The organism is Petrimonas mucosa, assembly GCF_900095795.1.
Lineage (GTDB): Bacteria > Bacteroidota > Bacteroidia > Bacteroidales > Dysgonomonadaceae > Petrimonas > Petrimonas mucosa.
The window spans coordinates 3,327,082-3,384,752 of record NZ_LT608328.1 but is presented as its reverse complement, the minus strand read 5'-3'; the positions used below and the strand labels follow the sequence as shown (position 1 = coordinate 3,384,752).

The window sequence follows — 57,671 nt, the reverse complement described above, 5'->3', positions numbered from 1 at the left end:
GGGCTCCGTGGCCCATTACGACGGATACCGCACCTTTACCCCCTCGGGTCTGGTGTCGGATGAGAAGGAGGAGCTGCTGGCCGGCAGGGCAGAGGTTCCGGGCACCTTCCTGGTAGGCGACGAGTACCGGCATGTCTATACCGATATCAGCCATTCACAGCCGGTCACCCTGGGATTTTCGCTCAAGTATGGCCTCGGCGACCGCTGGAGTATCACGGGGGGAGTCAACTACACCATGCTCACCTCCAGGTTGAGCACTGGTAGCTATAGCCAGTACTACCGCAGCCGCCAGACGCTGCACTACCTCGGTCTCCCGGTAAGCCTCAACTACACCTTCTGGAGGGGCGACAAGCTCTCGGCCTATGTTTCAGGCGGAGGAGCCGTGGAGAAGAGCGTTTCGGGAAGCCTCACTACCGATTATATTGTGGATAATGTGGTGGAGGAGAGGATTGAAGAGCGGATGAGGGTTAAACCGCTGCAGTGGTCGGCCACCGCCGGCGCCGGTGTGGAGTACCGCTTCTGGAAAAGAATCGGTCTCTATGCCGAGCCGGGAATGAGTTACCACTTCAGCAATGGCAGCAGGGTGGAGACGATCTACCGGGAGAAGCCGCTCAACTTCAATATCCGTCTCGGATTACGTTTTACCCTCACCGATTGATATTAAATGAACCCAATTAAAAAGTCATCCCGAGTGATGGCTTTTTAATTTATTGTAATCTTTCATATTGGTAGATGAGTGAACTGCGTGGCTGCTCCAGTTTCAGTGTGAGTCCGTTCCGTAGCGCCTCACCCGTCAGGTAGAAAGAGTGGGCGCTATCGCGATCGGTTAACTTGTAGGTTGCCCCCGGCTGGAGAGCCGACAACCTCACCGTGATCTCGTCGCTGGTACACTCTTCCCGCCTGAATGCCACGATGATCCCCGTTTCATCGGACGGCCTGTGGAGCTGATAGACCATCCAGATATCATCGGCTGTCATATCCTCATAGGAGGTCAACGGATAGTATTCCCCGTAATAGTAGGGGCGTAGCTCCATGAACTCCTTGAAACAGCGCTGCATTTCGGTAAAGGAGGATGACTGGTCGGTGATCTTCCAGTTGAAGATTACCGAGGTGCCCAGGCTGGAGCGAAAAGTAAAGCGGTCACTCTTCTGGACGCCGGTCCCGGTCAACGGTAAAAAGAGACTGAGTCCATAGGTGTGTGTCTGGTATCCGACCGGCTCGCCGTAGGTGTAGTCGGTACGCCACATCGGAGCACTCCGCTTCATCGTCTCAAAGTCGAGGCGACGTCCTCCGCTGGCACAATTGTCAATTATCGCCTCCGGAAATCTCCGTAGCAGGTAGTCCCAGAAAGCGTAGAGACCCTCAATATGGCGTATCTCCCTGATACCCATCCTGCCAGGCGCATCATTCTCTCTCCAGAAGTTGTCGATTCTCATGTTGAAATCCTGGCGATAGTAGTCGATCCCGTTCGCCTCCATGAAGTCGCCGATATAGTTGCAAAGCCATTGGAGCGCCTCCCTGTTTCCCAAGTCAAACAAATAGTCGCCTGTTCCATCCGCTTGAAGCATCCACTCCTTCCTCTCCCTGCCCCATTTCGAATCCTTGACCACCCTCTCCGGTTCAAACCAGACCATGAACTTGGCGCCGGCCTTGTGTACCTCGTCAGATATCGGTTTTAGCCCCCCTGGAAAGCGATCCTGGTCCACCTCCCAGTTTCCGACCGTGTTGGCCCAGTTCTTCTCCTTCTCCACCTCATTGGCGTGAATATACCAGCCCGCATCGAGCCAGAACACCTCCGGAACCAGCTTGAACCGCTTATACCGGTTGATCATAGCAATGGCATAGTCGGTCGTCAGGCAGGTAGGTATCCAGCTCTTTCATCCCGGCCCGGAGGGAGAGACCGCTCGCTTTATTTTTCTCGAAACGGGCAAACCAGGTACCGGTCCATCCAACAGCCACCATGACTCCACTACCCGTTTCCGATTCGATGTTGAAGAAGGGGAAGGCGTGATCGGAGGAGCGTCCGTTCCGGGGATAGATCTCAAATGGCACACCCGCCTTCAGCACCTCTTTTTTAGGATTGAAATCGCTTCGGGAGGCAGAGCTTCCGTTGGCATAGTGCAACAACAGTTCGCTGCCGCCACCATAGCGCCAATCCACATCAATTACCGAAACCGCTGTTATCTGTGGCGAGTTCTCGTCCGAACTGTTGGTGAAATGGAGCACCCACTCCACAGCCTCGTGCGACGGATAGTACTTCAGGTGACAGGTCACGATCATTCCCGTTTCCCTCTCCTTCCAGCTGTATTGGTTCTCTACTGCACCCGCCGCATCGGGACTCCCCTTTTTCGCCGAGAATTGCCATTTTCTGATAAAGGTGGAGGAGTGGACGCCATTGTACCGGAACGAGAAGGGTGGGATAACCTCTTTTCTAAATTGTTGATCCACCCAGTCGGCCACCTTCACCTCCTTTTTCCCGAACCGGGAGAGGGACTGGCCAAAGGTTGGCGTGGCGAACCACACCAGGTTGAGAATTAGCCATGTTACTACATTTCGTTTCATACTCTTGACTTTTACAGCCCCTCTGCCCCTTTCATATCCTGTCTACCGCATTGTCTGGTTACAGGCTAAGGTTTGGATTGGAGCTATTCAGGGTTCTCCTGTTGTGTGTTGGTTAACATTAGTTTAATCGATTCAACTTCGAATTTCGTTAAAATTTATCGATATATGTGGCCTGGAAAGTGGCAAGATATTGTCATTTACGTTTTATTAACTAAAGGAGCGGCTCCAGCTTGCAGATATGAAGCGGCATGCCCCAAAAAAAACGGTCCCCTCCGACAGAGAGAACCGTTAATCCTATTTGATGATTAAAGATGTTGCTTATCCGAAATCGTCGAACATGATCATTTCGGGCGGTACGCCGAGGCTGTCGAGCATCTTTTGCACCGCAGCGGCCATCGGGCCGGGACCGCACATGTAGTACTCGATATCTTCGGGAGCGTCGTGATCCTTGAGGTAGGTATCGTAGATCACCTGATGTACGAACCCGGGGGTATACTTCACGCCGGCAGCATCTGCTTCCGGATCGGGACGGTCGAGTGCCAGGTGGAACGAGAAGTTGGGGAACTCGCGCTCCAGTTCGTAGAAGTCTTCGAGGTAGAATGCCTCCATCAATGCGCGTGCGCCGTAGAAGAATGACATCTTGCGGTCGGTTGTCTTCAGCGTCTTGGTCATATGCATGATCTGTGCACGCAGGGGAGCCATACCGGCACCACCACCCACCCAGAGCATTTCGCGCTTGCTGTTGACGATGGGGTGGAAATCGCCGTAGGGACCCGACATGATCACCTTGTCGCCCGGCTTCAGGTTGAAGATATAGGAGGAGACGATACCTGGACTTACATTCATCCAGGTGTTCCTGGCCCGGTCGAACGGCGGGGTTGCCACACGGACGTTCAGTTTGATGATATCCCCTTCGGCAGGGTAGTTGGCCATGGAGTAGGCGCGAATGGTCTCTTCCTCGTTCTTGACGGAGAGATCCCACATCTTGAACTTGTCCCACTCCGGTTTATACTGGTCGTCGATATCGAAATCGGTATACTTCAGTTCATACTTGGGAACCTTGATCTGGCTGTAAGAGCCCGGGATGAAGTCGAGATGCTCGCCATCGGGCAGTTTCACGATAAACTCCTTGATAAAGGTGGCTACGTTGTTGTTCGATACAACTTCGCACTCCCACTCCTTCACGCCGAATACCTCTTCCGGCACCATGATCTCCATATCCTCCTTCACCTTCACCTGGCAGCTGAGACGCCACTTGTCCATCTGCTCCTTGCGGCTGAAGTGGCCGGTTTCGGTGGGTAGTATCTCTCCACCACCTTCCAGTACCCGGCAGCGGCACTGTCCGCACGTTCCACCGCCGCCACAGGCGGACGAGAGGAAGATATTCTGTGATTGCAGCGTATTTAGCAGGGTTGACCCCATGGGAACCTCCAGATTTTTCTCGTTATTGACGGTAATCTTCACATTTCCGGACGGCATCAGCTTCGCCTTGGCCACCAGGATGACAATTACCAAGATCAGAATGATCAACAGGAAAACCACCACACTGGTCAAGATGGTTATTCCGCCTGAACTCATTAACAACACATTCATTGTATATTCCTGTTTTTATTAAATGGTAAACTCTGTTTATTTTTGATTGGCAATGAGTTCCGACTTAGATGTTGATCCCGGAGAAACTCATAAACCCGATGGCCATCAGGGCGGTGATGATAAATGTGATACCCAGCCCTTTCAACGGTTTGGGAACGTTGGAATACTCCAGTTTTTCCCGGATGGCCGCCATGCCCACGATAGCCAGCAACCATCCTATACCGGAACCGAATCCGTAGGCGGTAGCCATGCCCACATTGGCAAACTCGCGCTGCTGCATGAAGAGCGAACCGCCCAGGATGGCGCAGTTCACGGCAATCAGCGGCAGGAAGATACCCAACGATGCGTAAAGCGAGGGGCTGAACCTCTCCACGATCATTTCGACCAGCTGTACGAAAGATGCGATTACGGCGATAAAGATGAGCAGGCTGAAGACGCTCAGGTCGACTGTCGCAAACTGTGGACCCAGCCACGCCAGGGCACCAGCCTTCAGCACGTAGTTTTCGAGCATATAGTTGATGGGAAGGGTGAGCACCAGAACGAAGGTTACTGCAGTCCCCAGCCCAAGAGCGGTTTTTACGTTTTTCGACACAGCAAGATAGGAGCACATACCCAAGAAGTATGCGAATATCATGTTGTCTACAAATATCGATCGTACAATCAGACTAATAGCATCCATGTTTATTTCTTTCTTTTTTATTATTCGACACTAATCTTCCTAGTTGGTTTCTTCCTGCAACTCCCTGTTTCTTGAACGGTGTACCCAGATGATCACGGCAACGATGATCAGCGCCATGGGAGCCAGCATCATCAGGCCGTTGTTCTCATAACCGGCGTTGTAGAGGGCCTGCGGTATGACCTTATATCCAAGCAGGGTGCCCGAACCGAGCAGTTCGCGGAAGAAGCCTACCACTACCAGAATCCAGCCGTAGCCGAGTCCATTGCCGATACCGTCGAGGAATGATGGCCAAGGTCCGTTCCCCAAGGCAAATGCTTCGAGGCGCCCCATCAGGATACAGTTGGTAACAATCAGTCCCACGAAGACCGACAGCTGTTTGTTCACGTCGTAAGCAAATGCCTTGAGCACTTCGCTCACGATGGTAACCAGTGCTGCCACCACCACCAGTTGGACGATGATGCGGATGCGGTTGGGAATGGTCTTCCGCAACAACGAGATGATTACGTTGGCAAAGGCGGTAACGATGGTTACGGCGATGGCCATTACCAATGAGGGTTCCAGCTTTGAAGTCACAGCCAATGCCGAACAGATACCGAGTACCTGAACCAGGATCGGGTTGTTTTTATTGAGGGGCCCCAAAAGGGCCTGTTTTGCTTTTGCTGATAATGCCATATTCTTATCGTTTTATAGTGAATGCGGAACTACTGTCCGGCATTGTTGAGTTGCAGTAAAAAATTCTTGTATTGTCCCACGCTTTCGAGCAGCATTGCGTCGACCCCCTTGCTGGTGATGGTTCCGCCCGAGATGCCGTCGACATAATCCCTTTCGGAATTGCTCTGTCCCGGTTTCACCACGGCGATCGATTTGAACTCGCCGTTCTTGATCAGCTCCTTGCCGTTGAACTGGCCACGGAAGGCTGTATTGACAATCTCTGCACCCAATCCAGGGGTTTCGCCGGCATGACCAAACTCGGAACCGTAGACGGTGCTGCCGTTGCTCTCGATGGAGAGATATCCCCAGATGGGACCCCAAAGTCCGGTGCCTTGCATGGGGATAACGTACTTCTTGGAGCCTTCCACTTCGGCCTCGTAAACAGCCAGTCCCTCACCTTCGCCCGAGAAGGCGGGATCGGTGGGCTCGATGCCTTCGGTACCTTCAATCTTGTTCCCATCGGGAGAGATGAGGTAGGCCGATTTGATCAGGCTTCTGTAGATGCCATCAGCTTCGGTCGGTGAAGCGTCGACCCGCAGCGACCGGAGGATCTGCTGCATCTTGTCGATATTCACGTTTGCAGTCTGTTTTTCGCTCAGTACCTGGTGGGTAAAGGCCAGTCCAATGGCTACGATAATCACCATCACCGATGCGTAAACTATTGTATATGTGCTATTTTCTCTATTCATAGTTCAAATGTAGTCAGTAGTTATTCAAAAACGCAGATCCCTATTTTTTCAAGGCTGCCCGTTTCAGGCGGCGTTTGATATTGGCATCCACCACGTAGAAATCGATCAGCGGAGCAAACGCGTTCATAAACAGGATGGCGAGCATCATTCCTTCGGGATATCCGGGGTTGAAGGTGCGGATCAGGATCGCCACAACACCGATGAGAAAACCGTAGATCCATTTTCCTTTTTCCGTACGGGCCGAAGTTACCGGGTCGGTGGCCATGAATACGGCACCAAAGGCGAAACCACCAAGCAGGAAGTGATAGAGGGGTGGCATCTCCATGGCGGCATTCTGTGCTACCAGGTTGAGGAGGCCAACGGTAAACAGTCCGCCCAGGAAGACGGAGAGCATGGTTTTCCAGCTGCCCACACCGGTGATGATCAGCAGGATGGCGCCCAGCAGGATGGCGAGGGTGGATACTTCACCTACCGATCCGGGGATCAGACCCACGAACATGTCCCACATGGAGAGCGGGTTGCCGGTGGTGCTCATGAAGGTGAAATCACCGAAACGGGAGGCGTCTGTCACGGCAAGCTGTCCAAGCGGGGTGGCGCCTGAGAATCCGTCTACCACGTTGCCGGCACCCATTCCGAAGGTATCACCGGTGCGTACCCACACCTTGTCGCCCGACATCTTGGAGGGGTAGGCAAAGAAGAGGAATGCACGGGCAATCAATGCCACGTTGAAGATATTGTATCCGGTTCCACCGAAGACCTCCTTGGCAAAGATGACGGCGAAAGCGGTAGCCACGGCAATCATCCAGAGCGGGGTGTCGATCGGAAGGATCATCGGGATAAGCATCCCCGAAACGAGGAACCCTTCGGCCACCTCTTCCTTCTTCACCTGGGCCATGGCAAATTCGATGCCGAGACCCACCACGTAGGAGACAACGATCTGCGGCAGGATGGCCAGCAGTCCGTAGAGGAATGTTTCAATAAAGCTTGCCTGAACATTGACTGCCAGGTAGTGCTGATAACCCACGTTGTACATCCCCATCAGTAATGCCGGAATAAGTGCCAGTATCACGATAACCATCGTACGCTTCGAATCCCTGGCGTCGTGGATGTGAACTCCCGATCTCGACGTCTTGTTGGGAACGTAGAGGAATGTTTCGAAGGCGTCGAACGTAGAATTCAACCAGTGGAACTTACCTCCTTCTTCGAAATTGGGTTTTATCTTATCGAGAAAATTTCTTAACGACATGTAATGTATCTGTTTTAATTATTGTTATTCTTTGTTTGTTTGCGCAGGATCATGCCGGTTACTCCATCTCTTTTCTGAGCATGTCGAGCCCTGTGCGGACAATACGTTGCAGTTCCAGCTTGGAGGTGTCTACAAACTCGCAAAGCGCGAAATCTTCGGGTGCCACTTCGTAGATCCCCAGCTGTTCCATCTTGTCGATATTGAAAGCGAGGATCGCCTTGATCAGCTGTTCGGGGAAGATATCCAGGGGAAATACCTTGTCGTACTCGTTGGAGACGATGATGGCCCTGGGACCTCCCAGCAGGCGAGCGTCGAGGCGGTAGGCCTTTTTCAGTTTCAGGTAGGTAGGACCGGCACTGTAGCGGTTTGGCGAGAGGGATGCCCAGCCAAATGCTTCGTGTACGTCGTCGCCTTCCGGAATCACGGTCAGCTGCGAATGGGTGGCGCGTAACACACCGTTGGCCTCGATCCGGGTACCGGTGAGGACGTTGCCGCTGATATATCTCAGGTTGCCTTTCCCTTCGACGGTTTTGGCGAAGAGTTCTCCCAGCTGGGTGCCGATAACCATCTCGTAGTATCCGGTCTCTTTTACCTCCGATCCGGTAAGGGCAACGGCGCGGGTGAGGTCTACCACACCTTTGTTGAAGAGCCGTCCGATAAAGAGCAGATCGAGCGCGTTGAGTGTCCAGACCACTTCGCCCCGGTTGACGGGAGCCAGACGGTTGATCTGTGTTCCGACGTTGCCGGCGGGGTGGGGACCTTCAAACTCGGTCAGAACCACGTTTTCGGCTTTCCTCAACCCTTCGTTGCGGGTGTCGGGGCTGATGGAGAGGTAAACTTTCCCCGGGGTGAGTTTGGCTAATGCATTCAGCCCGGTCTGCAGGTCAGCCTCTTCTCCGTCGAGGATGAAGTCGTACGAAGGTGCCAGCGGTGCAGTGTCGAATCCGGTGACAAAGATGTCGCGCGGTTCTTTGCCAGGGTCTGCAACAACGTCGTAGGGACGCTGTTTGATTACAAACCAGATGCCTGCTTCGAGCAATCTTTTCCTGATCTCCTCGGCACTCATCGCGGCGACCTCCGCCTTGCCGTAGTCTACGTAACTGTTCTGCTTGTCGGCTTTGATGGTGATGTCCAGGATCCGCCTCTTCTCTCCACGGTTGATGGCAGTGACCGTTCCGCTGACGGGTGACGCGAACATCATGTCGGGGTGCATCTTGGAGTAGAATAACGGTTGTCCGGCATTCACGACATCGCCCACCTTAACTTTAAGTTTGGGCGTAATGCCCTGAAAATCCTCCGGGCACACCTGCACATATTCACTTGTTATTTTGCCACGAAAAGTCTCTTCGGGTTTTCCTAACAACGGAATCTGCAAGCCTTTCTTGATTTTTATTCGATTAGCCATATATGTAATTGATAAATAACTGTTGGGTTTTTTCCGGGATAAACAGCTGTCAATCAGAGTTTATTGTAATTTAGCTGTGAGGGAAGATAGCCATTTTCCGTTCAGGGTGCAAAGATAACTGTTTTATATTCAAAAAAGAAGAATGTGGAAAAAAATCTTTATTCAAGCTTCGCAAGCTTTAAAAGCCGATTCTTTTATCACAACTCTCGAATCCAGATGTTCCTGAAGCTGACCGGATCGCCGTGATCCTGCAACCGGATGGGGCCGTCGCCATGTACCTCTACCTCGGGAAGTCCGATATAGGGGGTGGTGCCGCGGATGATCGTATGGTTCTGGACCACGATGCCGTTATGCAGCACGGTGACAGTGGGAGGTGTGCGGTAGGTGCCGTCTTTCTTGAAGGTGGGCGCGGTATAGATGATATCGTAACTGTTCCACTCGCCCGGTTTCCGCATGGCGTTCACCAGGGGAGGTGTCTGCTTGTAGATGCTGGCCGCCTGTCCGTTCACATAGGTTTCGTTCTTGTAGCTGTCGAGGATCTGGATCTCGTAGATTCCCTGCAGGAAGAGTCCGCTGTTGCCGCGACCCTGGCTTTCGCCCTGGATCCCTTCCGGTATGCGCCACTCGATGTGCAGCTGGAAGTCGCCAAACTTCCGTTTCGTCTGGATATCGCCCGTTCCTCTCTTCACGGTGAAAACGCCGTTCTCTACCGTCCATTCTGCAGGGCCGCCTTTGACGCTCTCCCACTGCGAAAGGTCCTTGCCGTCGAAGAGGAGGATGGCATCCGACGGGACGGGGTCGGGGGTTACTACCTGTGGTTGCGGTTGCCAGTACTCGGTCATCGCCGGGGTCATGGGTGCCGGTTCTGGATACTTCTTTTCCTGTGCGTTTAGAGGGAGCAGGAAGATCAATCCTGCCACAATGATCAGCTCTTTCCGTTTCATACTCTTTTTACTTTATATTATGTAGAACTTTGATCAGATCGCTTCGGTCATTTCGACCGGGTATTCCAGTGTATCCCTCATCGGGATCAGTCCGAACGAGTATCCCTCTGCCAGTAGCCACTCGATTGACCTGGGAAGTGCCTCGCGGAGGTTCCTCTCTGCTTTCAGTGAATCGTGAAAGACAATGATCGAGCCGTTCCGGGTATAGTGTCTCACATTGCCCAGCACCTGTTGCGGGGTGAGGAACCGGCTGTAGTCGCGGGTAACAACGTCCCACATGACAACCCTGTAGCCGGCCTGTTGCAGCTCCCGGCACTGCTTTATCCGCATATGTCCGTGCGGGGGCCGGAAGAGCGGTGAGTTGATCAGCTCGCGTGCCAGGTCGGTGTTCTCGAGGAACTTTTTGGGGGTGTGTTTCCATCCCTGCAGATGGTTGAAGGTGTGGTTCCCCACATGATGTCCCTTTTCGATCACCTGCCGGAAGAGGTCGGGGTGCTTGCGCACGTTGTCGCCAACACAGAAGAAGGTGGCCTTGATGTCGTAGTGGTCCAACTGGTCGAGTACCCATGGGGTTACCTCGGGAATCGGTCCGTCGTCAAAAGTGAGGAAAACTCGTTTCCGTCCAGGCTCCCCGATTCGCCAGACCGCGCCGGGAAACAGCATCCTGTAAGCCTGGGGTGGTTGCTCTATTAACATAAAAGAGTGACTCTGTTTACGGCTGTTTGTTATACTGTTCCAGCAAGCGGGGGCTGTACTGTTGCATCATCTGCAATGCCTGCTGCATGGTTGCCTCTTCCGAAGAGCGCTGAACCGAGTCGTTGGCCGAACGGTAATAGCCGCGGACGGAGTTGTCGGTGACCTCTTTCAGGATCACGTCTCCCACATATCCCGCACCTGTCAGGTAGTAGGCTTGTGCACGCTCCAGCAGCTCGCTGGTGCAGGCCTTGTATTTTTCGTTGTCGAACTCGTGGTAGACCGAGGTCATCAGCAGTAACGAGTTGATGTTATAATAGATGTCGACCATCGTGTTGGCGACCTGCCGTGGCGACAACCGGTCGTACCAGTCGAGGTTGCCACGCAGCCGCTCTTCGATCTCGTTCATCAGCTGTTCGCCCTTTTCCTTTTCGCCCAGGCGGTAGTAGGCCCTGGCGAACATGATGCCGTCGTTGCCGTAGGCGACCGCTTTAGCGGGCATCACAGTCGTGATCTTGTCGAGCAGGGCCATCGCCTTGTCGTTCTTGCCCTCCTCAATCAGTGCCTCGATCACCTGGTTGGCGTAGAGCCTGAAGGTGGAGATCATCCGGCGACAGGTCTCGTCGAGATAGATATCGGGATTCTCTTCCAGTCCGCCCCATCGGAACTTGTTCATCAGGTTGTCGTATGCCTTTTCGGTGTTGACCCCTTCGCTGACGGGGATGCCGGGAACAATCCGGTAGGCGAGTCCCGTGAGGGAGAAGTTGCTCCCCTGCAGGTTCATGTAGAGGTTCCTGTCGACCGTGGTGGCGTAGTATATCGGCCGCTTCCAGTTGTCGTCGCTGATATTGGCGAGCAGCTCCATGATCATCATCTCCTGCCGGTAGACAGCCGATTTCTGACCCAGGTTGATATACATCCTCTCCGCGGGCTTTGAACCGAGTGAGGCCCAGTCGAGCGCTGCGGTGTCGATATCGATGTAGAGCCGGTTGGAGGGGATCACCTGCGTATCGCCCGTGTTGAACGGGTTGGCTGGCTTGTACTGCCCGGTACGCAGCTTCTCCATGGTCTCCCGGAGCGGAATGGTGTCGCGGTAAGCGTTGGCATCGTAATACTGTCCGTAGGAGATGGAGGGAATATTGTTCTGTTTCAGTACATTCAGGATCTCATTTTTCGTCACCACAAATGCAGCGCTTGCCGCATCGCCCCAATATTTCTCCCGTTCCCACCTGATGGGCAGCGGTGCCGATTCATATGCCTGGCGCAACATCTGGTCTACATACCACTCGGTCTGCAGGAAGCTCAGGTTGGTTACACGCACGTCGGTGCGGAACCCTTCGGTCTCCTGTACGTACCAGAGGGGGTAGGTGTCGTTATCGCCGTTGGTAAAGAGAATGGCATTCGGTTCCACGCTGCTGAGGTAGTTCATTCCGGTGTCGCGTGCCAGTGTCCGCCCGGAGCGGTCGTGGTCGTCCCAGTTCTCTCCCGCCATCTGGACCGGTACCAGCAGGCAGGCTGCAGTGACGAGCGATGCCGAGAGGGTGGTGTTCTTGACGTAGTTGCGCAGGTAGCGGCCGATACCGGCTACCCCGATGCCCACCCAGATGGCGTAGGCGTAGAACGAACCGGCATATGCGTAATCCCTTTCACGGGGCTCGTAGGGGGTCTGGTTGAGGTAGAGCACGATGGCCAACCCTGTCATGAAGAAGAGCAGGAAGACGATCGTGAAGCTCTCTTTTCCTCTCCGTTGCAGCCGTAGCTGGTAGATGATGCCGGCGACTCCCAGCAGGAAGGGGAGCAGGTAATATTTATTGTGTCCCTTGTTGTCGACAATCTCGGGAGCGATGTTATCCTGCGGACCCAGTCCCAGGATAGGCCCGTCGATAAACTTGATGCCGGTGATCCAGTTGCCCTTGGTGATCCCGCCGTCGCCCTGGATATCGTTCTGCCTTCCGGAGAAGTTCCACATGAAGTAGCGCCAGTACATGAAGTTGATCTGGTAGTTGAAGAGAAACTTCAGGTTGTCGAAGAGCGTCGGTTTCTTGGTCCGGTCGGTCACGCCGCCCCAGACCTCGTATCCCTGGATATGGTTGCTGTAGCCCGGCTCCGACGGATGCGTGTGCATACGCGGAAAGAGCATGGTGTTGCTGTATTTATAGGTGGGGATCGTGGATGCGACGTAGCGGTCCTTCTGGTTTTCGTCAGTTTTCAGGACGCGGCTATAGCTCTTTCTCTCCTTGCTCACCACGGCACGGCCCTGGTTGTCCCTGACAATCTGCGAAGCGTAGGTGGTTCCGTAGATGATGGGGGTCTGCCCGTACTGTTCACGGTTGAGATAGCTGCCGAGCGAGAAGATATCTTCGGGCGAGTTGAGGTCGAGCGGGGGATTGGTGGACGATCTGATCGGGATGATGGCGTAGGCCGAAAAGCCAATCAGGATCACCAGCAGGCTCGACATCGAGAGGTTGATGAACTTGAAGTTCATCCGGTTCCCGGTGAAGACGAGATAGATGGCTGTTCCGATCAGCAGGAGCCAGAGCCAGACGCTGTTGCCGATAAAGAGGATGCCGGCGAGACCGATGCTCAGCAGGAATGCGATCCGTGCCCTTTTCATGTCGCCCCTGTCGGAGAGGCTTTCTAGCAGCGCCCAGATGGTGCTGGCCACCAACAGGAGCAGATAGGCGATCACACCCGAATTGTATGACATGCCCAACGTGTTCACGAAGAAGAGCTCGAACCAGCCTCCCACCTTGGTGAATCCCGGAATGATGCCGTACATCAGTATCAGAATCAGGCCGAACGAGAGGAGTAGCGAGAGCAATCCCCCTTTCCTTGTGGGGTTGTTCGATTTCTTATAGTAGTAGACCATCACGATGGCGGGGATACACAACAGGTTGAGCAGGTGGACCCCGATGGAGAGCCCCATGATGTAGGCGATCAGTACGATCCACTTGTCGGAATCGGGCTTCTCCGCATTATCTTCCCATTTCAGGATCAGCCAGAATACAAGTGCGGTAAGCATGGAGGAGAAGGCATACACTTCGCCTTCAACGGCGGAGAACCAGAAGGTGTCGGAGAAGGTGTAGACCAGTGCGCCTACCAGCCCGCTGCCGATCACGATGATGGTTTGTCCCAGGTTGAAGTTGTCGCCCTCTTCAGCCATGACCAGCTTGCGGGTGAGGTGCGTGATGGTCCAGAAGAGGAAGAGGATGGTGAATGCGCTTAGCAGGGCCGACATGCTGTTGACCATTTTCGCCACCTCTCCCGGGTCGGAGGTCAGCTGGGTGAACAGGTTACCCACAAGCATGAAAAAAGGGGCACCGGGTGGGTGTCCGACTTCCAGTTTATACGCTGATGAGATGAATTCGCCGCAGTCCCAGAAGCTGGCTGTCGGTTCGATGGTCATTAGATAAACAATGGCGGCCACGACAAAGACGGCCCATCCTGAAATCGTATTGATAAGATTGAATTTCTTCATTATTTAGCGATAAAAACGATACTCTACACAAAATCTGGACAAAGGTAAGAAAAACAATCAGCTGATTGTGTTAAAAAGAATAAAAAGGGATGATTTGATCGGTTCTCTCTTTATGTTTAAATGAATGTTAATACATATATTTAAAAGTTAAACATACTCTTTTATGTTATAAAACATGTTATTCTATAAAATTCTAAGAATAAGTGAGATATATCCCTATTTTAGCAAAATTTAATTTTTATCGCCCTTTCTCTTTCGAAATTTATCAAAAGATAATTTGGTCAAAAAGAATGAATCTGTTTACTTTGAAGCGCATTAAGGAAAAATTTCGTTATTCAAAGGTCATTTTCTTTAATAATCTGTCGGATTTCATGGAGAAAACATTGGTAATTCTGAAGCCTTCCGCGATACAAAGAAGCCTTGTGGGTGAAGTTGTTTCGCGTTTTGAAAAGAAGGGGCTTCAAATTGTGGGAATGAAGATGGTTTCTCTCTCCGACGCGATTCTGGAAGAACATTATGCTCATCTGAAGGAAAAACCCTTTTTCAAACGCATCAAGGATTCAATGCAGGTCACTCCGGTAATCGTAATGGCGCTGGAGGGCCTGGAAGCGGTTGATGTGGTGAGGATGATGACTGGACCTACCAACGGAAGAAAAGCTCATCCAGGAACCATACGGGGGGATTTTAGCGTCAGTGTGCAGGAGAATATCGTTCATGCATCAGATAGTCCTGAGTCGGCAGCGGTGGAGTTGAAGCGTTTTTTTACGGAAGAGGAGATATTCAGTTATCCACGGCCGACTTTCGCCAATCTCTACGCTAATGATGAGCTTTGACTTTAATGAAATGTATAAATTGTAACTTAAGGCCATTCTAGCTACAGCTTATGATGGAAAAAAATATGAGTTTATCTAAGGGAATAGTGTTGTTTTCTGCATCCTTGATGTTTTTTGCGTCAAGTGCCTTTGCCCAGTTGAAAGAGGGATCTTCCGGTACCAGGGCAGAGGTCGATTACAAGCAACTGCACAGTACAAGTTTAAAGAGTCAGGAAGAGCTTTTCGCCGACGGTATAAAACTCAAGATGAACCTCTCCGTCCTCGACGAGGCTGAGGCAGCGCGTGAACTGGACATGGAGGGGATTCCGTGCGACGATATTTACGGTGGGGTCTGGGAGAATGCCCACGTGAATGTATACGGTTCGTTGAAAAATGCCCCCGACACCTTTATAGTGAATCTCTCCAATTTTACCATGCCCCACGAGGGGAGGATGACCTCTAACTTCGGCCGGCGGGGAAGTCGCCGTTACCACTACGGCATCGACTTGAAAGTGCAGGTGGGAGATACGATCTACGCCGCATTCGACGGTAAGGTACGTGTGCAGCAGTATGAACGGAGGGGATACGGATACTATACGGTGATCCGTCATGTGAACGGTCTGGAGACGGTTTACGGCCACCTCTCGAAATTCCTGGTGAACGAGAATGACTTCGTCCGTTCGGGACAACCCATCGCACTGGGTGGTAACACCGGCCGCTCCACCGGATCGCATCTTCACTTCGAGGTCCGTTTCCTGGGCAAGCCGATCAATCCGAACTTCCTGATCGATTTCGAGAACAAGGTTTGTCACCGCGACGAATATCTGGTAACTGAAACGAGTTACCGGAAAACATCGCAGAGCAGTCGCGTGCTGACCTATAACAGCAACTACAAGGAACCTACCACAACCAACAATAACAAGTATGTTTCGGGCGAAGTGAAATATCACCGGATAAAGAGCGGTGACACGCTTGGAGCGATTGCCCGAAGATATGGCGTATCCGTATCGAAGCTATGCAGTCTCAACAACATCACACCAAAGACTACGCTGCGGATAGGCAAATCGTTGAGGGTTTCGTGATGTGGATAACCCCATTAAATGAAGAAGGTACAGGCGGTTGAGCTTGTACCTTTTTCTTTTTTTATTTACCTTTGTCGTTTCGATAACGATTTAAACAGCGTTGTTCCTATGAGTGAGACAAACCGGCAGTTTGACGAGGTAATCGCCATCTGCAGAGAGATGTTCGAAAAGAAATCGAGCGATTACGGACCTACCTGGAGGATCTTGCGTCCCGAGTCGGTAACCGATCAGCTGCTGATCAAGGCCAACCGGATCCGGTCGCTGGAGATCAAGAAGGAGAGCAAGGTAGGCGAGGGGATTTTTCCAGAGTTTATCGGGATTGTCAATTACGGTATCATGGGATTGATACAGCTCGAACTCGGGTATGCCGACACTGTCGATATCTCTCGCGAGGAGGCATTGCAGCTTTTCGACAAGCATATTGCGGCGACCAAGGAGCTGATGTACGCCAAGAATCACGATTACGATGAGGCGTGGCGCAGCATGCGCGTCAGTTCCTATACCGACCTGATTCTGGCAAAACTGTTCCGGATCAAGGAGATGGAGAATAACGAGGGAAAAACCATCGCTTCGGAGGGGATTGACGCAAACTATATGGATATCATCAATTATGCCCTCTTCGGGCTGATCAAACTCCATTTCGGCGAGGAGTAGTCAACCCAAACGGTTAAACCTGCAATAGGGAATCGACGATGAACAAACCCGCAAGATCTCTGAAAATTGTGACTGAACTCTCCAGAATCATCCTGGGGGGCACTTTTGCCTTTTCGGGTTTTGTGAAGGCGGTGGATCCGCTCGGTTTCTCCTACAAGATACAGGATTACCTGGTCTCCTTGGGGATGACGGGACTCTTGTCGCTCGCGCTGCCGGCAGCCATTCTGCTGGTGGTTGCGGAGTTTCTGCTGGGGACCCTCCTCTTGATGGGGATTTACCGCAAAACGGTTGTCCGGTTCATTGCCCTTTTCATGGCATTCTTTCTGCCGCTTACACTCTGGATTGCTTTGAAGAACCCGGTGGAGGAGTGCGGCTGTTTTGGAGATGCGCTGGTGATCAGTAACTGGGCCACTTTTTACAAGAATATTCTCTTGGGCCTCTGTACCCTTGTCCTGCTGAACCGTCACCGGGAGATAACTCCGTTGTTTACCTCCGGTAGCGTCTGGAAGGCGGCCGGATACACGACCCTTTTTGCACTCACCTTCTCCATCTACAATGTGGTGAAGCTGCCGGTTTTCGATTTTCGGCCCTACCATATCGGGGCCAATATTCCGGAGGGGATCCATATCGATCCCGCAAAGGGTGATGTGGTGGAGAACCTTTTTATCTACAGCAAGGAGGGGGTGGAGCAGGAGTTTACCGAGGAGAACTATCCGTGGAGCGACTCCACCTGGACCTTCGTGGAGATGAAAACCCGGGTGATCCGGAAGGGCGAGAAGCCGAAGATATCCGATTTTCAGGTTTTTGAACTGGACTATGACAGCCTGGCACAAGATTTTGTTGCCGGAGAGGATATAACGGAGCAGCTCCTGTTGGATGGAGGATATCACTTTCTGATGGTATCCTATTCGCTGGAGGAGATGAACCGGAGGTATCTCGACAAGTTCATGCGGGCGGCCACCTATGCGGCGGAAAAGGGATATGGTTTTTACTGCCTCACCTCCTCCCCGGCAGAGGTGATCGGTGAGTGGAGTTCGGCCAACGGCATCAGCTTCCGGTTTGCACATGTGGACGAGAGGGTCCTCAAGACGATGATCCGGTCGAATCCCGGATTGATATTGCTCTCTGAGGGTACCGTCATCAACAAGTGGGACGACAGCGAGGTGCCCGATTTAACGCCGCAGCGGGGTGAGGAGCAGCTTGTTGCCAGGGGGCTCAAAGTGAACTTTTGGGGTAAACTGATGGTTATACTCCTGATATTTACTGTTCCGTTGGCGCTGATCGGGGCGGTACCTGCCCCGGGAAGGGCGAGAATGACCAGATAGGCATAGCATTAATTTTTATATAAAAAACAACAACAATTATGAGGAAAAAGATTGTAGCAGGGAACTGGAAAATGAACAAGAACCTGCAGGAAGGTCTGGCCCTGGCTCAGGAGCTGGATGCTGCCTTGAAAGGCAAGACGGTTAATTGCGACGTGGTTATCGGTACGCCGTTCATCCACCTGACCAGTGTGGTCAATGCAGTGGATACGACGAAGATCGGGGTGGCTGCCCAGAATTGTGCCGACAAGGCATCGGGAGCATATACCGGTGAGGTGTCGGCAGAGATGGTGGCCAGCACCGGTGCGAAATATGTGATTCTGGGACACAGCGAACGTAGGGCATACTATCACGAGACGGCAGAGATCCTGAAGGAGAAGGTGTTGCTTGCACTGAAGAACAACCTCACGCCCATTTTCTGCATCGGCGAGGTGCTGGAAGAGCGTGAAGCCGGTCGCCACTTCGAGGTGGTGAAGTCGCAGATCGAGGAGTCGCTGTTCGACCTTTCGGCAGAGGATTTTTCGAAGATCGTGCTGGCATACGAGCCGGTTTGGGCCATTGGAACCGGAAAGACGGCAACGGCAGAGCAGGCTCAGGAGATGCACGCATTTATCCGCAAGACCCTGGCCGGGAAGTATGGCGAAGAGGTGGCCGACAATACCTCCATCCTTTATGGAGGCAGCTGCAACGCATCGAACGCGAAAGAGCTGTTTGCCAATCCCGATGTCGACGGCGGTCTGATCGGAGGCGCATCGTTGGGAGTGGACAAGTTCATGCCCATTGTAGAGGCTTTCTGAGCCGTTAAGGATTTTTTACCACAGATTTGGATTCAGGTCTGTGGTAAATCTCTATCTTTGCAGAAATCTAACAGATGATGAAATTTCTTACCAAGATATTGTTTCTTCCGCTGCTGCTGTTGAGTCTAGGACTATCGGCCCAGACACAGAGGCAACAGAGAGGGATACTGGAGGAGCTGAAGGCGGTGAGACCCGGAGAAGGGAAGGTGATGGTTTTTGAGGACAAGGCGATCGCCGATGTACTCGGTCGCAGCATGGCTCCGCCAAGAACGGTATACACCTCCAGCGACGGTTCACTCCAGTTCGTGAAGATGCGGGGTTTCAAGATTCAGGCATTCTCGGGAAACGACCAGCGCTCTTCGAAAAATGAGGCTTACCACAAACAGGGATTGATAAACAACGCCTTTCCGGAGATGGAGACAGTTGTAACGTTCGATTCTCCTTTCTGGAGACTGCGCGTGGGAAATTTCAAGACGCGCGAAGAGGCTACCGCTGTGCTGGAGGAGATGCGTAGGGCTTTTCCCTCCTTTGGCAAGGAGATGTACATTGTCATAGACGAGGTGAAAATTCCCGTCAATCAACTTCAAGAATAATATACCGCATGTTGCCCGAACAATCAGAGGAGAGAAGATCCATCATAGCGGATCATATGAGAGAGGTGATCACCTTGCTGGGTGAGGATGTAGCCCGTGACGGGCTGGTCAAGACGCCCGACCGTGTAGCCAAGGCGATGCAGTACCTGACAAAGGGGTATCACCAGGATCCCGAGGAGATCTTGCGTTCTGCTCTGTTCCGCGAAAATTACCGCCAGATGGTGATCGTCAAGGATATCGACCTCTTCTCGATGTGTGAGCATCACCTGCTTCCCTTTTTCGGGAAGGCCCATGTGGCCTATATTCCCAACGGATATATCACCGGTTTGAGCAAGATTGCCCGGGTGGTGGATGTCTTTGCCCGTCGCCTGCAGGTGCAGGAGCGGTTGACCACCCAGATCAAGGAGTGTATTCAGAAGACACTCAACCCGATGGGGGTGATGGTGGTGATCGAGGCGCAACACATGTGTATGCAGATGCGTGGAGTTGAAAAGCAGAACTCCATTACCACCACTTCCGACTTTACTGGGGTCTTCCAGGTGCAGAAGACCCGCGAAGAGTTTATCTCCCTGATCAGGTGATTTTTTTCCTTATCCCTTTTTAGCCATTCTTTTCCGGTCGTTCTCGTCCAGAAGGATTTTGCGTATCCTGATCGCCTTGGGCGTCACTTCCACATACTCATCCTCCTTGATATACTCGAGCGCCTCCTCGAGGCTGAAGATTATCGGCGGAGCCAACTGTGCCTTGTCGTCCGATCCAGATGCCCGCACGTTGGTCAGCTTTTTCGATTTGGTGACATTCACCACCAGGTCGCCCTCCTTGCTGTGCTCGCCAACCACCTGTCCTTCGTAAACTTCGGTCTGCGGCTCGATAAAAAAGCGTCCCCGATCCTGCAGCTTGTCCAGGGCGTATGCAAAGGCGTTGCCCGACTCGCCGGCGATGATTGAACCGTTCTGCCGCTTCTCGATGTTCCCTTTCCAGGGTTGAAACTCAAGGAAGCGGTGAGCCATGATCGCCTCTCCGGCGGAGAGGGTGAGGACGAGGTTGTTCAGTCCGATGATGCCGCGGGAAGGGATGGTAAACTCGATGTGCATGCGGTCGTTCTTGCTCTCCATGCTGATCATCTCACCCTTGCGGCGGGAGATGATGTCGATGATCTTGCTTGCCGACTCTTCGGGGAGGTTTACGGTGAGCTGTTCCACCGGTTCATATTTCTCACCGGCGATCTCCTTGATGATCACCTGCGGTTGTCCCACCTGCAGCTCATATCCCTCGCGACGCATCGTTTCGATCAGTACCGACAGATGAAGGACTCCACGGCCGTAAACGATCCAAGAATCGGAACTGTCGGTCGTCTCCACGCGCAGCGCCAGGTTCTTGTCCAGTTCGCGCATCAATCTCTCGTAGATATGGCGTGAGGTGACATACTTGCCGTCCTGTCCGAAGAATGGGGAGTTGTTGATGGTAAAGAGCATCGACATGGTGGGCTCGTCTACCGCAATCGGGTCGAGCGGTTCCGGTTTCTCCAGGTCGGTGATGGTATCGCCGATATCAAACCCCTCGATGCCGATCAGTGCGCAGATATCGCCCGACGATGCCGTTTCGGCCTTGATCCTTCCCAGTCCCTCGAACAGGTTGACCTCCTTGATCCGGATCTTCCGGATGCTGCCGTCGCGCTTGCAGAGCGCATAATCCTTGTTGGGCTCGAGGCTTCCACGGTGTATGCGGCCTACGGCGATCCTCCCCACATAATTGGAGTAGTCGAGTGAGGTGATCAGCATTTGGGGTATCCCCTGGAGCGACTTGGGGGCGGGAATATATTCCAATATGGCGTCGAGCAGCGGGATGATGCTGTTGGAGGGTTGTTTCCAGTCGTCCGACATCCAGCCCTGCTTGGCAGATCCGTAGATGGTGGGAAAATTGAGCTGCTCTTCGGTCGCGTTGAGGTTGAACATCAGATCGAAAACGGCCTCCTGTACCTCTTCGGGGCGACAGTTGGGCTTGTCGATCTTGTTGATGACCAGGATCGGTTTCAGACCGATCTCCAGCGCTTTCTGCAGGACAAAACGGGTCTGCGGCATGGGGCCCTCGAAGGCGTCGACCACCAGCAGGCAGCCGTCGGCCATGTTCAGTACCCGTTCCACTTCACCGCCGAAATCGGCGTGTCCCGGGGTATCGATAATATTTATTTTTACTCCCTTGTACTGGATGGAGACATTCTTGGAGAGAATGGTGATGCCCCGCTCACGTTCGAGGTCGTTGTTGTCGAGGATCAGATCCTCGGTGAGCTGGTTTTGCCTGAACAGGTTTCCTGCAAGAAGCATCTTGTCTACCAGGGTGGTTTTGCCGTGATCAACGTGAGCGATGATGGCGATGTTGCGTATGTTTTGCATTAAACAATCTTTTTCTGGGGTGCAAAGGTACGCTTTTTCATTGAAAAATTCGTAAGTTATTGAGAAACTGTTTTAAATTTTTTGGTTGATCGGCAAAAGTTATGGATGCTCAGAAAAACAGTTCCGGTTATTGAGCATATTTAAGGGCGTAAATGGTATCTAATTTTTCTTTAATAGTTTACAACTATTAAAACAGTATATAAAACTGTTATATATAGTTATATTATTAATCTTTATAGTTGTTTTCTGGAAAGTATGTTTACATTTGCAGGAGAATCGTATAAAACAAAGCCTTATGATGAGATTAACCGAAAAAGAAGAAGAGGTGATGCAAATTTTATGGGATAAAGGACCTCTGTTTGTCCGCGAAATCCTTGAGGTTTATCCGGAACCTAAACCTCATTACAATACCGTTTCTACCGTTATCCGGGTGCTTGAAGAAAAGAATTTTGTAAGCCATAAAGCGTATGGAAATACGTATCAGTATTTTCCCGTTGTGTCGCAGGATGAGTATAAAGGCAGGGCACTGAAGAAAGTGATTTCCCAATACTTTGATGACTCTTATACCCATGTGGTCTCTACATTGATCGAAGAGGAGCGGTTGTCGATCAGTGAATTGAAAGACCTGATAAGGAAAATTGAAAGAGGTAAAAAATAATTCTTCCGAAGATGGAAAACCTTATGGTATACCTGGCCAAGGCAACCATTTGCCTGATTGCTTTCTCCGTATTCTTCCGGTTGTTGTTGATGAGAGAGACTTTCTTTCGTTTTTACGCGTTTCACGTTGATTTCAGGATGAATCGTCTGCACAATCTTACCTTTTGTAAAACTGAAACTGAGTCAGTCGCATGCTCTTCAGCAAACTGTTTTTCAGTTTGAAGAGTTGCTGTTACCGGAAAAACTTAAAGGCCCTGAGGCTCGATACGTATTGCCGGAAGATGAGTGGGTTGAGCGTGCCAACCCTGAAGCGGCTGTTTCGCAGCACACGACCGGTGTAAGCATTGGAAGGCCGGTCTCCCCGGTTACGGCATTGACTGTGATTTATTGGCTGGGTGTAGGAATAATGCTGTTGCGCTTGGGAGCCTCTTTTATCAGTTTGTATCGTCTGCTTGGAAAGAGCAGAAGGATCGAGAAAGAAGGCTATAAATTGATTGTCAGTTCCGGGAATGGTGATGCTGTTCGGAATCTCCTGTTTCAGTTGAAGGATTTTCTTGCGAATTTCTGGTGTCAGGCGTTCGGTGATGGCATCTGTAACTCTCTCTACCGTACCGTCATATCTTGATCCCTTTCGGATATGAATCATGTCAAATTTCCAGGTGTCCCGGTTGTTGTGTTCATATAAAATGTGCCATTCGATACATTCCTCTTCGGTGTCAATCAGGTTTTTATAATGAATTTCCTTGAAAGATAACCTTTCTGCCAATTCCTGGATAACGGAGAAACTTTCGGCTACACTGAGTTTGTCCGTGTAGATGTGCATATCAATATCCCTGTTTTTCATCAACAGGCCCGACTTGAGTGAGTCCACCAGGTTCACGGTCGCTCCTGCCTTTTCCCAGGTTTGAACAATCCCTGTCTCTTTCAGTATTTGCCAGGCCGTTTGTTGATTCTCTGCGGCAAGTGTAAGTATATCCATACAGTTGATTTTATCGGGACAAAGATACGCATATGCCTTTTGTCAACCGGGTTTGTTGAAAAAAAATTGGTCATTTGATTTTTTAAACTGAAAACGTATGATACCTTCCGAACTGCTCCATATCCGCCTTTACAACCAGTTGCTCGCTATGCATGCTCTGACGGAGCCCCGGGAGGTGGTAGCCTGGATGGGTGCGATTTGAAGGCTTTTCTTGAAACCGACAACGGTAAACAGGTCGGCAAGTTGCTCCTTGCAGCTGATATCAACTGTCAGGGGGAATAACTTCCCTATCGGTTTCGCTGTGGCTAACTCCTCTTTTTTGGTTTTCGAAATATCCAGTTCAGCAAAGGATTTGAGATGCTTTTCGGTGAAATAGAAACTCATCTTGAAGAATCCTTCCCAGATGGAAAGCCAGAGAATGGTTTTTTTCTTTTGTGTTATTTTTCCGAGCCATGCTTTCCCGTCGTTGTAATACCTCCACTCGATGTTCAGCCCATACTCCGGGCTTGTAATCCTTCCGAGGAACGATGCCAGGACGCTGTAGACTGAATTGCCCAATACGTCATTCAGTACCCTTTCTGTGGGAATTATTTCCGGGTCTCTCAGTTGCATTTTTGGTTCCATAGCCAAAGTCCATAAGCCGTTGCCGGTTAAAATTTGCTCTTAGATGAGTTGCATGAAAAAAGAGGGTAACCCTTGATAGGGTTTACCCTCCGTCAAATGATGTCAGATCTTCTTCCCGATATAGAAGACATATCCGTAGTACTCCTTGTATTTGTCATACAGCAATTTCTCGCGACGTTGCTCCCGGACGAGCATCTCGGCCGTGGGGTTGCCCGCATGCTGCTGCAGGAACATCTCCTGCACGGCAATCTGCGGAGCATAGAAATGGTCGGTCCAACAGTTTTCCGGCAGGATAAAGGTAGCTACGGGAACATAGCCTGCTTTCTCCATCTGTGCCACCTTGTGAGAGACGGTGTCGATCTCCGGATAGGCATCCATCCAGAAATCGTGGATCTTGGCAGGGCGTTCCACAGTGAACCAGGAGGCTTCCGATATGGCAATATATCCGCCTCTCTTCAGCAGTTTCCGCCATTCGTTCAATCCTTTTTCAAAACCGATGTTGTAAATCGACCCTTCCGACCAGATCAAATCGAGCTCCTCCTCCTTGAATGGAAGTGAAGCCATATCTCCAGTAATCCCTTTCACTCGCTCCTGCAGGTTGTGTTTGGTCGCGTTCCGGTTAAAGAGATCGATAAAGAGGGGGAAGAGGTCGATGCCGGTAATCTGCCCCGGGCAGTGTTGTGCCAGCGTCATGGTCTGTCCCCCGGTGCCGCAGCCGATGTCGGCGATGCAGGCAGTGTCGGTGAGGGGTTCGATGAAGCTGAATGCTTTCAGCGTTACTTCGGGACTTCCCGGTCCCTGTCGTTCAAGGTTGGTGAAATATTCACAGATCAGGTTGAAATCGAAGTCGTGTATGGAAATGTTTTCGTTGCTCATGATGTTTTTGAATAATATGGTGATATAACAAATACTACTCCGGCAGGAATCTGCCTGAGGAAAAACTGATGGATAACCTTTGGCTGCTTGCGCAAAGGTTATTTACTTCACCCGATCCGTACTGTTCTTAAACATCCAAACTTGTTAGCAGTGACAAAGATAACAGGTTTTTTATCGAAAATAATCAGGTGACTCGTTTTTTTGTGTAGGACGCAATACCTAAAATGCACGCTTGGTGTTCAGAAAATGGGAACAACTTCTGTTTTAAAGCCAGCACGGTAAGTTTTCCTTTTAACGATACTTGTTGTCTAAGATTCAGGGGTAATTATACTTGCGAAAGTTGAATACCTTGATTAATAGTAAATGTAACTTTTTGCATAGAAAATCGAGAAAAAGTCGATTAACTATGCAGATAATAGCTATATTTGCGAAGTAAAATATAATTACTCTATGAATTCGCTACTCGATTTTGGTATTATTCCGATAGATTACACCTCATTGCGAAGTATTTATCCTGCTCATAAATCATTAAACGATAAAATTTCCGATTTAGAAAAACAGGGTACTATTATTCGACTTAAGAGAGGAATGTATGTTGTTTCTCCTCAAGTTTCAAAAAAACACATATCTACAGAGTTGATTGCCAACCATCTCTATGGACCTTCGTACGTATCTATGGAAAGTGCGTTACGGTTTTATGGATTAATACCCGAAAGAGTATTTAATACGGTCTCAATGACCTTAAAGAGAAGTCGGAGTTTTAAGAACCAGTTCGGTCTGTTTAGTTACATATCATGTCCTGCGAATTATTACTCTATTGGAGTTTCGCCAGTCGTTCAAGAGGATTACGCTTTTCTGATTGCCACGCCCGAAAAGGCGTTATGCGACCAAATTGTTTATACCCCAAAACTGCAACTTCGTTCCATAAAATTGCTTCAAACTTATTTAGAAGAGGATATCCGGTTTGATATGGATGCATTTTTTAAAATGGACATATCTGTATTTGAAAAGTGTGCAAAAGTGAGCAAGAAAAAAACGGAGATTACTAATATCATAAAGTTATTGAGAAAATGAGTCTATTTGATCAAATGTTAGCACGTTATAGTGAAGAGGATGGAAATAAAAATGCAACCTATGAAGTGATGCAGGAAATTATTCTTGCAGGGCTTTATCGGGGTGGATTTTTCAATAAAGCAGCATTTTACGGTGGTACTTGTTTACGTATTTTTCACGGGATGAAACGTTTTTCGGAAGATATGGATTTTTCGCTTGTTGCTTCCGATGCTGATTTTCAGCTTGAGGAATATTTCCCATCAATAATCAATGAATTTAATGCCGTGGGAAAGGAGGTTGTTATTTCAAAGAAAGAAAAAAGCACATTCGGACGGGTTGAATCCGCTTTTTTAAAAGACAATACAGCGGTTTACGATTTAAAATTTCAAACCGTAAAATCCATCAAAATCAAAATAGAAGTGGATATTGATCCTCCGATGAAATTTGACACAGAACAAAAACTATTGTTGCTCCCTTACTCATTTATGACGCGTTGTTTTGTTTTATCGGATTTGTATGCCGGAAAAATGCACGCTGTGGTGTTCCGAAAATGGAAACAGCGAGTAAAAGGGCGTGATTGGTACGATTTTGAATGGTTCGTTAGAAATGGAGTGAGACTAAACTTCAATCATTTACAAGAGCGAATTAAACAGTTTGATGGCGTTGAAATGAGCAAAGAAAAATTCATAAACGAATTGAAAGAGAGACTTGCAAATACCGATATTGAAATGGTCAAGCGTGACGTATTGCCATTTATTAAAAATCCGGACGAATTGGAAATCTGGTCAAATGACTACTTTTTGCAGTTAGCAGATATGGTGAAATTTGAGTGAAACGTATTTATTTTTAGCCAAGGGCAGCTTTCTTTTTTAAACAATGGGGTATATGAGGAAAAGAGGCAAGCATATAAATAGAAAGATGCATAATGGAAATTCCGTTATTAAAAATGGGCTGTCTCAAAATGCAGTGACCCCAAAAAGTTTTTTGTCTACTTTTTAGGGTCCGTTCACTTGTCGCATTCTGGGCTGGAGGTTCAGATCGCCTCCAGCCTCCTGACAAACTGGGCAATGGCCATCGCCGCCTCCGCCACCCGTTCACAGTTGACCACCTCCAGGTTGTCCTTGGGGGTGTGGGTGATCTCCTGCGTCTCCATATGTTCGATAAACCAGTGCGAGCTGACCGCGATGGCGGGGCAGCCCTGCTGGAGGAACATGCTGTGGTCGCCCTGATACCAGGGAAGTCCCTCCACGATCTCCGGCTCCTTATCGATGATCTCCTGCAGCACCTTTTGCATTTTTTCCGGTAATCCAAACGGGGAGAAGCAGGTCGGACCCTCCTTGTATCCCGCCCCATCGATGTTGATATTGAGCAGGATGTCGCCAAACTCTCCGGCATGCTGCTCCATGTACTTGACCTGTCCCGGTGCTCCATAATAATCCTCGCCGTTCAGAAAGAGCAGTTCGACGGGCTGTTTGCCGCTATCCTCCTTCAGCAGCTCGGCAAGCAGCAGCAGTACGGTGACGCCCGTCCCGTTGTCGATCGCACCCGGCGTCCCGATCTTGGTGTCGACGTGTGCCGAGATGACGATCCTCCCCTGAGACTGGTCGCTATTCCTCCCGGTCACATTGTAGGCGGTTTCGGGAATGCGCCTTGCCCGGGAGATCAATTCGACAGTCTCGCCGACGTGAACCAGCAGCTTCTCCCCTTCGATATCCTTCATGTAGACGGAGGGAATGTCGAAGTCGCCATCCTCGAACAGCGGGAAGGGGTATACTCCACCGGCGAGGGCGGCATTGTGGGAGGTGGCACAGAGCAGGGCCAGGGGTTTGCCCTGCTCAAGCATGGCGATCAGCTGCCGATGCTTCTCCGGGTTCCAGAAGGGGAACTTCTTCGGTGCGATCTGTTGAGCCGCAATCTCGCCATGCAGCAGCACTATCTTGTCGCTGATATCGGTAGCCGACAGCTGTTCCATGCTGCTGACTGCTGTCAGCTCACCGGTAACCGAGCATCCCAGAGAGTATGGGGAGGGGAAAACCGCGAACTTGCGACCTTGGCAGGCAACTGTTGCCCCCTCCTCCTGCCAGTCGATCACCTCCAGCAGCGTGGTTCGGGTCTGCCAGCCCTGTCCGGTCAATACCTTCTCGGCGTATCGCGAGGCCACCCGGTTGGCTTCACTGCCTACGCGCCGTTCTCCAATCACAGTGCACAACTGCTGCAGGTGCGCTGTTGCCTTTTCAATGATCTCTTCTCTCTTCATGTCTGCTTTTTTTTCGCAAAGATAGTCGGTTTAAAAGATCTGGTATTGTATAAACGCGACAAAGGTTCAGGCTAAGTAGTCGGAGTGGGGTGCACAGATGGAGAGGTATTCTACATCGTTGTCATTTTTGTGGTCGTGTTCCAGTTGCGGATGGTGATCCACTGGTAGATAGGTTGTCCCACAATCCGGGAGAGACGGCTCTGAGTGGCCCGGCTAGTCAGTACCGAGAAGTAGAGCACCTCTTCACCCGCCCATACCCGGTCGACCCTCTCACGGATGGTGATCGATTGCATCGCCTCCTCTGCGGTTAGCGGCTCCTTGAGGAAGAGTACGTTGTAGCGGTACTCGCCTGGCTCTTCTCCAAATCCTTGCGGCGCCGATTCTACGATCTGCCGGAGCTGGTCCTGTGTGACAAGGACGATTTTCGACTGGTAGGCAAACCGCTCCGAGAGGTGCGCCTCGATCTTTCCGGTGAGCAGCTGTTTGTCGCCTTCGCTACTGTTGAACAGCACATTTCCGCTCTGGATATAGGTGGTAACCTCGCTGAATCCGAGCTCCTCGAACGATTGTTTCAGGTCGGCCATCCGGATGATGTTGTTGCCGCCCACGTTGATCCCCCTCAGCAGGGCGATGTATCTTCTGCTAGCTTTTTCAACCATTTTAATCTCTTTTTTAATCTACCATAGTCAATAGCCCCTTTGACCGCTTCACCCTCTCTTTTCAGGACAAAGGTGTTAATGGTGACAAAGATAACGGTTTTCTGGAGTTGTAACTCCTACGCCGATAGACTGAATATAAATTTTGAGCCTCTACCGGGAGCTGATTCGGCCCATATCTTTCCTTTATGTTTTTCAACAAGTTCCTTGCAAAGTTTTAAACCAAATCCCGTACCGAGTTCGCCATTCGTTCCTGTTGAGCTAAAATAGCTGTTTATATCCCAAATTTTAGCCAAAACTTTTTCGTCCATACCGATTCCATTGTCAGAAACGGTTATCAATACAGTTTGATCCTGTTTTTCCGCACTGATGACAATATGTCCGTTCTGGTTGGTGAACTTTATGGCATTTGAGACAAGATTCCGCAACACTGTTTTGAATATGTTCAGATCGGCCGACAAGCAAATTTTTTCGGTTTCGACTATATCTATCTTTATCCCTTTTTTTACCGCCAAGTTCTCAACGGTCCGGATTACATGGGTGCTCTCCTGCCGAAAATCCAACTGCACAATATCGAGTTCCAGCTTCCCCGATTGCGATTTGACCCAAAGCAGGATCTGCTCTAACAATTCGAATGTCGAAAGTGATGTTTGATTGATGATCCTCACCTGTTCTTCAATCTGTTTCAAATCGTATTCGTGCAGGTTTTCGAGTAGTAGAGTTGAAAAACCGATGAGTGAGCTGAATGGTGATCGTAAGTCGTGCCCTAGAATCCGAATAAACTGGTCCTTGTCGGCATTCAGTCTTCTGAGTTCATTCTCCAGTTCAACCTGCTTGGTGATGTTGCGGGCTTGTACAATGCGGCGTAACACCTTCCCGTTATCATCATAGGTGGCGGTTGTATTGTTTTGAAGCCATTCATACTTGCCTTCCGGGTTGAGCATCCTGAATACGATGGTATACTGGGTTTTCTGTTGAGCTAAAGCTGCCTGCATTTCTCGACTATAAAGATCCCTGTCGTCGGGATGAATATGCGATATAACGTCGAAGGCGGTAAGCTTGTCAATGTTTTCCGGTTCAATGTCAACGTATTCATAAAAACGGCGTGAGGCAAATACCACTCTTTCTCCTTCGAACAGGATGATGCTGTCGGCGGCGATTTCGGCCAATGTTAAAAATTTTTCTTCGCTTTCGGTTAATCTCCTGTCTTGAATCAACAGCTCGTCAATCAACTCGTTTTTCGAGATATTATGTTTGATTCTCAGTGACTTGATGATGGAGAGGTCTAGCTCGACAACTCTTCTGAATTGGTCCAACAACTGTTCGTATTCTTCGGAATAGTTGTTCTCGTTCCGGTCCAGAACGCAAATGGTACCAAACGGCTCTCCATCTGGAAAATTTATTGGAAAACCCAAATAGGAAACCATGCCCAGTTTCAAGTCGGGGTTTTTGTCCCACTTCTCATCTTTTAATGCATTGATCACTTTTAACCTGTTCTGCGATTTTATGACTGTTTCGCAATAGAGGCCATTCAAATGCTCTTTATGTCCAACATGGTAAGGATTATTTTCCGATTTACTTGAGATGAATACCTCCATAAAATCGTTTTCCACTTTCATACTTAAAAATCTCATTTAAAATTCCCAACTCAAGTTAATAGTTTTCAAAGCGGAATTTCTCTTTTTTTTCGAGAGATACCGTTTTATTTTCTTTTCATCTTCACTGTTTCTTGCACGTTTAACGTGTTGATTTACTTTTTATGGTGGCATTTTTATATATATTAACATTATCACTCTTCCAAGGCATGGCAATTCCTTGTCATAAACCCTTTTACGACACGAAAGATGGCGATGGACGATTAAGTGAAAATCCGTCATCCGGTCATCGTTGTCGTTATTCGCTGCTCAAAATCACGCCACCCCGCTTTTCGGTAATACTCCTTTGGCATTTTTACCGTGACCTGCCTGCCGGATTTCACCACTTTTCCCGGCACTCGGATAAACCATTCTCGGAAGGTAGAGTGCTCTTGACGCCAAACCCAAAAGTCGCCCCGGTATCGCATGAGCACCGATAAACTGTAGGCAAATGACGAAAGTTGCCAAAGAATATCGTTTACCCAAAAATCATGCGTGATGGTTTTTCCCGCACAAAGCGAGTTTTTGGTTTGCTCGATCCAATTCTCACTCTCTGATCGGGATCCATAAAGGGTATGGAGCTGCAAGGCATCCAATCCTTTCAGGTTCGAGCAATAGCAAAAGTACTCATACTCGGGTACAAATTGTTTTTCGCCAAAATAATCGACTTCAACCATTTGCTTTATGATGCGCACGGCATAAAACATGCGGGGATTCCTCCAACCGCTACATTGATGTGTAAACTGACAGGTCGCCGTCCGTGGGCCAATCGGCTGCCAAGTCTGCCCGGCAAGTAAATCTTTCAGGTTTTTCAGCTTTACTTTCACCAAATATTCATGTTTACCGTCTTCTAACAAATTAAATAATCCACCATTGAAAAAACCGCTGTCGGCCCTGAAAAACACCTTCTCCACCTTTTGGGGAAGAGCGGCCAAGGTTTCTTTGACAAACTCACAAACCCCGTTTGAGGTGTAAGCTGAACCCGGGCGGAGCCATGAATTGACAAGCAGTTTCATCTCCGTGACAAAACATAAGATGGGGTGATAGCTTTTCGAACCCTTCTTATGCGAGTTATAACCCACCTCAGCCCCTTGTTGGTTGCCGTAAACGGTAAATGTGCTTGAGTCGCAATCAAGCGTCACGCGTTTTAACCCGCAACGGGAAACTTGCAAGCCGGTAAAATCCAATAACAACTCGTGAAGCGAACGGGCGCCCCTTTCACCCAAACCTGTCAAATGGCGGCGTATGGTGTCCTCGTCAATGTTCTTGGGTAACTTCAACAAGCGGACAACCAAGGCGTCAAAGGTGAAGTTTTCAATCCGCTTCAAACGGTGAACACCGCACAACGATGCCAACAGGATACTTGAGAGTATTTGGGCTGTGCTGAAACGGCTTGCATTGTGGCGGATGGTTGGAAAAAGATGTTCCAGCTTGCCATAAATACCGCAATGGTTGATAAAATCAGAGGTTACGCTTAACCCTGAATATGATGTTAATTGTTCTGAACTGAACTTTTTCTTTACTGAACAGGCAGTAAATGAGATTTTTTTACTATTTTTGTCTTGCATGTGTCGGGTGAATGTTTGTTTTTGTATAACACTTTAAAGATAAATACTTTACCTGACATATGCAACTTTTATTTGAGACTTTTAGGAGGAAAAAGAAGCATGGGATGGATTTCGTCGCGCTGGAGACGATACGGGCATTGCAACAATTGGATTCCGTAAACGAATACTTCATCCTGGTGCAACCGGGTGAAGATCGCTGCCTGCAAGAAACAGCGAACTTTCATATCGTGGAGGTTCAATGTCCCACCTACTTCTTATGGGAGCAGGTGGCTTTACCGCTGTCGCTTGCCAAGATAAAGCCCGATCTGGTTCACTGTACCAGTAATACCGCTCCCCTCTATTGCCCCTACCCGTTGGTGCTGACCCTTCACGATATAATTTTCCTCGAAAAGAAAAAAGGCAACTACCGCTCCCTGTACCAGCGGTTAGGCCGTGTTTACCGGCGGTGGGTGGTACCCCGTGTTCTTCCCAAGTGCAAGTTAATTATTACCGTTTCCGATTTCGAACGAGCACATATCACGCGGAGCCTCTCGTTGAATCCCGACTCCATCGTCACCGTACATAACGGGTTGAGCCCCGCGTTTAGTCCCTCCAAAAAAGATCGAGCTGTTGTTGACAGGTACATACCGGCGGAATCGTATCTCTTTTTCTTGGGAAACACCGACCCCAAGAAAAATACACCCAACGCGTTAAAAGGGTATGGCCTTTACTTGAAAAGGTCTAAGCGACAGTTGCCGCTGCTGGTTGCCGATCTGGAAGAGCCGGTAATTGATGCCCTGCTCGCGAGGGAGAACTTACAGGAGATCAAGCCCTACTTGTGCTACCCGGGTTATATTCCCAATAAAGACTTGCCATACATTTACGCGGGTTCTTTCGCGTTCCTTTACCCGTCGTTACGCGAGAGTTTTGGGCTTCCCTTGTTGGAGGCGATGGCCAGTGGGGTGCCGGTGGTGAGTTCCCGCACCTCTGCCATTCCCGAGGTTGCCGGCGAAGGAGCATTGCTGGTGGATCCTACCGATCCGGAAGCAATCGCGCGGCAGTTGATCGAGCTGGAAGAGAGTGCTTCTCTTTATGAAGAACAAGTTCAATACGGGTTGCACCGGGCTTCGCTATTCTCTTGGAAACAGACGGCGGCTCGAGTACTGGAAATGTATCATCAAATTAAACAGGTGTAGGAATGTTCTCTTCTATCACAGATAAAATAAAGGCAAACCCCGTGCTTAAAAAACGGGTGTTATTTTTGGCAATGCATCCGGTAAAAACCCGCCCGCGTTGTTGGTTGCGATGCTTCCGGTTCCTGTACATGAAGAAGGGGAAAAAATCGGTTATCTACCGGAGTGTACGGAAAGATATTGTTCCTTTCAACACGTTTGTTATGGGAAATTACTCCGTGATCGAAGATTATGCCGTCATTAACAATGCTGTTGGTGATATCCTGATTGGCAACCATACCCGAATAGGGGTAGGAGACACGATTATCGGGCCGGTCACGATAGGGAATAAGGTGAATTTAGCCCAAAACGTGGTTATATCGGGGTTAAATCACAACTTTGAAGATATTGAAAAAGCCATCGCGGAACAGGGGGTAAGCACCAGTAATACTGTTATCAGCAGCAACGTGTGGATAGGTGCCAATAGCGTGGTGCTGCCGGGGGTTCACGTCGGAAAGCATGTAGTCGTCGGGGCTGGAAGTGTCGTGTCGAGAGATATTCCCGACTATTGTGTAGCCGTGGGAAATCCGGCAAGGGTTATAAAACAATACGATGTTGAAAAACAGACATGGGTTAAAGTGCATAAAGAATGAAAATTTGTTTTTATTGCGATTCTATCTTTACCTTTGGGGGGGTACAGCGGGTTTTAGCAGTCTTGGCAAAAGAACTGTCGAAAAAACATGAGATATCTATACTCACTTTAGACGACCCTTCTTTGAAAGATACAACCATGTATGGTTTGAGTGACGCGAATATAAAATACACTTTCCTGAAATATCCAGAAAGCCCTATGTATGAATTTATACCGTCAAAAATATATAGTTTTTTATATAAAAACATATTGCCTCAAAATAGACTGTTTTCTAAATGGTACGGGTACAGTTCATTCCCTAAAAGCAAAAGATCACACCTGATCAATACATTGAAGAGGGGTGATTATGATATTGTGATTGGAGTTCATGTTTTTATGTCATATCATTTAGCTGTTATCACCAAGGAAATTTCTTCCAAAACAATAGGTTGGATGCATAGTTCGTACGATGCTTTTTTTACGATAGAAAATCCTTACGTGGGGATTTTAAAGAATTTCTTTATTCATGTATTGCCTAATCTTGATAAACTAATAGTTCTCTCAAAATCAGACCAAACCAGGTATTCAAGGGATTTGAATATCAAGTCGTCTGTCATATATAATCCGTTGACGATTAATAATAATGAGGAAGCAGAGATAAAAAGTAAAACATTTTTAGCTGTAGGGAGACTTTCTCGTAAAACTAAAGGATTTGATATTTTGATAAAGGCCTTTGCCCTATTTGCAAATGAAAATAAAGAATGGGATTTGAAAATCGTGGGGGAGGGTACAGAGAAAGAATATTTGCAATCTCTTATAAACGAGGAAGAGTTAGAAGCTAGAGTCGAAATATTTCCTTTTACAAAGCATATCGAGCCTTATTATAATAGAGCTTCTGTCTTTATTTTAAGTTCTCGTTGGGAGGGATTCGGGCTCGTGTTAATTGAAGCCATGTCTTACGGGCTTCCAATCATTGCATCAGATCTACCGATAACGAGAGAATTGTTGGATGGGAAAAATGTTGCTCTTTTTTTCGAGAGTGAGAATGTCATTGATCTTAGTATTAAAATGACAGAAATAGCCCAGATGGATAGTCTAAGCTTTAAAAAAATGAGCGATAATGCCCTTGGCTGTTCGGATCATTTTTCAATCCATAAAATAGCAATACAGTGGGAAAGCGTGTTCAATGATTTAAAAATTAAGACATCAAATAATTTGTAATGACCTCATTGAGAAAACAGCTTTTTTCCGGAATAGCATTTACAGCTATTGCAAAATACGCGGGAATGATCATTTCTTTGATTATTACTGCTGTATTGTCCCGGTTGCTTACCCCATCTGAATTTGGTATTATAGCAGTAGCGATGGTTATTATAACCTTTTTCGGCGTTTTTAGTGATTTAGGAATCGCGCCGGCTATTATACAAGATAAAACACTGGACAAAAAAGACTTGTCAAATCTATTTTCTTTTACAGTCTGGTTGGCAATTACTATATCCTTTTTCTTTTTTTTATCATCAGGATTAATCGCCCGTTATTATGATTCTCCTATATTAAAATCTATTTGCCGGGTACTGTCATTAAGCCTATTGTTCAATACGATGAGTATTGTTCCCAATGCCCTCCTTTATAGAGATAAGGCGTTTAAATTTTTGGCGAAACGTAGTGTTGCAGTACAATTTGTTGTTGGAACTATCGCGATTTTGGCTGCTTTCTACGGTGCGGGGGTTTATGCTTTATTGATCAACCCGGTTGTGTCGGCAATCGTTATATTTATTATCACTTTTAGACGGTATCCTCAACAAATCCGATGGACTCTGGGCCTAAGCTCACTTAGAAAAATATTTTCTTACTCATCCTTCCAGTTTCTTTTTAATTTAATCAATTATTTCAGCCGGAACTTGGATAAATTAATAGTGGGCAAATATCTTGGAATGAGTATGTTGGGGTTTTACGAAAAATCATATCGATTGATGATGTTACCCTTGCAGAATATCACGCATGTAATTACTCCTGTCATGCATCCTGTGTTTTCTGATTTTCAGAACGATCTCCACCAATTAGAGTCATCTTATCGTAAAGTGGTACGATTACTTGCCTTTATTGGATTTCCATTGTCCATTTTTTTGCTATTTACTTCAAAGGAACTCATGCTACTGATTTTTGGTATGCAATGGGAGGCTTCTGTGCCAGTATTCCGTATATTGTCGCTCACCGTGGGCAGCCAAGTTATTCTTTCTACATCGGGCTCCATATTTCAGGCGGCAGGTGATACAAGAAGCCTGTTTATCGCGGGTCTTTTCTCCGCGATATTGAATGTGGTCGGATTGCTTATTGCAGTTTTTGTTTTTGAAACACTTAGCGCGGTGGCTTGGGCGATATTGATTTCATTCTCCATCAATTTTTTCCAATGTTATATTCAAATGTATTTTGTAACGTTTAAGACGAAAATGACTCAATTCTTCAAAATATTTGTATCGCCTCTTATTCTTTCGATAATCTTGCTTGTTGTTCTATTTCTCTATTCGAACTCTATCTCGATAAATAATCTATTATTGTCTTTAATAGTTAAAAGTACCATCAGTTTCATCATTTGGGGAGTGTATGTACAAATCACAAACACTTTCAATATCGTGAAAAAAATCAGTTCGAGTTTAATAAATAATAAAAGGTAAATGGATGTAGATTAAAAATAATCACGGGATGCATAGAAAAAATATTTTATATTTGTCTTTCAGCGGGTATTCAGAGTACAGTGGCATTAGTAAAAAAAAATTAGCTCAAATAAAAGGGTTAAAGGAATGTGGCTGCAATGTAACCAATTGCTATTATACGATCGACCTTAGGAATGGGCATCGCTTATGGATGGTTGACGACGAAATATTGGTTGATTTAGGTGGAGGTATCCAAGCAAAAATCAAAAAAAGAATTGATTATGCACCCATTCTTACTTACATAGAAAAAAAACAGATGTCGTTCGTTTACATGAGATCTGAGCACAATGCCAATCCATTTTTAATACATTTTGTCAGAAAGTTGCGAGATAGGGGTGTAAAAATTGTTATGGAAATACCGACTTTCCCGTACGATCAAGAATATTTAGGAGTACGGAGAAACTAAATTTATTAATCGATCGCTGTTTCCGGAGACAGTTAGCTAAATATTTAGATGCAATCGTCACATTTTCTGATAAGGACCGTATATTTGGACAGAGGACAATACGAATCTCTAATGGAATTGATTTTGATTCTATACCTCTTCGAAGCCCGGTAAAAATAACAGATAGCGCAATTCATCTGCTGGGCGTTGCCGAAATTCACTATTGGCATGGATTTGACCGGGTTATCGCGGGAATGGTAGAGTATTATAAATCGAATCCTTCCCGTAAGGTTTATTTTCATATTGTTGGGGCACTTAGTGGTGAAAGGGAAGAGATGGATATTTTACCCTTGATCAATGAGAATGACTTGGCATCTTATGTCTTGTTGTATGGACCACTTTGGGGAGAGAAACTGGATGAAATGTTTAATAAAGCGCATTTTGGTATCGGAAGCTTGGGACGCCATCGGAGTGGAATAGATGTAATCCGAACATTAAAAAACCGGGAATACGCGGCACGGGGTATTGCTTTTGGATATTCTGAGACAGATGATGATTTTGATAGCAAGGAATACGTGATGAAATTTCCGGCAAATGAGTCTCCCATTGATATTGAAAAAATCATGAAATATTGTGATAATAATACCATCGCCCCGAGTGAGATTCGTGAGAGCGTTAAATTTTTAAGTTGGTCTCATCAAATGAGTATTGTAATTAATGAAATTAAATTCCCATCAAATGATTCACATCGTAATGGCAACGGATGATAATTTCTGTCAACATGCAGGAATTGCTATTTTATCACTTATTCGTCATAATATACGCAATAATATTTCATTTCATATTTTTGAAATCATTGCCGTCCGATAAAAACTGGTTTTAATTTTGCTTGACTTCCAACCATCATATTATCAGACATGTTTTTTTAGTTTTCTATTATTCTCAAAAGTAAGCCCCCCCTGAAAAGGGTGAGCATCCCTAAATTCTTGTCATCCCGTTGCCAGTCTCGTTCCGGATTTTCTAAAAATCTCATCAAATGCAAGTAATTGAACAGGTGTATCCTGCAAAATGATACCAGGTTCGAGAATGCCCAGCGCCGTTTCAACCGCTTTTGAACAACCGTGAGCAAGAGGTTCACGATCAAGGCGCAATATATCTGTGTTTTTATCGCGTTCTCGTTGTCCCCGAGGAAGTACTTCAAGGGGAAGTTCCCTTTCAACTGCCTGAACAGCAGCTCAATTTGCCATCTGATCTTGTAAAGGGCGGCTATCATGTCGGGACGAAGGTCGAACAGGTTGGTGAGGAACTCGAACTTGCGTTTCAACACCCTGTCGTAGAACACCACCTTGCGCAACATCAGCTTGCCCTGCCCATCGTCCTCCTTGACGGTCACCTCTATGATGGTGTCCTCCAGCACGCCGCTATGAATGCATTCTTCAACGTGAAGCTCTTGTTCCACCTTGTAAACGGCGTCGTCCTTGATGCGGGTGACGAAGCCGGCTCCCTTCTTACCGAACAGCTTGAAGGCCTTGTAGTCGTTGTATCCCTTGTCGAAGACGTAAATGGTGTTGTCGTCGGGGCTGAGTTTCTTCAACAGCGCGTGGTCGTGCGTGGCGGCGGACGTGAACCATGCCATCTTGGGAACGGGCTCGTCCACATTGATGACGGTGTGCACCTTGATCCCCCCTTTGCGTTTACCGTTAGAGGGTGTTCTGCCGACGCACTTCAGGATGTCCTGAAACAAGCTGATGACCGTGCTGTCGAAGATCTCGACCTGCTTGTTCAACACGGCCTTGAACCGGGTGTCCGAGATCACGTGTTGATACTCGCGGAGCAAATCGTGATACACGCCCGAGAAGAAATCAACACTCCGGCGCTTGTTGGCGTCCGACAATGTGCTCCTGTAGGGTATGTGGCCGAGTTGGAAATGCCTGGTCTTGCCTGAAAGACCGAGCATTGCGCCCGCCACCTCTCGCAGGGAGGAGCATTTGGCGAAAACACAAAATAACATGCTTATGAGGTGATCCTTGGCCATGAAACGTTTCACGTAATGATCAGCCTTGTGGCGTTTGCTGTTTCGAGCGATGATTCCTGAATCTATCATAGATATGAGCTGTCCGAAAACCGATTGTCCGAAAAAATAAGTACTTTTGTTCATTGTAGTCTTGTTTTGTGCTAAATACAAAGCTACAATTATTAGTACGATGGGCAAACTCAGATTTGCCCTCGTACTTCTTCAAAAAAAGTTTTATCGGACAACAGTGGTTGCATATGAAGAATAAAATAATAAATAAGCTAAGGAAAATAATCAAGCGTGAAAGGTACGGCCTTCATTATTTTTTGAAAGATATTATCTCCCGAGATAAGGTTGTCGTGAATTATTGGATTCCGCCTCAATCAGATCCGGAATTTTATAATTTTGGAGATGATTTAAACCGTGATTTAGTAGGGCTTATTTCAGGAAAAACCGTGATTCCTTACACGTTCAGCAGTATCTCGAGATTAAAGAAGAGTGTCAATTACCTATGTATCGGGAGTGTTATTAGCCAATTAACGAACGAGCGGACCGTGATTTGGGGGAGTGGGGTTTTATCGCCGGAATTGCCGTTAAAACACAAACCATTGAAAGTTTTAGCAGTCAGGGGGCCTCTAAGCAGAGATTATCTTGTGAAAAATGGAGTAGACTGTCCGGAGATTTATGGAGATCCGGCTTTGTTGCTTTCGAAATATTACCAGCCGGTTTCTTACAAGAAGAAATATAAAATAGGAATCATTCCCCATTATACAGATAAAAACAACCCGTTATTGGATATTTATAAAAAATACAGCGGAGTGTATGTCTTCGATGTGCAGAATTACGGAAACTATAAACTATTTATTGACACGCTTTGCTCGTGCGAATGTGTTATTTCCAGCTCACTGCACGGGCTTATTATTTCCGATTCATATGGGATTCCAAATACATGGGTGGAATTCTCCTCCGGGATCTTGGGAGGGCATTTTAAATTCATCGATTATCTTCTGTCCGTGCAGCGCTCGTTCGATAATTTTCCTGTTGAATTAACAACATTCATACCGCTCGATGAATTGCAAAGTCTCGCGGGTGACTGGCAACCCCCGAAGGTTGACGCGCGTGAATTGATGTCGGTATGTCCCTTTAAATAAGGTCTTCATGAGTATAAATGCGATTTATTTGTCCTTTAGTGGTGATTCCGAGTTTAGTGGAATCAGTAAGAAAAAAATGGCCCAGGTCAAGGGGCTGAAAGAATGCGGATGTAACGTCGTTAACTGCTACTATTCCGTGAACCCCCGTAACGGGCATCGGAAATGGATGGTAGATGATGAGGTGTTGATTGATTTGGGCACGGGAGCCTGGGCGAAGGTAAGGAAGAGGATCGACTACCGTCCCTTGCTAGCCTATATCTTGGAGAACCGGGTATCCTTCGTATACATGCGCTCCGATCATAATGCCAACCCGTTCCTGATTCACTTCGTGAAGCAGTTAAAGAAAAAGAAGGTAGCCGTGGTGATGGAGATACCTACCTATCCTTACGATCAAGAATATATCACGTTTGAAAGCAAGTGCCGCCTGTTTATTGACAGGCTGTTCCGGGGAAAATTAGCGAAACAGCTACGTGCTATCGTGACTTTTTCAAATGAGTCCACGATATTCGGGCAGCGTACTATCCGGATTTCTAATGGCATAGATTTTTCATCGTTAAAACTCAAAGAGAAGAATCCGACAAAAGGAGAACTGCATTTGCTAGGGGTCGCCGAGATACATTACTGGCATGGATTTGATAGAGTGGTGACAGGTTTACGGGATTATTACAGGAGCAACCAACATAACTGTAACGTGTACTTTCATATCGTGGGGGAATTTAGTGGAGAGCGGGAAAGAAATGAAATTCTTCCACTGGTTAAAGAAAATCGACTGGAAAGATACGTGATATTGCACGGTAGCTTATTTGGTGAAAACTTGGATATGTTATTTGATCGCGCGGATATGGGAATAGGTAGTTTAGGTCGACACCGCAGCTATATAACCTATATCAAAACGTTGAAAAACAGGGAATATGCTGCTCGAGGTATCCCCTTTATTTACGCTGAAGTAGATAGTGATTTTGAAGACATGCCTTATATAATGAAAGTTCCCGCGGACGAGTCGCCCGTGAATATTAAAGAAATCATTGATTTTTACCATCGCCAAAAGGGTACACCGGAAGAAATTCGCGATTCGGTAAAGCATCTATCGTGGAAAAATCAAATGCAAGTAGTATTGGACTCGATCTAAACCGTAAAATTCACTGCTGAGATTATAGTTCTTGACACGAATGAAGTTCTTGTATTTAAAGGATATTTAGAATAGCAAACTATGACAATATTTATACTAAATTATTTTTAACCCACATTGCAGCACGATTATAAATAGAAGTTAAACTTACCCTCTATTTACGTTAAATCCGCTTGTTTTACGTCTGTTTGCTGACCATAAATTTTTGTATCAGGCTGATATTCAATGTCGGTTTATTTTAAAACACGAATGTAGTCCCCCATTTGATGTTGAAAAAAACGTATCCCTTGATTACTTTTGCGTTGTATGTTTTTCAAGACAAGCATAAAGCAAAAGGAAGGGGGCCATGAGTATACCCATTACCGGTTGTGTGAGAGCTACCGGGAAGGCCGCTTCATCCGTAATCGCACGCTGCTCTCTTTGGGTGACCTGGAATCAGTTCTTCCACCTGAAAAGATTCCCTTTCTCTGTCAACGCATCAACCAGGTTTACTTCGAGGGCAAAACATTCATCATCTCATCGCTTCGTGATGACAAGGTGGAAGCCCTGTGCACGAAATACGTGGGACTACTCCATGAAGCGCAAAAGATAGAAAAGGCAAAGAAGAAGGCGGCTGGTATCGAGCAAGTGTACATTGACAGGACAACGAACAGTGATATCCGGGAGGTTGGTGGCGAATGGCTTTGTCTTCAAGCTTGCCGCCAATTGCTCCTGCCGGAGTATTTAGAGACTTTCGGCTGGGAGAAACAAGATATCGCCCTTGCTTTAACCCAGATCATCGCCCGGGCTGTTTACCCCGCATCGGAGTATAAAACCAGCCGTTGGTTGAAGGAGAACTCGGCGCTTTGTGAACTGACCGGGGTTGATCCTTCGGCCATCACCAAAGATAAGCTTTACCAGATGGCTCACCGGCTTTATGGTGAGAAGGATGGCTTGGAACGTCATTTTTCCAACCGTACGAACGATCTTTTTTCCTTGGATGACAAGATCATTATCTATGATTTGACAAATACCTACTTCGAGGGAGCTATGCGAGAGAGCCGGATAGCGAAGTTCGGGCGCAGCAAGGAAAAGCGTAACGATGCCAGACAGGTGGTGTTGGCTGTGGTGGTCAACCCGGAAGGTTTCCTGAAGGAGTCACAAATCTTTGAAGGCAACATGACTGATCCTGAAAGCCTGCAATATATTCTTGACAAGATGAAATCCCATAGGGGGAGATCCGATAAAAAGCAGGTGGTGGTCATGGATGCCGGCATCGCCACGAATGATAACCTGAAGATATTGAAAGAGGAATCCTTCGACTACATCTGTGTCTCACGGGGTAAACTCAAAGAATACCGTGCAACAAGCCTTTCCCCTGTGGAAATACGGGATAAATCCAACCAGCTCATCGAGATCAGTCAGGTAGAAGTGGATGGCGAAAGTGACAGCTTCTACAAGGTGAAGAGCTATAGCAAGGGTCTCAAGGAAGCGTCCATGGAAAACCGTTTCACGCGGGCCTTTGAATGTGGACTGAGCCAGGCAGCCGAAGCCCTGAAAAAGAAAGGAGGCACCAAAAAGCTTGAAAAGGTGTGGGAACGCATCGGCCGGCTAAAGGAAAAATACCCTTCGGTACACCGCCTGTATCAGATCCATGTGGAGCCCGACGAAAGGGGGATTCATGCCACATCCATATCCTGGGAGAGAATCGAGGCAAAGAGCGAATCAAGACATGGGGAATACTTCTTGCGTACTTCCCTGTCGGTACATGGAGAGGAGATCACCTGGCTGATTTACAACACTATAAGAGAAGTAGAGTCGACGTTTCGTTGCCTGAAGACTGATCTGAACCTGCGTCCCGTGTTTCATAAAACGGATGAGGCGACAATGGCTCATCTTCACCTCGGGCTGTTGGCCTACCAGCTGGTAAGCACGATCCGTTTCAAACTGAAACAATTTGGGATTACCCATGAGTGGAGAGAGATTGTCCGGATCATGAACACGCAGAAAATGGTGACAACGCACATGGTAAATACCGATGAAGAGTGTGTGTCGATTAGAAAATGTTCACTCCCTGAATCCAAAGTAAGAATCATATATAAGGTGTTGGGATACGATGAAAAACCATTTATCAGGAAAAAATCTGTAGTCCCCCAATTGAACCTTGAAAAAAATATATACGCAGGGATACAGGGAATTAGCTCCGGTTGGTAGTGTTACATTTAGTGTGTCTCTAGTCTATTGCTTTATCAGTCTTATAACAAATTTATTTCTTTTTTTTAATTTCACCTAATCCATGACATGTATTTTTTAATTCCGATACTTGCACAAGGATTACATGCGCAGCATGCAACTTGCTTGTCCTTGTGCAAGTAAGAGGAATTAAGGACCTTTGTCATGGGTTGGCGGGAAATACCTTCACTCACCGGGGAACAACGTCTTGTCCCTGTCAATACCGGGTAATTCCCTGTTATAAGCATCCTTGTCCATCGCCACTTTACCGATGAGTACCAGTACCGACTCCTCATTGGGCATTGCCCCTCGCATCTTCAATACGCGCCGGAAGTCCTTGTTAAGCCGCTCTATCCAATTTGTGGTGTAGACCATTGACTGGATACGGGGGTGGAATTGCAGATAGGTGAAGTAATATTTGTAGGAAATATCCTCCCCCATCCTTTTGATGCTCCTGTAATCCTTTCCCCATTTTTGGCAAAGTGCCGTCCAGTTTTGCCAGGCTTCGCACTTGGTGTAGTCTTTCTGGCCCGTACGGAACACTTCGCGTAAATCCTCCGCCAGCTCCATTTTGTCACCATGGCGCACTTTGGAGAGCATGTTGCGCTTCAAATGGGTGACGCACCGCTGCAGCAGGGTCTTCGGATAAACGACCGACAGGGCCGAGTCCAGGCCTGTCAGCCCGTCGCTTACCAGCAGTCCTATATGACCTGCCCCACGACTTTGGACATCCCGGAAGATATCTTCCCAGCCCGCGGCACTCTCCGTGGGGCGGTTGTAAATACCCAGCACCTCACGCTTCTTGTCCTCTTTCACCCCCAGGACCACATAGAAAGCCTCAGTGGCTACTGAACGTTTACGGTGGATCTTGATATGGATGGCATCCACCAATACAATCGGGTAATAACCCTCCAACGGACGGTTCAGCCACTCCTGCACATCGGAGCGCAAGTAGTCAATCATGCGCGAAATGCTGGCTTTGCTGTAATGCTCACCGTAAATCTCACCGAAGATCTCGCCGACCTGCCCCTGGGTCAAACCCCTGCAATAAAGGCTGCCGGCCAAACGTTCGCACTCCAGTTCCTGGTCACGCAACAATGCAAGAATCTTTGGATGGAAGTTGCCGTAACGGTCACGTGGAATCCTGAATTCCAGAACACGGCCATGCCCGAAACTGCGACCCTGACGGTAACCATTCCCTTTGTTACCTTTTGACTGGTCTAAAAACTCGCGACGCTCTGCCAGCATCATACTCTCAAGCATGATTTCCATTAAATCGTGTAACCCGTTTTCGCGCTCTGAATGTTTGGCCATTACGGAAGAAAGCTGTTCCTTTGATAGTAACATAGTCTTTGAATTTTATTGTTTGTTATGGTTATTTGCAAAACTAATAAAGTTTTTAGACTATGTTCTTTTTTTACAGGTACAGACACACTTTTTGGAACAGTATCCTCCGGTTAGCTGCAATGTGGGTTAAATGATCAAAGTTTCATATGATATTGGTTTTCTTCCAATAATTTTCTGAATCATGAGTTACTTTGGGCATATTATCCGAAAATAAAGCGCAAAACTTTTCTTTGTATTGCTTAAAAACTAGTTTTTCTCACGTCAAAGCATAACTCTCCCTTCAAACTTTAGTTTTGATATATATCTTCTAGGTACTTACTGTAGAATCAGCTGTCTCAATAAATCTTGGTGTGGGAAAGCTCTTGAAAAGCGATAGTAAATACGCCTTTTAGTTTTCTTTATTGTTGCACCTACTTTTAGCAATGCAACTCGTATAGTGTTTACCTGCCATCTCTTAGCTTCTTCATATTTTGTTTGTTTTATTGCCTGTTTCAATAAAAGGAACATTTCATAAGCCATGCTACTCAAGATTAATCTCATAAAGTTGGCCCAGAAGGCATGGTTTGATAACCTGTCGGAATAACACATGTTCTTAACTTCTTTAATCCTATTCTCACTGGTATCTCCTCGTTTTACATAAAAATTAAAATATAACGAACGGGCATCTTCTTCATCTATATTGCTTATAAAATGTCTCACGTTCAAACCTTTGCCAGTGCTCTCTATTTTCGAGTAGCATTTTTGAGGTTTATCCCATGTTTGGGCTTGATACTCAAAGCTGATAAATTGTTGATGCTTAATTCCTTTAGAAACATACTCTCTAAGAACCTCCTGTGCAACACTGAGAACCTCTCTTTTTAGCACCTCATTACTGGCTTGACCTACAGTGTATTCTAGGTTGTAAAAATCAGCTAGTTTATAGAATGATGGACCACTAAAACCACTATCGGCACGAATAGTGATTTCAATATCAGGGTATGCATTTTTTATTTTAATCAGGATACGCTTTAATATAGACACATACCATTTATTAGAATGGCTGTTGCCAGGACGCAGAACAGGAAGGATAATCTGTCCTGTTCCACCATCGTGAAAGAACAACTCATTATACATAAATTGCCCATAATAACCATTGAACATAGAGAGTTGCTGGTTGCCATGAGTAGGATCATCGGTTGCATCAATATCGATAATAATACTTTTCCGATTTTTCAGTGTTCTTACGTATTGGTCTACCCATGCATAGCACAACTTAAAAATTGCATGTTTATCCATTGTATTTTCGAAACGTGAAATGGTAGGCTGGGATGCCAAATCACCTTCCAAAATATCTTGAAGCAAAGGGTCATTCTTTAAATATTTCACATCATTGGCATCTTCATATCCTAACATTATTCCATAAACTCTCTGCTTTAGCAACTTGCTTACACTGTGTGTAATGCGAGAAGAATCACGCATGTCTGGTATTATATTGCTGAAGTAATTGATTAATTTGTGTTTGCGTTCAAGTTTTTCAAGGAGCAATACTGAACCATCACTACTAATCTTTTCTGCTGAAAAATCAAAGCTAACTAATTTGTTTCCTCTATAAAATGCTGTATCTTTATGGCTCATATATGGGTGTAAGTTAAAGTGTTAATCCTTGCTTTTAATCATTTCAAAGATAGCACTTTACACCCATTATTCATAGCTTTATCATGAATTTTTCGGGTCTAAAACGTTTTATCGTGTGAAGCAAGCTAACTAATTTTAATCAGATGAAAATCAAGATTGCATATTGCATGCCATCATTGTACTGGGCAGGTGGAATGGAGCGAGTAATCTCGTTTAAGGCCAATTATCTTGCTGAACAGCTCGGGTATGAAGTTTATATTATAATCACTGACGGGAAAGGTCAAAAACCGTTTTATGAACTATCACCGAAAATTAGCATTATAAATTTAAATATCGATTATGACCAACTACATGGAAAACCTTTCCATGAAAAACTGACCTTGTATATTTACAAGCAACGACTCTTTAAAAAAAGGCTATCCGGTTGCTTGAAAAAAATAAAACCCGATATAACGATATCCACGTTGCGGAGAGAGATAAACTTCATTAACTCTATCAAGGATGGCAGTATTAAGGTGGGAGAAATTCATGTTAATCGTAATAATTACAGGGGCTTTCAACACGAGCGAATACCTGGTTACGCCAAAAGAATACTTCAGAAATTATGGATGAATCAATTCATATCAAAAATCAAGCAATTAGGCTGCTTCGTGGTTTTGACGTATGAAGATAAAGCGAAATGGAAAGAGATAGAGGAATCTAAGATGGAAGTTATTCATAACCCACTCCCCTTCTACCCGTCGGAAGTAAGTACAGGAAATAACAAGAAGGTGATCGCGGTTGGACGATATACCTACCAGAAAGGGTTTGACTTGTTGATACAAGCATGGGATATTGTTCAGAAAGAACATGAAGATTGGAAATTGGATATTTATGGCGAAGGAGATAGAAGTTCATTACAAAGGCAAGTGGAGTCATTGAATTTACAAGGTAGTTGTTTTTTGCACCCCCCGTGCGCCCGTATCGATCAAAAATACACGGAAAGTTCTATCTTCGCGTTTAGTTCTCGGTACGAGGGGTTTGGCATGGTACTGGTAGAAGCGATGGCATGCGGTGTTCCTCCCGTTTCATTTGCTTGTCCCACTGGTCCACGGGATATTATCACCGATGGGATTGATGGATTACTCGTGGAAAATGGGAACATTCAAATGCTTGCTGATAAAATTACCTATCTGATAGAAAATGAGGAATTGAGAAAACAAATGGGGGGTAACGCACGGGTAAACGTGAGAAGATTCAGCAAAGAGGTAATTATGACAAAATGGGATGATCTATTCAATAAATTGTTAAATGATAGAGAAATGAACCCTTAATAAATCAAAGAACATGACACATTGGTATAAAAAACTTTCTATTTGCTCTTTATTCCTATATTGTCTGTGTATCTCATGTATAGAAAAGGACCTATACGAGCCTAACGAGGGGGATGGTGTGGGAACAGAGTATGTCAACTATCTTTATCCTTATGCAAACGAGGGGAGTAATATGGTAGCTGAAATTACTATTAAAACTAATTCTGAAATAAACGCGGAAAGCGTGGTAATTGAAATACCTGTACTAAAGTTCAACAAATCCTGGCTATTCATGCTCACGCAGGATGATCACCGGCATTCAGCTTACAGCACCACCTGGGCGGCAATCAATGGAAAGCCGCTGTCGAGAAACTATTATTACCACACCGAACAACTTGCCGCGGAATACCTGCCTCCCGATGCTTTTTCATTGAATAAAACATTGGGCAGTACCGATGGCGCGGGGAATGAGGTTCGATTTGCATTCACGACCACTCTTTATGCAGAAGAAACACCGGACAACGGAATATCCATGTACTTAAAGCCCGATTTCTCCGTTTTCAGGCAGGAAGATGCTCAATTAACGTGGAATAACTTGTCCGAAATGTTGGCTTACGATACGGGCATTGCTTTTCACGACGTGAACACCAACGCGGTAAACCAGAAAGACTCCCTCGTGAAACATTTTAAAATTGCACAAGCGATTATCCTCGATCAATTATCCGGCAGGGGAGCAAAAGTGCTCGCGGAGCCAAATGGTAACCATATCTATTTAGAGGCCGGAAAGGAGTATGATCCGATACAGGTCATGACCGCGCAGAACACGAAAGCAGGAGGCCTGCCGGTAGAGCGCCATTATCCGTACAGCGTTGAAACCGACTTGAGTAAAACGATATTGCAACGAACGTTTTATAATAGTGTTTTTGATATCCCTGCCCATATAGAGAATGAACTGAAAAAAGAGAAAGAAGAACGGGAGGCTATTCATGTTGGAATGCACAGTACGGGCATGACATTTGTCGAGCTCTTGCATTGGCTGAACAACGAGTACGGCAAAGATGGCGATGATTCCGTGTGGTTCCCTTCCTTGGAAGAGTATTATGAATACAACTATTACAGGGTGAATGCTTCCATTGATAAGGAAGTTAATGGAAAAACGGTGAAACTACGGGTGTCGTTGCCGTCGGAACAATACTTCTATTATCCTTCCATAACACTAAACCTCACGGGAATCAACTATGAGGAGATAAGCGAAATCTCGTCGGGAAGTTCCGTCACGGGTCTTTCCTACGCTCCCTATGAAGAGGGTATTATGTTGAACATCGATTGCCGTAAATTTCTCGTTGAACATGCGGAGCACTTCGTGGACAAGTATCTTGAGTCGCCCACCGAGTCGAACAAGAGAGATGCTGTCTATTTTGTGAAAAAACTGAAAGATTCCCCCGTTAAAGAAGAGCTTGGCAAGAAAATCCCGGGTTACAAGTAGTAGACTTAATTATGAACTGGTACGCGAAATATTTGTCGATTTTTGAAAAGCCGTTCTCTTCTGTTCCTCGTGAGACCGTGGAGGAAATAAGGGACAAGTTGAACTGGATGAAAAGCGATGAACCGTTGGCTTCCGTGGTAGTAATCGCTCATAACGAGGAGACTCGCTTATTAAGCTGCCTGTGGTCGTTAAGTGATATGGTATGCAGATACCCGGTTGAAATTATCGGGGTAAATAACAATTCAAGTGATAAAACAGAGGAAGTTTTTAAAGCAGTAGGCATAACGCCCTATTTTGAAGAGAAAAAAAGTTGTGGATACGCTCGTCAACGTGGTCTCTATAACGCCAAAGGAAAATATTATATCTGTATTGACTCGGACACGATGTATCCTCCCGCTTACTTGGAAACAATGATCGAACAGTTGGAGAAGCCGGGAATTGTTGGGGTATCCGCGTTTTGGAGTTTTATCCCGGATGCTAACCACTCCAAATGGGGGCTTAAATTGTACGAGTTTGCAAGGGACCTCTATATTCGCGCGATATATATAAGACGCCCGGAAAGAGGAGTGCGTGGAATGGTTTTTGCCTACGTGGCAGAATATGGCAGAAAGGTGGGCTATCGCGTGGAACTAATCAGGGGAGAAGATGGCTCGATGGCATTAGGTCTCAAGAGATATGGGGAAATAAGATTAATCACGTCCCGGAAAGCTCGTGCGGTAACAGCCAGCAATACGTTGGATGCCGATGGTTCATTATTCAACAGCTTTAAAGTGAGGGTTGCGCGAGCAGTGAGAAATTTTAAATTCCTTTTTACCAAACAGACCGAGCCACCCAAGGACGAGGAGTCGAATTTAATTAAAAAAGGATAGCGGAAAATAACGACAAGATGTACAACACCATTTCAATACTCTTCTGGATTTGTCTTTTTCTGGTATTCTATACCTATATCGGGTACGGGATAGTCCTGTGGGTCGCGGTTAAGGTGAAGGAACTGTTTTCCCCGCGGAGAGTACTTGAACTGCCGGAAACCTTGCCGGAGGTGACCCTCTTTATCACGGCATACAACGAAGAGGAGGTGGTGGACGAGAAGATGGAAAACAGCTTGTCGCTCGATTACCCGAAAGATAAGCTAAAGATCGTGTGGGTGACAGACGGTTCCACGGATAAAACAAACGAGAAACTGGCGGCTTACCCGGGCGTCAACGTGTTGTTCCAGCCCGAACGGAGAGGGAAAACAGCCGCGATTAACCGGGGGATGCCGTTCGTGACAACGTCCATCGCTGTCTTTACCGATGCCAATACTTTCATTAACAAGGAGGCGGTGAAAGAGATCGTGAGGGAATTTGCCAATCCCGAAACCGGGTGCGTGGCCGGGGAAAAACGGATCGCGGTAAAAGAGAAAGATACCGCCTCGTCAGGAGGAGAAGGGGCTTACTGGCGCTACGAGTCGACGCTTAAAGACCTGGATTCCCGCCTCTATTCGGCCGTGGGAGCCGCCGGCGAACTCTTTGCCATACGTGCGAGCCTGTTCGAGGAGATGCCGGACGATACCTTGCTGGATGATTTTATCGTGTCGTTGCGTATCGCGTCGAGGGGATACCGGATTGCTTATTGCAAAGACGCGTACGCCATGGAGACAGGGTCGTTGAACATGAAGGAGGAGCAAAAAAGAAAGGTACGGATTGCCGCGGGGGGGGTACAGGCAATCGGGAGGTTGCGCCCCCTGCTGAACATCTTTCGTCATGGGTGCCTTAGCTTCCAGTATATTTCTCACCGGGTATTAAGATGGACCATTACCCCCGTCGCGCTCTTCTTGTTGGTCCCGCTAAATGTTCTTTTACTGGCCTTCCCGGCTGAACCCGTGTGGCTGTACCAGCTGCTCGCCGCGGGACAAGGGCTCTTTTACCTGACGGCATGTACCGGGTGGTACCTGGCTCATCATGCCCTTAAAAATAAGATCACGTTTATTCCCTACTATTTCTTGTTCATGAACCTCAACGTGTTCAAAGGAATGATTTACCTGAGAAACTTCAAGGGAAACGCTGCTTGGGAAAAAGCGAAAAGAGCATGAGTCGCGTTTCACTGTCGCGATATTTGGTAATACCCGATATTCAGGATATATCCCGTATTAACTAATTGAAGGTGCTGTTAGCTATATTTTCAATTTGTTTCTCCCCTTTTCAATTAGTATTTGTTACTTACTTCGCCCTTACTTCGCTGGTGCTTGCTCTTTTTTCACTCTTACCTGAGTCTTTTTTCACTCTTACCTCACTCTTACCTCACTCTTACCTTGCTCTTTTATTTCTCTTTCCTAATAGAACAAGATAAGAATAAGACGAGGATAAAGGAAGGAGAAGCCAACAATATGAAGGAGGGATGAAGGGAAGAGAGAGGAAGGATGGAGGAGTGTTGTTATTTGTTAAATCGAAGTCACTCGCGAGGATTAAGATTAACTTGTTTGGATTTATTCGCTACCTTTGGTTTCACGAAGTTTAATAAGAAACCCACATGGAAACAAAAGGTGTTTTACACGATGAAAAGCATTCTGCCCGCTTATTGAATATGACCTGCGACACGCTGCTGTTTTTGAAAAATGACGGAACGTGCGTGGACATGATCGTGAAAACGGAAAATAACCCGTACGTGAACGACCAGTACACGCTGCTCGGGAAGAATATTTTTACTTTTTTCCCCGAAGAGACCGTCCAAGAATTGAAACCCGCGTTGGAACAAGTAGCGAAAAAAGGGGAGGTTTCCAACGCCAACTATAATCTGCCTGCCCCCGGCAGAATGTATTTCTTCAAGCTTATTGCTCATAAATATGACGACGAGCACCTCCTCTGCCAATACCGCGACATTACCATAAGAAGCCAGATGAAGCGAAGGTTGGAGAAGGCTAACAAACGCTTGACAGAGACCGGGAGGCAAGCAAAAATAGGGTATTGGAGCTATAACACGGTAACCAAGATGATAAGCTACACGGGATACGTGGGGGTGGTTTGGGGTGTCGAAACCGAAGAGATCGTACTGCTTGCAGAATACCTGGAACATGTCTATCCCGCGGACCGGCAAAAACTGGTGGATGTGCTTGAGCGGACAACAGGGGAGGATACGCTTGAATACCGGATTGTAAAGGACAAGGTGTATTACGTGAAACTCAAAGTTATCGATGTCCTTCGCGGGAAAAATGGAGAGGCCATCGTCGAGGGGTATACCCAAAATATTGATGATATCATCTCGGGGTGGGATAGGCTGAAAATGTTGTCGTTGGCGCTCGATAACTCCAATGATAGCATCTTCGCGACCAAGATGGACGGCACCATTATCTTTGCTAACCGGTTTTGTAGGAAAAAGTGCCATATCGCGATAGGAACCGATATCATGGCATACAAAGCCTATGAAGTACTTGAAAAGTTCGAGAACAAAGAGGCATGGGATAATTTTACCCGGGAGTTGCGGGATAACGATAACGCGTTGCAGTATATCTGGAACGCCCCCAACCCCAGGCCGGAAATAATCAGTTACGACTGCTCTGCTTTTGTTTTCCGCAACGAGTACGACGAAGACCTGATATGGCACCTGTGCCGCGACGTGTCGGAACGGTCACGGCATGAAATCGAATTGAAGAAAGCGAAAGAGAAGGCAGAAGAGTCAGACCGGCTAAAATCGGCATTTATATCCAACATGAGCCACGAGATAAGGACACCGTTAAATTCCATCGTGGGCTTCTCGACCATCATGGCCGGTATCGAGAAGAGGGAAGAGCGCGACCAGTACCTCAGCATCATTGAATCCAGCAATAAACGCTTGCTGATGCTGATTGATGAAGTGCTCGACCTTTCAAAAATCGAGGCGGGAATATTCGAGCTTAGCTACTCCAACAAAGAGCTCAACGGCCTGTGTCGCGAAGTCATGGTGAACTACCAGTTTAACACAACATTCGTCCCGCTTCGTCTCGAGTTACCGGATGAGGATTTTTATATGTGGACGGATAAAAACCGGCTGATGCAAGTGATTTCAAACTTGATCGACAATGCCCTCAAGTTCACGAAGCAGGGCTCGGTTACCTTGGGTTACCGGGCAATACCTGGTTTCGTGGAGTTCTCCGTGGAGGATACCGGTATCGGGATCTCGCCCGACAAGTTAACGGTGATTTTTGATCGTTTCGAGAGAGTCGACCACTTTATACCCGGTTCGGGTTTAGGCTTGTCTATCTGCAAGTCAATCGTGGAACGGATGGGTGGGGATATCTCGGTGACGTCGGAGGTGGGCGTGGGATCGGTTTTCTCGTTCAGGATACCTTTGGAAGACGCGAGGGAAATAGAGGAAAGATATGGGAAAACGGGTGCTTTTACATCTCTTTGATACGCTATCGGGGGTAATCACTATTATCCCGGCACTTCTGGCTGCCGGGGGCGCGTTCGCCGGACATGTTCATCCCGCCCAACACGCGGGGCTGCAATGGATGGGGCTGTTCTTGCCTCTGCTGTTGGTGATAAACTTGGTGTTGATGCTATACTGGATGGTCAGGAGGAAGGGGTGGTTCCTCTTTCCCATGCTTGGCATCCTACTCAATATACCTTACCTTGCCGGGACCATCCAATGGCCTGTAAAGGAGGTGGAGCCACCGATGAACGAGTTGAACGTGGCCACCTATAACATCCAGCGAGGGGGAAGAGGGGGGCTGCAGGTGACGGGGCCAGAAATTGCACGCTTCATGGAGGAAAAGAAAGTGGATATTCTCTGTTTTCAGGAATTTCCCGTGGCCAACGGGGCGGCATTGAAGGCCATCACGAAAATTTTCAGGCTCTTTCCCTATTACAAGGTTACCTCGTCGTCCCCGGACGGTATGCATGTAGCCCTGTTTAGCAGGTACCCCATCTTGCAATCGGGCGAGATACGTTTCCCGGATGAAAACAGCACGAGGGCCCTATGGGCGGACCTCGATATCGACGGGCAAGTGGTACGGGTATTCAATGCCCATTTGCAGACTACAAACCTGAACCAAAACAGGATCAATCCTTTGGACAATATGGATGCCACGGCATCGCGGCTGATTCGTTTAAAAGACATGATGGATGAGAATAGCGTGATAAGAGCTAATCAAGCCAACCTGCTTCGCGACCAGATAGATGAAAGCCCTCACCCCGTTATCGTGTGCGGGGATTTCAACGACACGCCTGCTTCCTACGCCTACAAAAGAATAAGAGGGGATAGGGGAGATAGCTTCCGCTCCGCAGGGAAAGGGTATGGATACACCTACCGGTACCTTCGGAAACTATTCCGGATCGATTACCTCCTCTACTCCCGGGAGGGTATCAGGGCAGTACATTATGCTTCCCCGGAACTGGAGCATAGTGATCACAAGCCGGTAATTGTGAAGTTGGACGTTATACCGGTGACTCGTTCGCGGAAAAATCCTGCACGGGAAGAGCAAAACCAAAAGTAGAGCCTTCTCCCTCTTTCGATGTGAAGAATACACGCCCGTTATTAAGTTTCAGAAACTCGCTCACTAACAGCAGTCCCAATCCAGATCCCGATTCATTCTCCGTGCCGAACGTCGTGTAATGGCTGGATAAATTCATCAGCTTGGCTTGATTCTCTTGGCTTATCCCGCAACCGTGATCAATGACTTCGAGGATGGCTTTACCATCTTTTAATTTGACTACTACATCAACTTCTTTCCCCCTGTAGCTAAACTTGATCGCATTGCTGATCAGGTTCCGGATGGAGGTCTTGATCATATCGATATCAACGAATACCTCCATGCCAGTCATCGAAGAGGGGTAAAAATTGAGTTGTATGTCTTTTGTCGCGGCGATAATCGAGGAAACCTCCACGATGCCTTCAACCAGTTCGGGGAGGTTAATGCTTTGAGGCACCGCTTTTAGCCGTCCCAATTGGCTGCTTGTCCACTTCAACAGGTTGTCGAGCAGAACGAATAGGTGTTCCGATATCTCGTTGGCGCTATGCAACATATCCACCAGCTCTGCCTCATTTCCGTGTTGTTCTTTCGCTTTGATAGCAAGTGCGTTAAGAATCATCTTCATCGAAGACATGGGAACCCGCAGGTCGTGCGCGATGACCGAATAAAGCGCGTCACGACCGGCAATGGTTTTTTCGAGCTCTGCTGTTTGGCGTTTAATGGTTCTTTTAGCTTCGAGCATGTTCAATTGATAGCGTATCCTCACGAGGAGCTCTTCTTTGTTGAAAGGCTTAGATATGAAATCATCCCCACCCAGCTGGAATCCCTTGATAACATCGGTGGAGGTGTTTAACGCGGTCAAGAAAATAATCGGTATTTCTTGGTAATCGGAATGCTCTTTTAACTGTTTCGCCAGTTCAAAGCCATCAACACCCGGCATCAAGACATCCATCAAGATCAGGTCGACCTGCTCCTCCTCGAGACGGGAGAATGCTTCTTCTGCGCCTTGCGCGGTGAGAACCCCGAACCCGCTTTGTTCGAGCATCATTTTCAACAACAAAACGTTGGCCGGGATATCATCCACGACCAGTATTTTATATCCCGAAAAATCTTTTATCATGCTTATTATTTCAATTCGTGGGTATATTCTTTTTCTTTAAAATGCGCGATCATCCGGGATAACCCCTTTTTTAGGTTAATGGTGGGTTCCCAGTTTAATTTTTCCCGGGCAAGGGAAATGTCCGGGCGGCGTTGCTTGGGGTCATCTTCAGGTAACGGCAGGTAAATCAACTTGGAGCGAGAACCGGTATATTCCACGACAAGCTCTGCCAACTCTTTGATCGTAAACTCCGTTGGGTTTCCAATATTGACAGGGCCCAAAAAATCATCGCCCGTGTTCATCGTCTTTACCAGTGCCTCTACCAAGTCGTCGATATACTGGAAACTACGCGTTTGACTTCCATCTCCATGTATGGTGATATCTTTGTCTTCCAGCGCTTGAAGGATAAAATTAGAGATAACCCGCCCGTCATGAGACAGCATACCGGGGCCATACGTGTTAAATATCCGAACAATTTTAACCCGCACTTTCTCTTGTCGGTGATAATCCATGAAAAGAGTTTCGGCGCAACGTTTACCCTCGTCGTAGCACGAACGTATCCCGATCGGGTTAACGTTTCCCCAGTACGACTCGGGTTGTGGGTGTACCAGCGGGTCCCCGTATATCTCGCTGGTCGAGGCCAGCAAGATCTTAGCATCGTGTTTTTTAGCCATCCCCAGCACGTTCAACGTGCCCAGCACCGATATCTTCATGGTTTTAATCGGGTCTCGTTGGTAATGCACGGGCGATGCAGGGCAAGCCAAGTGATATATTTCATCAACGGGGCCAATCGGGTAGGGATGTACAATGTCATGTTCCACGAGTTCGAAACGCGGACCATCCATTAAATGAGCGATGTTTCCTTTACATCCCGTGAGGAAGTTATCAAGGCAAATTACATGGTGCCCTTCGTTCACCAATCGAGCGCATACATGTGAACCAATAAACCCGGCCCCACCGGTAACCAAAATTCTTTTCATCAAAAATAAAATATGTTGATTGGTCTACAAATCTAAGCAAATAATCATTGCCGTCCGATAAAAACTGGTTTTAATTTTGCTTGACTTCCAACCATCATATTATCAGACATGTTTTTTTAGTTTTCTATTATTCTCAAAAGTAAGCCCCCCTGAAAAGGGTGAGCATCTCTAAATTCTTGTCATCCCGTTGCCAGTCTCGTTCAGGATTTTCTAAAAATCTCATCAGGTGCAGGTAATTGAACAGGTGTATCCTGCAAAATGATACCAGGTTTGAGAATGCCCAGGGCCGTTTCAACCGCTTTTGAACAACCGTGAGCAAGAGGTTCACGATCAAGGCGCAATATATCTGTATCTTTATCGCGTTCTCGTTGTCCCCGAGGAAGTACTTCAAGGGGAAGTTCCCTTTCAACTGCCTGAACAGCAGCTCAATTTGCCATCTGATCTTGTAAAGGGCGGCTATCATGTCGGGACGAAGGTCGAACAGGTTGGTGAGGAACTCGAACTTGCGTTTCAACACCCTGTCGTAGAACACCACCTTGCGCAACATCAGCTTGCCCTGCCCATCGCCCTCCTTGACGGTCACCTCTATGATGGTGTCCTCCAGCACGCCGCTATGAATGCATTCTTCAACGTGAAGCTCTTGTTCCACCTTGTAAACGGCGTCGTCCTTGATGCGGGTGACGAAGCCGGCTCCCTTCTTACCGAACAGCTTGAAGGCCTTGTAGTCGTTGTATCCCTTGTCGAAGACGTAAATGGTGTTGTCGTCGGGGCTGAGTTTCTTCAACAGCGCGTGGTCGTGCGTGGCGGCGGACGTGAACCATACCATCTTGGGAACGGGCTCGTCCACATTGATGACGGTGTGCACCTTGATCCCCCCTTTGCGTTTACCGTTAGAGGGTGTTCTGCCGACGCACTTCAGGATGTCCTGAAACAAGCTGATGACCGTGCTGTCGAAGATCTCGACCTGCTTGTTCAACACGGCCTTGAACCGGGTGTCCGAGATCACGTGTTGATACTCGCGGAGCAAATCGTGATACACGCCCGAGAAGAAATCAACACTCCGGCGCTTGTTGGCGTCCGACAAT

General features: G+C 47.4%; 47 protein-coding genes and 3 pseudogenes (2 of these 50 only partly in view). 25 read left to right on the top strand and 25 right to left on the bottom strand.

Going from position 1 to position 57,671, the window contains the following annotated elements; all coding sequences use genetic code 11:
* Positions 1–658 carry the 3' portion of a porin family protein gene (locus tag ING2E5A_RS13485; protein WP_083373356.1) on the top strand. Its footprint begins 605 nt before the window's first position, so only the last 658 of its 1,263 coding nucleotides appear in the window; the start codon falls outside the window, past its left edge; the stop codon is at positions 656–658.
* A 49-nt stretch (positions 659–707) separates the two neighbouring features.
* Here the strand turns inward: ING2E5A_RS13485 and ING2E5A_RS15795 are convergent.
* The 11 genes and pseudogenes from ING2E5A_RS15795 to ING2E5A_RS13435 form a co-directional block, all read right to left on the bottom strand.
* A pseudogene (locus ING2E5A_RS15795) lies at positions 708–1,862 on the bottom strand (glycoside hydrolase family 36 protein); the annotation flags it as partial.
* The gene (locus tag ING2E5A_RS15790; protein ID WP_231960391.1) at positions 1,816–2,562 is read right to left on the bottom strand and encodes a hypothetical protein; all 747 of its coding nucleotides are present in this window, start codon (positions 2,560–2,562) and stop codon (positions 1,816–1,818) included. The gene ING2E5A_RS15790 and the pseudogene ING2E5A_RS15795, both read right to left, overlap by 47 nt.
* Before the next feature lie 318 nt (positions 2,563–2,880).
* The gene (nqrF, locus tag ING2E5A_RS13475; RefSeq protein ID WP_071137853.1) at positions 2,881–4,155 is read right to left on the bottom strand and encodes an NADH:ubiquinone reductase (Na(+)-transporting) subunit F; all 1,275 of its coding nucleotides are present in this window, start codon (positions 4,153–4,155) and stop codon (positions 2,881–2,883) included.
* Between the two features lie 64 nt (positions 4,156–4,219).
* Entirely contained in the window at positions 4,220–4,834 is a 615-nt protein-coding gene (nqrE, locus tag ING2E5A_RS13470; RefSeq protein WP_071137852.1) for an NADH:ubiquinone reductase (Na(+)-transporting) subunit E, read from the bottom strand.
* Between the two features lie 39 nt (positions 4,835–4,873).
* Positions 4,874–5,506: an NADH:ubiquinone reductase (Na(+)-transporting) subunit D gene (locus tag ING2E5A_RS13465; RefSeq protein ID WP_071137851.1), complete on the bottom strand. Its 633-nt coding sequence runs from the start codon at positions 5,504–5,506 to the stop codon at positions 4,874–4,876.
* A gap of 29 nt (positions 5,507–5,535) precedes the next feature.
* Positions 5,536–6,234, bottom strand: coding sequence for an NADH:ubiquinone reductase (Na(+)-transporting) subunit C (gene nqrC, locus ING2E5A_RS13460; protein WP_071137850.1), 699 nt, complete (start codon positions 6,232–6,234; stop codon positions 5,536–5,538).
* 40 nt (positions 6,235–6,274) lie between these two features.
* The gene (locus tag ING2E5A_RS13455) at positions 6,275–7,480 is read right to left on the bottom strand and encodes an NADH:ubiquinone reductase (Na(+)-transporting) subunit B (protein WP_071137849.1); all 1,206 of its coding nucleotides are present in this window, start codon (positions 7,478–7,480) and stop codon (positions 6,275–6,277) included.
* A 58-nt stretch (positions 7,481–7,538) separates the two neighbouring features.
* Positions 7,539–8,885 (bottom strand): Na(+)-translocating NADH-quinone reductase subunit A, encoded by a 1,347-nt coding sequence (locus ING2E5A_RS13450; protein WP_071137848.1) that lies wholly within the window; start codon positions 8,883–8,885, stop codon positions 7,539–7,541.
* Between the two features lie 197 nt (positions 8,886–9,082).
* Positions 9,083–9,829: a 3-keto-disaccharide hydrolase gene (locus ING2E5A_RS13445; RefSeq protein WP_071137847.1), complete on the bottom strand. Its 747-nt coding sequence runs from the start codon at positions 9,827–9,829 to the stop codon at positions 9,083–9,085.
* Between the two features lie 33 nt (positions 9,830–9,862).
* Positions 9,863–10,525, bottom strand: coding sequence for a polysaccharide deacetylase family protein (locus ING2E5A_RS13440; RefSeq protein ID WP_071137846.1), 663 nt, complete (start codon positions 10,523–10,525; stop codon positions 9,863–9,865).
* A gap of 16 nt (positions 10,526–10,541) precedes the next feature.
* Positions 10,542–14,000, bottom strand: a complete 3,459-nt coding sequence (locus tag ING2E5A_RS13435; RefSeq protein ID WP_071137845.1) for a DUF2723 domain-containing protein — start codon at positions 13,998–14,000, stop codon at positions 10,542–10,544.
* 371 nt (positions 14,001–14,371) lie between these two features.
* On the opposite strand from ING2E5A_RS13435, the gene ndk reads away from it, so the two are divergent.
* The 7 genes from ndk (at position 14,372) to folE (ending at position 19,841) form a co-directional block, all read left to right on the top strand.
* Entirely contained in the window at positions 14,372–14,833 is a 462-nt protein-coding gene (gene ndk / locus ING2E5A_RS13430) for a nucleoside-diphosphate kinase (protein ID WP_071138375.1), read from the top strand.
* 65 nt (positions 14,834–14,898) lie between these two features.
* Positions 14,899–15,894, top strand: coding sequence for a peptidoglycan DD-metalloendopeptidase family protein (locus ING2E5A_RS13425; RefSeq protein WP_071138374.1), 996 nt, complete (start codon positions 14,899–14,901; stop codon positions 15,892–15,894).
* A 108-nt stretch (positions 15,895–16,002) separates the two neighbouring features.
* Positions 16,003–16,548, top strand: a complete 546-nt coding sequence (locus ING2E5A_RS13420) for a DUF1599 domain-containing protein (protein ID WP_071137844.1) — start codon at positions 16,003–16,005, stop codon at positions 16,546–16,548.
* Positions 16,549–16,586: 38 nt separating this feature from the next.
* Complete coding sequence (locus ING2E5A_RS13415) at positions 16,587–17,873, top strand: BT_3928 family protein (protein WP_071137843.1); 1,287 nt, start codon at positions 16,587–16,589, stop codon at positions 17,871–17,873.
* A gap of 38 nt (positions 17,874–17,911) precedes the next feature.
* Positions 17,912–18,667, top strand: coding sequence for a triose-phosphate isomerase (gene tpiA, locus ING2E5A_RS13410; RefSeq protein ID WP_071137842.1), 756 nt, complete (start codon positions 17,912–17,914; stop codon positions 18,665–18,667).
* 74 nt (positions 18,668–18,741) lie between these two features.
* The gene (locus ING2E5A_RS13405) at positions 18,742–19,260 is read left to right on the top strand and encodes an SPOR domain-containing protein (protein WP_083373355.1); all 519 of its coding nucleotides are present in this window, start codon (positions 18,742–18,744) and stop codon (positions 19,258–19,260) included.
* An 8-nt stretch (positions 19,261–19,268) separates the two neighbouring features.
* Positions 19,269–19,841, top strand: a complete 573-nt coding sequence (gene folE / locus ING2E5A_RS13400) for a GTP cyclohydrolase I FolE (protein ID WP_071137841.1) — start codon at positions 19,269–19,271, stop codon at positions 19,839–19,841.
* Between the two features lie 9 nt (positions 19,842–19,850).
* On the opposite strand, the gene typA is transcribed toward folE, so the two are convergent.
* Complete coding sequence (typA, locus tag ING2E5A_RS13395; protein ID WP_071137840.1) at positions 19,851–21,653, bottom strand: translational GTPase TypA; 1,803 nt, start codon at positions 21,651–21,653, stop codon at positions 19,851–19,853.
* A gap of 295 nt (positions 21,654–21,948) precedes the next feature.
* Here typA and ING2E5A_RS13390 point away from each other — a divergent pair, with 295 nt between their 5' ends.
* Complete coding sequence (locus ING2E5A_RS13390) at positions 21,949–22,311, top strand: BlaI/MecI/CopY family transcriptional regulator (RefSeq protein ID WP_071137839.1); 363 nt, start codon at positions 21,949–21,951, stop codon at positions 22,309–22,311.
* Between the two features lie 495 nt (positions 22,312–22,806).
* On the opposite strand, the pseudogene ING2E5A_RS15785 reads toward ING2E5A_RS13390, so the two are convergent.
* The 3 genes and pseudogenes from ING2E5A_RS15785 to ING2E5A_RS13375 all read right to left on the bottom strand — a co-directional run.
* Positions 22,807–23,289, bottom strand: a pseudogene (locus ING2E5A_RS15785) (phosphoglycerate mutase family protein); the annotation flags it as partial.
* A 129-nt stretch (positions 23,290–23,418) separates the two neighbouring features.
* Positions 23,419–23,901: a DUF3788 family protein gene (locus ING2E5A_RS13380; protein WP_231960390.1), complete on the bottom strand. Its 483-nt coding sequence runs from the start codon at positions 23,899–23,901 to the stop codon at positions 23,419–23,421.
* Between the two features lie 114 nt (positions 23,902–24,015).
* Positions 24,016–24,789: a class I SAM-dependent methyltransferase gene (locus ING2E5A_RS13375; protein ID WP_071137837.1), complete on the bottom strand. Its 774-nt coding sequence runs from the start codon at positions 24,787–24,789 to the stop codon at positions 24,016–24,018.
* Between the two features lie 450 nt (positions 24,790–25,239).
* On the opposite strand from ING2E5A_RS13375, the gene ING2E5A_RS13370 reads away from it, so the two are divergent.
* Both ING2E5A_RS13370 and ING2E5A_RS13365 read left to right on the top strand, forming a co-directional pair.
* A complete protein-coding gene (locus ING2E5A_RS13370) occupies positions 25,240–25,863 on the top strand; it encodes a type IV toxin-antitoxin system AbiEi family antitoxin domain-containing protein (RefSeq protein WP_071137836.1) in 624 nt (207 codons plus the stop codon).
* Complete coding sequence (locus ING2E5A_RS13365) at positions 25,860–26,675, top strand: nucleotidyl transferase AbiEii/AbiGii toxin family protein (RefSeq protein WP_071137835.1); 816 nt, start codon at positions 25,860–25,862, stop codon at positions 26,673–26,675. The genes ING2E5A_RS13370 and ING2E5A_RS13365 overlap by 4 nt, the downstream gene beginning before the upstream one ends.
* 200 nt (positions 26,676–26,875) lie before the next feature.
* Here ING2E5A_RS13365 and ING2E5A_RS13360 read toward each other — a convergent pair whose 3' ends face one another.
* The 4 genes from ING2E5A_RS13360 to ING2E5A_RS13345 all read right to left on the bottom strand — a co-directional run bounded on the left by ING2E5A_RS13360 (position 26,876) and on the right by ING2E5A_RS13345 (position 31,957).
* Positions 26,876–28,099 carry a M28 family metallopeptidase gene (locus ING2E5A_RS13360; RefSeq protein WP_071137834.1) on the bottom strand — a complete coding sequence of 408 codons (1,224 nt, stop codon included), beginning with the start codon at positions 28,097–28,099 and terminating at the stop codon, positions 26,876–26,878.
* Between the two features lie 110 nt (positions 28,100–28,209).
* Positions 28,210–28,758, bottom strand: coding sequence for a DUF1697 domain-containing protein (locus tag ING2E5A_RS13355; RefSeq protein WP_071137833.1), 549 nt, complete (start codon positions 28,756–28,758; stop codon positions 28,210–28,212).
* A gap of 116 nt (positions 28,759–28,874) precedes the next feature.
* The gene (locus ING2E5A_RS13350; RefSeq protein WP_071137832.1) at positions 28,875–30,374 is read right to left on the bottom strand and encodes an ATP-binding protein; all 1,500 of its coding nucleotides are present in this window, start codon (positions 30,372–30,374) and stop codon (positions 28,875–28,877) included.
* A gap of 254 nt (positions 30,375–30,628) precedes the next feature.
* Entirely contained in the window at positions 30,629–31,957 is a 1,329-nt protein-coding gene (locus ING2E5A_RS13345; RefSeq protein WP_071137831.1) for an IS1380 family transposase, read from the bottom strand.
* A gap of 59 nt (positions 31,958–32,016) precedes the next feature.
* On the opposite strand from ING2E5A_RS13345, the gene ING2E5A_RS13340 reads away from it, so the two are divergent.
* From ING2E5A_RS13340 to ING2E5A_RS13320, 5 genes and pseudogenes are all read left to right on the top strand, one after another.
* Complete coding sequence (locus tag ING2E5A_RS13340; RefSeq protein ID WP_071137830.1) at positions 32,017–33,132, top strand: glycosyltransferase family 4 protein; 1,116 nt, start codon at positions 32,017–32,019, stop codon at positions 33,130–33,132.
* Positions 33,133–33,134: 2 nt separating this feature from the next.
* Positions 33,135–33,761, top strand: coding sequence for an acyltransferase (locus ING2E5A_RS13335; RefSeq protein WP_071137829.1), 627 nt, complete (start codon positions 33,135–33,137; stop codon positions 33,759–33,761).
* Positions 33,758–34,960 carry a glycosyltransferase family 4 protein gene (locus ING2E5A_RS13330; protein WP_071137828.1) on the top strand — a complete coding sequence of 401 codons (1,203 nt, stop codon included), beginning with the start codon at positions 33,758–33,760 and terminating at the stop codon, positions 34,958–34,960. The genes ING2E5A_RS13335 and ING2E5A_RS13330 overlap by 4 nt, the downstream gene beginning before the upstream one ends.
* Positions 34,960–36,414, top strand: a complete 1,455-nt coding sequence (locus ING2E5A_RS13325; RefSeq protein WP_071137827.1) for a lipopolysaccharide biosynthesis protein — start codon at positions 34,960–34,962, stop codon at positions 36,412–36,414. The genes ING2E5A_RS13330 and ING2E5A_RS13325 overlap by 1 nt, the downstream gene beginning before the upstream one ends.
* 28 nt (positions 36,415–36,442) lie before the next feature.
* Positions 36,443–37,605 (top strand): annotated as a pseudogene (locus ING2E5A_RS13320) (glycosyltransferase family 1 protein).
* A gap of 158 nt (positions 37,606–37,763) precedes the next feature.
* Here the strand turns inward: ING2E5A_RS13320 and ING2E5A_RS13315 are convergent.
* On the bottom strand, positions 37,764–38,996 hold the full coding sequence (locus ING2E5A_RS13315) for an IS4 family transposase (RefSeq protein ID WP_071137826.1): 1,233 nt from the start codon (positions 38,994–38,996) through the stop codon (positions 37,764–37,766).
* A 113-nt stretch (positions 38,997–39,109) separates the two neighbouring features.
* Between ING2E5A_RS13315 and ING2E5A_RS13310 the strand changes: the two genes are divergently transcribed.
* From ING2E5A_RS13310 to ING2E5A_RS15780, 3 genes are all read left to right on the top strand, one after another.
* A complete protein-coding gene (locus ING2E5A_RS13310; protein WP_154670091.1) occupies positions 39,110–40,003 on the top strand; it encodes a polysaccharide pyruvyl transferase family protein in 894 nt (297 codons plus the stop codon).
* A gap of 13 nt (positions 40,004–40,016) precedes the next feature.
* A complete protein-coding gene (locus ING2E5A_RS13305) occupies positions 40,017–41,132 on the top strand; it encodes a glycosyltransferase family protein (protein WP_071138371.1) in 1,116 nt (371 codons plus the stop codon).
* Between the two features lie 306 nt (positions 41,133–41,438).
* Complete coding sequence (locus ING2E5A_RS15780) at positions 41,439–43,325, top strand: IS1634 family transposase (RefSeq protein WP_071137825.1); 1,887 nt, start codon at positions 41,439–41,441, stop codon at positions 43,323–43,325.
* A gap of 204 nt (positions 43,326–43,529) precedes the next feature.
* Here the strand turns inward: ING2E5A_RS15780 and ING2E5A_RS13295 are convergent, their stop codons facing one another.
* Positions 43,530–44,690 (bottom strand): IS256 family transposase, encoded by a 1,161-nt coding sequence (locus tag ING2E5A_RS13295; protein ID WP_071136337.1) that lies wholly within the window; start codon positions 44,688–44,690, stop codon positions 43,530–43,532.
* Between the two features lie 315 nt (positions 44,691–45,005).
* Positions 45,006–46,304, bottom strand: coding sequence for an IS1380 family transposase (locus ING2E5A_RS13290; RefSeq protein ID WP_083373352.1), 1,299 nt, complete (start codon positions 46,302–46,304; stop codon positions 45,006–45,008).
* A gap of 143 nt (positions 46,305–46,447) precedes the next feature.
* On the opposite strand from ING2E5A_RS13290, the gene ING2E5A_RS13285 reads away from it, so the two are divergent.
* The 6 genes from ING2E5A_RS13285 (at position 46,448) to ING2E5A_RS13260 (ending at position 54,531) form a co-directional block, all read left to right on the top strand.
* Positions 46,448–47,617, top strand: coding sequence for a glycosyltransferase family 4 protein (locus ING2E5A_RS13285; RefSeq protein WP_071137823.1), 1,170 nt, complete (start codon positions 46,448–46,450; stop codon positions 47,615–47,617).
* Positions 47,618–47,630: 13 nt separating this feature from the next.
* Positions 47,631–49,082, top strand: a complete 1,452-nt coding sequence (locus ING2E5A_RS13280; protein WP_071137822.1) for a polysaccharide deacetylase family protein — start codon at positions 47,631–47,633, stop codon at positions 49,080–49,082.
* An 11-nt stretch (positions 49,083–49,093) separates the two neighbouring features.
* Complete coding sequence (locus ING2E5A_RS13275) at positions 49,094–49,951, top strand: glycosyltransferase family 2 protein (RefSeq protein ID WP_071137821.1); 858 nt, start codon at positions 49,094–49,096, stop codon at positions 49,949–49,951.
* A 17-nt stretch (positions 49,952–49,968) separates the two neighbouring features.
* Complete coding sequence (locus ING2E5A_RS13270) at positions 49,969–51,153, top strand: glycosyltransferase family 2 protein (protein WP_071137820.1); 1,185 nt, start codon at positions 49,969–49,971, stop codon at positions 51,151–51,153.
* Between the two features lie 437 nt (positions 51,154–51,590).
* Positions 51,591–53,447 carry a sensor histidine kinase gene (locus ING2E5A_RS13265; protein WP_083373351.1) on the top strand — a complete coding sequence of 619 codons (1,857 nt, stop codon included), beginning with the start codon at positions 51,591–51,593 and terminating at the stop codon, positions 53,445–53,447.
* Entirely contained in the window at positions 53,416–54,531 is a 1,116-nt protein-coding gene (locus ING2E5A_RS13260) for an endonuclease/exonuclease/phosphatase family protein (protein ID WP_071137818.1), read from the top strand. Before ING2E5A_RS13265 ends, ING2E5A_RS13260 begins: the two co-directional genes overlap by 32 nt.
* Here the strand turns inward: ING2E5A_RS13260 and ING2E5A_RS13255 are convergent.
* The 3 genes from ING2E5A_RS13255 to ING2E5A_RS13245 all read right to left on the bottom strand — a co-directional run.
* On the bottom strand, positions 54,473–55,633 hold the full coding sequence (locus ING2E5A_RS13255; RefSeq protein ID WP_071137817.1) for a hybrid sensor histidine kinase/response regulator: 1,161 nt from the start codon (positions 55,631–55,633) through the stop codon (positions 54,473–54,475). The genes ING2E5A_RS13260 and ING2E5A_RS13255 overlap by 59 nt on opposite strands.
* Positions 55,633–56,586 (bottom strand): UDP-glucuronic acid decarboxylase family protein, encoded by a 954-nt coding sequence (locus tag ING2E5A_RS13250; RefSeq protein WP_071137816.1) that lies wholly within the window; start codon positions 56,584–56,586, stop codon positions 55,633–55,635. The genes ING2E5A_RS13255 and ING2E5A_RS13250 overlap by 1 nt, the downstream gene beginning before the upstream one ends.
* Positions 56,587–56,719: 133 nt before the next feature.
* A protein-coding gene (locus tag ING2E5A_RS13245; RefSeq protein ID WP_197678505.1) for an IS4 family transposase crosses the window boundary here: on the bottom strand, positions 56,720–57,671 show its 3' portion. The gene runs 209 nt beyond the window's last position; only the last 952 of its 1,161 coding nucleotides appear in the window; the start codon falls outside the window, past its right edge; the stop codon is at positions 56,720–56,722.

What these genes read in the sequence shown, in the direction of transcription:
- ING2E5A_RS15790 (WP_231960391.1), bottom strand. Translation starts at nt 2,562, where the DNA reads ATGAAACGAAATGTAGTAACATGGCTAATTCTCAACCTGGTGTGGTTC.
- nqrF (WP_071137853.1), bottom strand. Translation starts at nt 4,155, where the DNA reads ATGAATGTGTTGTTAATGAGTTCAGGCGGAATAACCATCTTGACCAGT.
- nqrE (WP_071137852.1), bottom strand. Translation starts at nt 4,834, where the DNA reads ATGGATGCTATTAGTCTGATTGTACGATCGATATTTGTAGACAACATG.
- ING2E5A_RS13465 (WP_071137851.1), bottom strand. Translation starts at nt 5,506, where the DNA reads ATGGCATTATCAGCAAAAGCAAAACAGGCCCTTTTGGGGCCCCTCAAT.
- nqrC (WP_071137850.1), bottom strand. Translation starts at nt 6,234, where the DNA reads ATGAATAGAGAAAATAGCACATATACAATAGTTTACGCATCGGTGATG.
- ING2E5A_RS13455 (WP_071137849.1), bottom strand. Translation starts at nt 7,480, where the DNA reads ATGTCGTTAAGAAATTTTCTCGATAAGATAAAACCCAATTTCGAAGAA.
- ING2E5A_RS13450 (WP_071137848.1), bottom strand. Translation starts at nt 8,885, where the DNA reads ATGGCTAATCGAATAAAAATCAAGAAAGGCTTGCAGATTCCGTTGTTA.
- ING2E5A_RS13445 (WP_071137847.1), bottom strand. Translation starts at nt 9,829, where the DNA reads ATGAAACGGAAAGAGCTGATCATTGTGGCAGGATTGATCTTCCTGCTC.
- ING2E5A_RS13440 (WP_071137846.1), bottom strand. Translation starts at nt 10,525, where the DNA reads ATGTTAATAGAGCAACCACCCCAGGCTTACAGGATGCTGTTTCCCGGC.
- ING2E5A_RS13435 (WP_071137845.1), bottom strand. Translation starts at nt 14,000, where the DNA reads ATGAAGAAATTCAATCTTATCAATACGATTTCAGGATGGGCCGTCTTT.
- ndk (WP_071138375.1), top strand. Translation starts at nt 14,372, where the DNA reads ATGGAGAAAACATTGGTAATTCTGAAGCCTTCCGCGATACAAAGAAGC.
- ING2E5A_RS13425 (WP_071138374.1), top strand. Translation starts at nt 14,899, where the DNA reads ATGAGTTTATCTAAGGGAATAGTGTTGTTTTCTGCATCCTTGATGTTT.
- ING2E5A_RS13420 (WP_071137844.1), top strand. Translation starts at nt 16,003, where the DNA reads ATGAGTGAGACAAACCGGCAGTTTGACGAGGTAATCGCCATCTGCAGA.
- ING2E5A_RS13415 (WP_071137843.1), top strand. Translation starts at nt 16,587, where the DNA reads ATGAACAAACCCGCAAGATCTCTGAAAATTGTGACTGAACTCTCCAGA.
- tpiA (WP_071137842.1), top strand. Translation starts at nt 17,912, where the DNA reads ATGAGGAAAAAGATTGTAGCAGGGAACTGGAAAATGAACAAGAACCTG.
- ING2E5A_RS13405 (WP_083373355.1), top strand. Translation starts at nt 18,742, where the DNA reads ATGATGAAATTTCTTACCAAGATATTGTTTCTTCCGCTGCTGCTGTTG.
- folE (WP_071137841.1), top strand. Translation starts at nt 19,269, where the DNA reads ATGTTGCCCGAACAATCAGAGGAGAGAAGATCCATCATAGCGGATCAT.
- typA (WP_071137840.1), bottom strand. Translation starts at nt 21,653, where the DNA reads ATGCAAAACATACGCAACATCGCCATCATCGCTCACGTTGATCACGGC.
- ING2E5A_RS13390 (WP_071137839.1), top strand. Translation starts at nt 21,949, where the DNA reads ATGATGAGATTAACCGAAAAAGAAGAAGAGGTGATGCAAATTTTATGG.
- ING2E5A_RS13380 (WP_231960390.1), bottom strand. Translation starts at nt 23,901, where the DNA reads ATGCAACTGAGAGACCCGGAAATAATTCCCACAGAAAGGGTACTGAAT.
- ING2E5A_RS13375 (WP_071137837.1), bottom strand. Translation starts at nt 24,789, where the DNA reads ATGAGCAACGAAAACATTTCCATACACGACTTCGATTTCAACCTGATC.
- ING2E5A_RS13370 (WP_071137836.1), top strand. Translation starts at nt 25,240, where the DNA reads ATGAATTCGCTACTCGATTTTGGTATTATTCCGATAGATTACACCTCA.
- ING2E5A_RS13365 (WP_071137835.1), top strand. Translation starts at nt 25,860, where the DNA reads ATGAGTCTATTTGATCAAATGTTAGCACGTTATAGTGAAGAGGATGGA.
- ING2E5A_RS13360 (WP_071137834.1), bottom strand. Translation starts at nt 28,099, where the DNA reads ATGAAGAGAGAAGAGATCATTGAAAAGGCAACAGCGCACCTGCAGCAG.
- ING2E5A_RS13355 (WP_071137833.1), bottom strand. Translation starts at nt 28,758, where the DNA reads ATGGTTGAAAAAGCTAGCAGAAGATACATCGCCCTGCTGAGGGGGATC.
- ING2E5A_RS13350 (WP_071137832.1), bottom strand. Translation starts at nt 30,374, where the DNA reads ATGAAAGTGGAAAACGATTTTATGGAGGTATTCATCTCAAGTAAATCG.
- ING2E5A_RS13345 (WP_071137831.1), bottom strand. Translation starts at nt 31,957, where the DNA reads ATGCAAGACAAAAATAGTAAAAAAATCTCATTTACTGCCTGTTCAGTA.
- ING2E5A_RS13340 (WP_071137830.1), top strand. Translation starts at nt 32,017, where the DNA reads ATGCAACTTTTATTTGAGACTTTTAGGAGGAAAAAGAAGCATGGGATG.
- ING2E5A_RS13335 (WP_071137829.1), top strand. Translation starts at nt 33,135, where the DNA reads ATGTTCTCTTCTATCACAGATAAAATAAAGGCAAACCCCGTGCTTAAA.
- ING2E5A_RS13330 (WP_071137828.1), top strand. Translation starts at nt 33,758, where the DNA reads ATGAAAATTTGTTTTTATTGCGATTCTATCTTTACCTTTGGGGGGGTA.
- ING2E5A_RS13325 (WP_071137827.1), top strand. Translation starts at nt 34,960, where the DNA reads ATGACCTCATTGAGAAAACAGCTTTTTTCCGGAATAGCATTTACAGCT.
- ING2E5A_RS13315 (WP_071137826.1), bottom strand. Translation starts at nt 38,996, where the DNA reads ATGAACAAAAGTACTTATTTTTTCGGACAATCGGTTTTCGGACAGCTC.
- ING2E5A_RS13310 (WP_154670091.1), top strand. Translation starts at nt 39,110, where the DNA reads ATGAAGAATAAAATAATAAATAAGCTAAGGAAAATAATCAAGCGTGAA.
- ING2E5A_RS15780 (WP_071137825.1), top strand. Translation starts at nt 41,439, where the DNA reads ATGTTTTTCAAGACAAGCATAAAGCAAAAGGAAGGGGGCCATGAGTAT.
- ING2E5A_RS13295 (WP_071136337.1), bottom strand. Translation starts at nt 44,690, where the DNA reads ATGTTACTATCAAAGGAACAGCTTTCTTCCGTAATGGCCAAACATTCA.
- ING2E5A_RS13290 (WP_083373352.1), bottom strand. Translation starts at nt 46,304, where the DNA reads ATGAGCCATAAAGATACAGCATTTTATAGAGGAAACAAATTAGTTAGC.
- ING2E5A_RS13285 (WP_071137823.1), top strand. Translation starts at nt 46,448, where the DNA reads ATGAAAATCAAGATTGCATATTGCATGCCATCATTGTACTGGGCAGGT.
- ING2E5A_RS13280 (WP_071137822.1), top strand. Translation starts at nt 47,631, where the DNA reads ATGACACATTGGTATAAAAAACTTTCTATTTGCTCTTTATTCCTATAT.
- ING2E5A_RS13275 (WP_071137821.1), top strand. Translation starts at nt 49,094, where the DNA reads ATGAACTGGTACGCGAAATATTTGTCGATTTTTGAAAAGCCGTTCTCT.
- ING2E5A_RS13270 (WP_071137820.1), top strand. Translation starts at nt 49,969, where the DNA reads ATGTACAACACCATTTCAATACTCTTCTGGATTTGTCTTTTTCTGGTA.
- ING2E5A_RS13265 (WP_083373351.1), top strand. Translation starts at nt 51,591, where the DNA reads ATGGAAACAAAAGGTGTTTTACACGATGAAAAGCATTCTGCCCGCTTA.
- ING2E5A_RS13260 (WP_071137818.1), top strand. Translation starts at nt 53,416, where the DNA reads ATGGGAAAACGGGTGCTTTTACATCTCTTTGATACGCTATCGGGGGTA.
- ING2E5A_RS13250 (WP_071137816.1), bottom strand. Translation starts at nt 56,586, where the DNA reads ATGAAAAGAATTTTGGTTACCGGTGGGGCCGGGTTTATTGGTTCACAT.